This window comes from Psychroserpens burtonensis DSM 12212 (genome assembly GCF_000425305.1).
In the GTDB taxonomy this organism is placed as follows: Bacteria; Bacteroidota; Bacteroidia; order Flavobacteriales; family Flavobacteriaceae; genus Psychroserpens; species Psychroserpens burtonensis.
On record NZ_AUDE01000006.1, the window covers coordinates 1 to 57,671 of the forward strand.

A 57,671-nucleotide genomic window follows, 5' to 3' on the forward strand; every position below is an offset into this window, starting at 1 on the left:
CAAACCGGACTGGTTATGTTTTCCAAGCCGACGGATTATACTTTTACATAATCCATAGTCTTGGAATAGTCTTGTAGATATTGGACGAATTAATTACCAAATCAGCAACGGAGACTCTTTCTTATTCTTAATTTAAGACGCAAGCTAGAAATTAAAATAAAAAAAGCTCACAACACTATATATAAATAATAAGGGATGCTGTGCTCTAAAGGGAGGTCCTGGAGAATAGCACAGCCGCCAATTTAGAAAAAATATTTCCAGAAATTTAAACATTTATTTGCTAAATTGGCTTATTAAAAACTCGAAGGTAAAGTTTTTAAATCCCTTACTATTCATATATTTAACGTTAACCAACATTGGAATGAACATTTATCAAAAATAAAAACTTGACTATTTGAAATTAAAAAATGAATTTCAAAACAATCTTGAATTTATTTAGGAACAACAGGTCTGAACCTAAATATTTCAGTCTTGAATTTTGAAGAGTCAATCTTAATATTTGAAAATTTTTCAGAAAAAAGTTCACCAAGTTATCATCTTGAAATAGAACTTGTCAAATCAGAAATTGTAATAGTTAAAAAAATCCGTAAGAAAACTATAAATGAATTTGGATATTTTAGTATTCCTGAAATTAACCCTGAAATTTTGATTCTTGAAGGCACCACCACAAAACCCCGAAAACGTACTGTTTTCCAGGTCTTTTGTTTTTAAGGGGACAACATTAAGTACAACACAATCGAGAATTTCAACTTTTGTCCTAATTCTATTCAACAAGCCAATGTTTCCACATTTATCACAATACTCTTTTTTTATGATAAAATTCAAAAAATAAAAACCATAACAGAAGTTTGGAGTTTTAAATACGGTCATAGTCTTGACTCGTATTCTAAATTAGATTTGTAGTAACAACCTGTTTTACTTAACTTTTTAACTCCATTTCTTTTTAACAACAATACGGTATGCCATAATAGCCTCTCCTTAATAATTTATAACATTGTACATAATCCAATTAAAGAAAACGTATAGCATGTTTTATAAATATACGTATAGGTACGTATTGTGCTGTTTAAAATTAATTATTAGATTTACTTATTCAAATTACCAACTAATCCGAATTACACAATAATTCAATCGTCTAGTATTAACCAATAAAAATAATTGTATGTTAAAGAATTGCATCAAAATCTCTCTGATAATTATTTGCTTTTTGAGCAGCGGAGTAAATGAAGTAAAAGCACAAGTAGAAATTAATCCTACACAATGGCAAAGAACCAATGATCTACCCAATATCAAAAACCCAACTGGTGATGTGTATCAATTAGAAGTAATTAAACCAGGCAAAGACCATGTTTTATCAGTCAGCGGCAGCGGCGATATGGATAATACTTATTGGTATAATAGAAAACATACTGGCTATACAAAAATGATGCAACAGTGGCTTATTTTACCTACTGGCGATCAACCAGTGTACTTGGATGGTACTTTTCATGAGCAATATTATATTATCAGTCAATATACTGGTAAACCATTAAACATGAGTGGCTACGACGATTTAGATCCTGTAGTTAATATGTATTTTGATGCAAAAAAAGGGCAGAAATGGCTTTTTATTCGCAACAGCAGAAAAGGCTTTACTATTAAGAATTCTTATTGGAATAAAGCATTTTCGGGCGCTAAACATTTAAGTAATGGCAATTTTGGAAATGTAACGTATACCTATGCTGCTGATTCCCCCAGCTTAAGCAATATTGTTTTATGGAAAGCAGAAGGATATAACATGCCAACTCCTTCAATTAATGCTGAAACCAGCAATAAAAAACCGAACTTAGAAATTACTTGGTCTAATGGCAATCCGGTTTATCCAAAAACTGATAAGCCTTTTTCATCTGAGTTTAAATATTTACCTGCTTTTATTATAAAGGATAATGGACTGACTAATACAGAAAAAATAAAGTATTCACCATTCTACAAGCTAATTAAGGAATCTTATATACTTGAGATAGACAAATCCGATAACTCTGGAAATAATAACGAAATCGAAATAAAATATTATTACTCTTCCGGTATTACCGAATCGGAATCTAATTCTAGAACAGAAAGTTTTTCTGTTTCGGTAACTGGTGGTACAGGCGAGGCCAGCCCGGTGAAGTTTGAAATGTCTGCAGAATTTGGTATGGCTTGGACAAATGAAAAATCTACAGGTACAGAAAAAATTAGTGGGAAGGAAACGACGGTTCCAGTTTCTCCGGGTTATGCTACTGGGTTATATTCCACTAAATATAAATTCACTTTAAGGCGACTAGATGACACGTTCATTAAATCGTGGGAAGTGTATGGACCGGATAATAAGAAAATCATTTCTTCAATGAAACCAAAACAATAAATTAGTTAACTTTTTTTTCTCTGCAACGTCTATCTATGTTAGTTTTTGCAGCATGAAATCACTCTACTTTTTTCTTAGCAACGTCTCTCGCAGGGGACGTTGCTTTCTTTAATAATTTTCTAAATAATTAGGACTCTCCGCTGGAATTATCGGAAATAATACATACAAATCGAAAACAAACTTTCTCGAATATAATGTTGACGGAATAAAATACGAAACTCGACCTTTAAGTTCAAGAATCTTTAATATTGGAGAATTTTATAGAATTAAATACTCTAAATCAAAACCTGAAATTTCGGAAGTTGATTATACAAAACCAATAATATTAAACCAAAACGACTTTGATTTTACAAACGGAATAGTTACTAAAACATTTGAAAAAGAAAGTTTGAGTGTTCTTTCATTCTCTTATAACTATCAGAATGAAAATTATGAACGAGATGTAATTCTTGAAAAAATTGGTGAATTAAAGAAAGGAAAACAAATTGAAATATTAGTGAATAAGAAAATCCTGAAATTTCATATTTAACCGAACAAATAAAATCGGAATAAAAAACTGCACACAACACATTATACAAAAAATTGCTGGTTTTGTGCTTAAACAAAAATCGTTGCGTGTTTGCTACATCTGATTTTATATGTCAAAAATAATAGAGCACTTTGATAGAGAAATATTGCGACAACACCAAAAATGGTGAAAAGGTTATTGTTTGTTACGAATGGCATGAAATGTATGTAAAATGTATGTAGTCTTTTTTTAAAACGTTATAATACTGATTATCAAAATATTAATAAAAATAAATTATCTCTTCTAAGGAGGCGGTCGCAGGTTCGAATCCTGCAGGGCTCACAACTCACAAACCTAGCGGTAACGCTGGGTTTTGTTGTTTAAAAACACTTCTACTTATTCACTTTGTTGGTAAATAAACGCCGTAATACATGTCAATTACATATTCGTAATTGCTTAAACTCTAGCAATACTGTTTTTCGTAACCACAATATCACATCGTAAAATTAAAATTCGGATAAAAAAATGATTCCAATTCCAATTAGTCTGTGTTTTATCCATAAAATTAGTCTTAAAAAAATGGAAACGACCCCCCTTTAATTTTGTAAATAATGTGCCTTTACCGCACTGAATTATTGCTAACGTTTGGTATATGGCTTGTTGCGTTTTTAAACATCTAATTTAATAGACAAATCACAGATATAAAATTCCGTTTGAATTTTTTTAAGTAGGCTAGCATTAAGCAATAAATCACAGACGCTGTTCTTCTTTCGTTATTTTCTACAATTTCTTTATCAATTAAGTCTAATTAGTTTATTCATCCTTTTTAACTCCTTATAAATCAGTTTAAATACACATAAAAACTGTTTAAAAGGCAATAGGATTAGTTAACGTTGGTTTCAGTATCTTTAAACTATATTTACACCAAACTACTAAGTTTTAAACAGTTTAAAATTATAAAAAAATTATGAAATCTATTAAAAAAATCCCAATACTAGCGATACTATTTTTTGGACTATTGTCAAGTTGTAATTCAGAGATAGAATCCTTAGAAGTTGAGGAAGCAAATGTAAGGAGTAAGAAGTCTGGATCTTTAGTATCTGTTGATCTTGGTCTTGCTGGAGATTTTGCGATTCTTTCAAAATCAGGAATCACTAATGTGCCTCCATCTGTCATTACGGGTAATGTAGGAACAAGCCCAATAACAGGTGCTGCTCTTTTATTAACATGTCCTCAAGTTATTGGAAACATTTATACAGTAGATCCAGCAGGCCCACTTCCTTGCAGAACAACTAATGCTTCTGGACTTACAGCAGCTGTGCTTAATATGGAAACTGCATATACAGATGCAGCAGGACGCTCTAATCCAGATTATTTAAACGAAGGCGCTGGAAATATAGGAGGGCTCACATTAAATCCAGGGCTTCATAAATGGACAAGTACACTTTTAATACCGACAGAAATCGTACTGGACGGTGGTGAGGATGATGTATGGATATTTCAAGTTGCAGGAACGCTTACCATGAGTTCTGCTGTTAGAATGACTTTATCTGGAGGTGCACAAGCAAAAAACATTTTTTGGCAAGTATCAGGTGCTGTTACATTAGGGACCACAAGTCATTTTGAAGGAAACCTATTAGGTGCAACCTCAATAGCGGTACAAACAGGAGCCACAGTAAATGGAAGGTTACTAGCACAAACAGCGGTAACTTTACAAATGAATACAGTTACTGCGGTACCAGTAGAGAAGGGTCCAGATGTCAGGTGACTTGTGAACGATGGTGGAGTAGTTTTCTGGATAAGCAAACCATTCTTTAAAGGTATCAAATGTTAGATTATTTAATATCTTTTAATCCTATAAATAATAGTGTGTAGTTTCTTATATTTCTTGACCTGAAATACGACTACAGGTTAAAATTGATATGCCATATTCGGTATTTTATAGTTTAAAGATAAATGTAATCTTACTTCATTGTATAAATTAATTTCATTTTTTGCAACTCCCGATACGTGTGCTGCGTTTACAAAGGTTTGATCGAGATAAAACTCCATTTACACCTTCGGCCATTGCATTTTCGTAACACTGATTTTCTTCGATCATACTAATATCTATCTTTTTTCTTTTTAGAATTTTCGTGTATACATTACTGCACTACTGTATTCCTCTGACTGACCCGAGAGCTTTACTCAGAACTAGCATAGCAATAATGTATTATTAGTTCTTTAATGTTTTTAGCTTGGTATATGGCCTTATTGAGTGCTATGACACATCTTTTAAGTTCCGTAAGTCTTGATAGCTCCCTGTTTTTTGAGTCATTTTGTAGACTAATTCGCGTCCTTTATTTTGAAATTCTGTTGATTGAACTTCTAACGATTTAGAAGAATCTTTAGTTTTGGATTCTTTATTTCCACAGGTGGTCAATAACGAACTGAAGTTAATTACAAGAATTAATTTTAAATAACACATAGTCTCATTTATTTTGAAATGGCCCATTTTTAAAAAAAAGAGGTAACGATTAATGTTTTTAAAATTTTAATTTTTAAATAAACCTTCCGAATTAACGGAAGGTTTAAAGCTGTCAATCAATCTATAGCAATTAAGCTTCCATACTATCTTTAGACCAAGCAAACTTTTTAAATGCTGCATCCACAGGTGTGTTTGCAATATGGTTTATATAGTTACTTATTGTTTTTTGAGATAATCCTAAAAGGATTTCTAATACTTGTCTTTCGTCATAACCCGCAGAATAAAACGTGTTTAAATCTTCTTGCGTTACTTGTCCACGATTACGTACAATTGTCAATGTCATTTTTCGTAACGCTTCTAATTTAGAGTTGTCAAGAGGTGTTTCGTTACGTAACGCTTCTGTTATAGCATCGTCTACCTTCATCATTTTTGCAATGCCTGTATGTGCAGGTACACAGTAATGACATGCATGCTCAACGTTTATGGTTTGCCATACAACTGTTAATTCTTCTTCGTTAAAAGATGTTTGTGTGAATAGCTCATGTAACGTTTGGTACGCTTCCAAAACTTTTGGCGCCCCTGCTAATACGCCATGTAAACCAGGAATCATTCCGTAAGCTTTTTGAGAATTTTCTAATAATGCTTTGCTACCTTCTGGTGCAGTTTCGATGTTGTGTACTTTTAATGTTGTCATAATTTCTTCTTTTTATTTATTGATTAAACTAAACAATCGTTTAGTTATTGTTTAAAAAAAATGATTAAATATTTTTGAATGTCATTTCAATATAGTCTTCGATTTCTTTTTTGCTATTTACTCTTGTTGCAGCTGCTAAACCATGTTTTGCTAATACTAAAAAGTTAGCTTGCTTTCTTACGGTGTCTTCGTCTTTAGAAGGATCCATTCTTAATTTTTCAATGAATAAATTTTTAAGATTATCCATAAAAGCGGTGATCTTTTTGTTTACTATTTCGTCTTCACTCACAGAAAACTCGTTATATGTATTAGTTAATAAACAGCCTTTTTGATTGCCTTGTTGATTGGAAACTGTCACAGAATCATAAAAAAACTGTTTGACATCTTCAACACCATTTGTGGCCATTTTTAATTTATCGAACATTTTTTTTCTTTTAGCCTTGTAGCTTTTTAAGCTTTCTAAAAATAAACCATGTTTGTTACCGAAGCTAGAATAGATTGAAAACTTATTTATACCCATTTCTTTTTCAAGCATTTGCATAGAAGTGTTTTCGTAACCATTACGCCAAAACAAATGCATTGCTTTGTCAATAACTTCTGCTTCTATATATTGTTTTTTTCTAGACATTAGTTCTAACTACAGTACAAAACTAACCAATCGTTTAGATACAAAAAACAGTTTAACATATTTTTATATGTTAGTTGAATTAAAGTTTTCATAGGTGTTACTTAATATTGGTTACTGTAATAATATATGCTTGTTTTAAGTTTACAATTGATTAGTTCTAATGAAATTACATTTATTACCTAAAAAGGTGATAATATTCTCAATATTTCTCCACTATTTTATTATTAGAATTGTTAATTTTTTTTTAAATATCATTTCAAAACACTTAAAACAAAATCCAAGAGTGAATCTTTGATACAAAAAACCTTCATGTTATTATAAAAATTATTGTTTTAAACAGTGGTTCTCGTCTGTTTGGAATATAAATTGTTTCTGCTTTATAATTCTCATAAATATGACTTTAATAATTTCACCTTGTACGTATCATTAAATACAATGATTTTTAATACCATACAAGTGTATTTCATCGAGTAATTCTTTGTAAAAACGCGCTTCATCGAATATTTTGTATATTTAATCGATAAAGTAATTTGTTTTATTCAATATTAAAATTATATTTGCCTTGAATTTCATTAAACCCCAAATCGATGAAAAACCTACTTAAAAATGCAATTGCATCTGCAATTGTTATGTCAATGCTTTTTAATTGTTCGATTGAATCAATTGAAAATGAGCAAGAAGAACTTCTTTTTCAAACTCCTAATGCACAAAACGATTGTGCAGATGAAGATCCTCAGGCGAGGGTTACTAACGGTGGAACCATTGCAATTACTTTTCAGATTTCAACATTGGATGGTACCGTGTTACATTTGGTAGAAAATATAGCCCCTGGAAATTCTTCTGGCTTCTTAACATTTGCGCCTGATGACATTGTGTTTAACATTTCGAAAAATACAACAGGTATTCAAGATGACAAAGTTGTTTTTACTATGAATCAATGTATGAGTTTTGATATGGTATTAGGAGTTGATAATTATTTAGTTGCTGGATCTCCAGATAACCTATAAGTCTCATAGTTTATTGCAAATGATTACTAACTTAACACCAAGAAGGTTTGTGGTAAAAAAAAGATAAGTGTGCCCTCCATCTTTAATACTATATTTCTTTCTTAAATTTTGAACAGTCTCTGGGAAGTTTCTAGTTGTAATATTAGCTTGTGATATTTTAAGTGATTTTATATTCTTTTTGCTGTAATCTACTATGGATTCAATAGTAAAGGATCTTCCAGGAAATATCAGGTGTTCATTGCTCGTGTATAAATGAGAGTGTTGGTGTATTTTTGAAATCTTCAATTGCTTTGATACACTATTAAAAGCACCCGATTTTAGAATAGCAGCATTTGGCTCATATAAAAAGTGTAAAGGATGACTTAAAATTGCATGGTGTGTGGCCTCATTCATTAATTTAAAATTAAAAACTTCTACAGAATTATTAACAATATTGGCGGTTTTAACTGTGATTTCTCCCTTAAAGTCGTTTTCTAATATCCATATAAGCTCCTTTACTTCATTTTTAACTGCTATGATATGAATGTCCTTAACGTGCTTTAATTCACTTATTCCTATGGATAAGTCTAATAAGGGAGATGTTTTAATGGCTATATTATTCGTGCGTTTAAATAGAGTTTCTAAATGAAGAGGAACATTAGGTAAACACTCTTTGAGAAAAAAGACCTTGCCTTTGCTTTTATGTCTTCGGGAGGGATCTATATAAACCCAATCATACTTATCTTTTTTTGAAAGCAAGTAATCTATGCCACTTGAGTTAACTGTTTTTATGTTTTTAACTTGTAGTTGAGTATAATTATAAGCTACTATTGCAGACAATTCCTCATCAATATCACAATATGTGACCTCCTTAAAATGCCTCGAAAAGTATAAACAGTCTACACCAAAACCTCCAGTAATATCTAATATTGATTTTCCTGTAAATAATTTAGACTTATATTCTGCAGTGATTTCAGATGACGTTTGTTCTATGTTTAACTTGTTTGGGTAGTATATCTTTTCCGAAGAAAACCAAGTCGGTAACTTTTTTTTACACTTAACTTTAGCTTCAATTTGTTCAATAATTTCTTTGGTAGTAACCTTGCTAAAGTGAGTGCCTTTTAATAGAATACTGGATACTTCGGTATTAATATTATTAGAAATAAACTTTTGAATTTCGCTATTTAAAATGTCAGTATTCAAACGTTGATTATAAGCCTTGCGTTAATTTTTTTACCATTTTATTATCTGATAAAAATTCTTTAAGAATCACCTTTATGGCCGTGTAGAAAGGAACTGCGACAATCATACCAACAACTCCAAAGAGTAGACCTGCAATTATTATGATTAAGAAAATCTCTAAAGGATGTGATTTTACACTCTTAGAAAATATAAAAGGCTGACTAAAGAAATTATCAACCAACTGCGCAATTGCTATAACGATAAATGTGTAAAATAATTTAGGTAAAACAATAACACTAAAGCTCTCACCGAGATTATTGGTCATTACTAAAAGCATCATAATAGCACCTCCAATTAATGGACCTAAATAGGGTATTAGATTTATTAAAGCACATAAAAAGGCAATAACTACAGCGTTTTCAATACCAATAATTAGTAAACCTATCGTGTAAATAATGAATAGTATTAAGATTTGGAAGAACAACCCGACGAAATAACGAGATAACAAATCTGAAATCTTCTCAATAGACCGTTTCGTATTTGACTCTTTATTATTAGGTACGAATGTCAAAATCCCTTGTTGAAATAGGTTTCTATCTTTTAAAAAGAAAAAAGCAATAAATAAAACAGACATCAAACCAATACTGAAACTTCCTAACCCAGAAACGATGCTATTTAAAAAGTTTGGTATGATACTATAATCCATACTCGACAATATTTTAGATTCTTTAATAGCTTGTTCTGCGTCGATATGATTAATTTCTAAATACGTAATAGTTTCGGTATATAAAGATTCGATATTACTTTTAAGCTGATCTATATCTAGTAGTGATAAATTTTGCCCTTGTTCAACTAAAAGCGGTATTAATAAGCTTACAATCCCTACAAAAATACCTACTAAAAAGACCATGGTTGCAACCACAGCAAGTGTGTTATTGAATTTTAGACGTCGTCTTAAAAACATAACAATGGGTCTTCCAATAAGTGATATTACGCCTGCAATAACGATATAAACAATTACAGATTGTATCTCATATAAGAAGTACAAAACCAATGAAACAGCAACGATTACGCCAGCTGCCCTAAGTATTCCGTATGAAATATTTTTAGAATTCATGGAGTAAATATATAAAGACTTTAGTTAAGACTGTTTAAGTTGTTTGGTTATTTCATACAAAGTCACACTAGTGGCTTGTACGACATTCATACTGCTATTTTGGCCAAACATATCAATATGAATAACAGCATCACTCATATTTAAAATAGCTTCTGAAACTCCAAAATTCTCATCACCAATAATTAGTGCAATAGGTTTATGCTTCGGAAATGTGAAATCTATCAGAGCTTCGCTTTTTGATGTGATTTCAAGAGCAATTATAAAATAACCGTTGTTTTTTAAATCAGAAACTAGGGTTAACGCTTCATTTTCGTGTTTATACTTTACAGATTTCTCAGTAGCTCTTGATGTCTTCATCATTTTTCTACCTAAAGGCGTGTTATCTCCACAAAAAATCAATTCTTCAATACCAAAAGCATCTGCAGTTCTAAACAAACTTCCAATATTTGGAGCATTAGTAACATTCTCACAAATGAGAGTAATAGGAAACGTTTTGTTGTTAAAGTTAGTAGAGTAGTGGTTTAGTTGCATTTGATATAGTCGCGTAAGGTCTTAAACTCGAAATGGATTAAGTGATTTAAGGTAAATGAAATGTTTGTCCGCAATTATATACAGCGTGTAATTTACCACACGGTCCAAAACAACATATAATTCCTTTTGGAGCTGGGCTAATGTGAAAATTGCTATTGCCACAGTATAGGTATGGCTAATAATTTGACCTAAACACTGAAATGTCATTAGTACAATTAAAACAACTGCAATTACTCTGTATCTCAAACTCATATTTAAGGACTAATTCTCAAACGCATATTTTATAATATTAGCTCCCATTTTTAAAGCTTTCTCTCGGACATCTGCTGGATCATTATGAACTTCTGGATCTTCCCAGCCATCACCAAGATCACTTTCAAAAGTAAAAAGTAAGACGAGTCTATTTTTATAAAAAAGCCCTAAAGCTTGTGGTCGTTTGCCATCGTGCTCATGAATTTTCGGTAAACCTTCAGGAAATTTATATGCGGTATTAAAAATTTCGTGGTCTTTAGGTAATTCCAATAATTCAAGATTTGGAAATACTTTTTTCAATTCTTTTTTGATGTAAGGCTCCATCCCGTAATTGTCGTCAATATGTAAGAATCCTCCAGACGTTAAGTAGTTTCTTAGGTTTTCGGCATCGGTATCAGAAAAAAATACATTTCCATGACCAGTCATATGTAATATTGGGAATTGAAAAATATCAATACTTCCAATGTCCACAACTTGCGGTTTTGTGTTCATTTTGGTCTTAATATTAGCATTACAGTAGCTAATAAGGTTAGGGAGTGCTGTAGGATTACTATACCAATCACCACCACCCTTGTACTTTACAATTGCCAAATCTTGAGCGTTAATAACTATTGAGGTTAAACTTATCATTAGCGTCAATGCTATTGTAAGCGTTTTAAAATATTTAGAACTTATGGTCATAAATCAAAAATAGAAATTAAACAGATGAATTATATTCTTTTAACTTTATTTATGACATCTTTATTTTCCTCTTCGGAAAAAGTAATGTCTTAAACACTGTTCACCGTATTGAATCTTAGCAATAAAAGCAATATATTTTGAATGTATAAAACAGTTGTTTTTTTTTAATATAAAGCTTTTCATTTAAACAGATTAAATGCCATAATATAAACTTATTATTCATTATTAAAAACAACAGAATGACAAGCCACGATAGCAGCAGTTTCTGTGCGTAAACGTGTCTCTCCAAGAGTTACAGGACTAAAACCATGTTGTAGTGCTAACTCAATTTCATTAGAACTAAAATCACCTTCTGGGCCAATGAGAATTGTAATGTCCTGATTTGGTTTTAGACTTTGTTTTAGTGACTTTTTATTCGTCTTTTCACAGTGTGCAATAACTGTTTGCCCAATAAAATCTTGAGCTATATATTCCTTAAACGAAATAGCGCGATTAAGTTTTGGTAAATAACAATTTAAAGACTGTTTCATGGCAGACCGCAATATTTTCTCATAACGGTCTGCCTTTATAACCTTGCGTTCGCTATTATCACAAATAATAGGAGTGATGGTATCTACCCCAATTTCGGTAGCTTTTTCTAAAAACCATTCATAACGATCATTCATTTTTGTTGGTGCAACAGCTAAGTGAAGTTTATACTCTCGCGTTGCTTGTTGCTTTGATGATGTTATTTTAGCAACACAGTTTTTCATATCTGCTAGAATAATTTCCGCAGAAAATAACCAACCATCACCATTTGTGATCTGTAAAATATCACTAGTAGATTTGCGTAATACTTTTACTATATGCCTACTTTCCTCTTTAGAAAAGCGAATCTCTATATCATTTTGCGTTAAGTCTTTGTTGTAGAAAAGTTGCATTATTGTCTTGGCTCAGTTACTTTTAGAACTTTAGACTCCTTTATTAATCGTCTGTTTTCTGTCATTAGGACAACATAATAGGCCTTAATTTCTGGGATGTCTATTGAGAAAATATCGCCGGTACTATATACTCCTTCAATAATAGGTTTTTCAAATTCTGGATGTAAATCTCCTGTTGTAAACCAGCCCAAATCACCACCTTGTTTAGCAGTATTATCCATGGAGTACTGGTTTGCTAAAGCAGTAAACAAATACCCTTCTTTGTATTTCAAAATGACTTGATTTCTAATAATATTTATATCCTTTAGAGACTTTTTACTGCCATCTAAATAGATACAACTTACTCTATAGTACGGGATTTCGTTCTTTTCAATAATCTTATAATACGTTTTTTGTGGCGCATCTTTAAAATATTTTTTAGAACCAACACTCATATTGAGAATATCTTCTGCCATACGCGTTTTATGTTTTTCCTCATTAAAAACAATGACCTTACCTTTAACTTTTTTATTCTTTTTAAAGAAAACAGTGACATCATCTAAAGTTTGAAGAGAATCCAAGGATTTTTCGAAATCCTTTTGGGCAATAACAATAGCGTTTGTAAAAAGTAAGATGGTAATAAGTAGATTTTTAAGCATAGCTTGGTTTATTTGTATTATGTCTCAAAAGTAATGGCTTGAAACAATTATAATAGTGTTTTGGAACGAAGTTTTGAAGAAATGATTGTTTATAACTATTAGTTTGGCCTATTTTACAGCGATCATACTAATTTCAACGTTAACGAACTTTGGTAAATTGGCGACTTCTACAGTTTCACGAGCAGGAGCTGTGGCTGCATCAAAATATTTACTGTAAACAGCATTGATTTGACTAAAGTTGTTCATGTCACTTATAAAAATGGAAGACTTAATAACATGTTCAAAAGTCATATCGGCGGCTTCTAATACAGCTTTCAAGTTTTGCATGACTTGTTCTGTTTCCGAAGAAATAGAATCTAAAACCAATGCACCCGATTGTACATTTATTGCAATTTGACCTGAAGTATATAACGTATTGCCTGTCAAAACAGCTTGATTATAAGGCCCAATTGGAGCAGGAGCGTTAGGCGTATTAATTATTTTCTTCATGTGTTTATCTGTGTTTTTATTTGAGATGGTGTGTTATTGATAGTTATTTATGGTCTCTATGGACACGCTTTTAAAATGCTAGTATCATATCATATAACGATTATAACTGTTGATCTCTTTGTTTGCGTTTATCGTATTTAAGGTCTTGGAGCAAGCTAGATTTGATACCAATAAAGAAATTCCATTGGTTATTTGGACCAAAAGGAACCCAAGAAAAATTCATACGCCAACTTAGTAAATCGCGTTCAAAACGCAATTGAGTTTGGGTAAACCCTTTGTTGGCAACATCATAACCAGAAGAGGCTCCAACAGACCATTTTGGTGACAACTCAATATCTCCAGAGAACATTAAAGAATGACTCGTTATTGCGTTCTGTCTCGCTGCATTACCATAGTTAACAACGTAAGCCATTCGCAGGCTCCATGGTATTTTGAAATTATATAACTCTGAGGGCTCTTCCTTTTTGTCTTTTAAGTCGCTATCATCTGTTAAACGCTGATCTGCAAAATCTTGAGGCCTCCCAAATAAATCATCTGCACGTCCACCACTTCTTAAATTATCTTGAATGGCAGGATCATCTTCATCTCCATTCCCTTCAAATGCGGAACTAGAAATGGAATAACTAATGTTAAGGTTAGCAGAGGTTAGTCTAAATAAACTTCCTCCATTTTCAATATTAAATTTTTCAATTTTTCTATTATTGTTATCCAGTGCGTAAGGATCTAAAATCATCCCAAAGTTAATATTCATTTTATCCTTTAAGACTGTTGTTCCTCCAGAAACTCTTAATGGACTCCATTTTAAACTATCACCAGCGAAATTATAAGATGTTTGAAAGTTAAGATTGTTTAGCAACTTAATTTTTTTAGGTTCTGTCGCGGTACTATCTTTATCGGTGACTTTGGCTTCAAAATTATTACCCAATGAAATACCCATAGAGCTAGAGAAGTTTTGGTTTGGCGTTCCAAAGAGAGAGCCTTCAAACCTTGTGTATTCCTGTCGTTCTAACTCGTCTACGGTGTCGCCATCTGCATTTGCAATTGCAAAAGTATCGTAATATTGATCAAAAGCTGGATTGATGTTATAGCTTATTGATGGACGCATTACATGTCGTATTTGCTGAATTTTACGCTCTTTGCCTTCTTTTCTAAAATCAAACATTCCATAGACTGTCGTACCAATACTTGTGCTGAAATTATAAGTTAAAAAACGATCAAAGTTGGTTAAATCTTCAGTAATAATTGTGCCTTCATCGTCTTCAAATCTTTTGATAGTATTGAACGTCCAATTCTCTTCAAAATTCATGCTAGCACTCATACTAAAATAGTCAAATACTTTAAAGTTCGTAGAAACAGGAATAGAATGTAGCGTTCCTATTTTTGCATCATTGAACATTTCAGATTTAAGAAACAAGGAGTCTGTAGTTCGAATCCTGTTTTCTCCTCTAACGTTATATTGAAAGTTTATATTTTGAATAATTCCTTTTTTTGATCCGGTTTTAGGTGCAAATGGAAACATTCTACCTACACTCGCTTGCACTGTTGGTAAGGTTAAATTAATTTCTTCTGTATTGGTGTTTTGAGAATGCGTAGCTGTCACATTCATATTAACCTGTGGCTCTCCTTGAAAAGTTTTAGAATAAGATACCGATGAAGCCAAGGTATTGTTCAGTGCACTTGCCAAATTTAATTGGTTTATGGACTGCCTAAAAAACTGACTACTACCTAAGTTTACGGATGCCGAAAACCTAGAACTTGGATTGGATTTTCCATCTTGACTATGAGACCAACGAATATTATAAATCGTTGACTTTGCAAAGTCTGGGAAACCAGGTTCGCTATTAATTAAATTTTCATACCTAAAACTTAAATTTCCATTAAATTTATAACGTTTAGCATAATTAGATTCTAAACGCAGACCATAACTTCCATTGGTATAGTAATCTCCTAAAACCGCTAAATCAAGATAGTCGTTAATCGCAAAATAATACCCTCCATTCTGTAAAAAGTAACCTCTATCATTTGCTAATTCCTGTCCAGGTGTTGGCATAATAACACCAGATGTTTGCTTTTTAGACATCGGAAAATAAGCAAAAGGTAGCCCAATTGGCGTTGGTACATCGTATATAAATAAGTTTGTAAATCCTGTAACTACTTTTACACCAGGAACGACTTTAGCTGTTCTCATTAAAAAATAATATTCAGGGTCGTCAAGGTTTTCAGAAGTTGTAAACTTCCCATCTTTAATAAAAAGGGTAGAATCATTTTCACGTTTAGTAATCGCTGCGATAATGGTTCCGCCACTTTCTTCTGTTTTAGAATTGTAAATAATAGCTTTTTTAGTAACGGTATTAAATATGACAGAATCTGGTTCCACAATACTTTGTCCTTGTGTAAACACAGGTGCTTGAGAATAATTCCCTAAACTATCTTTGAGACGTCCTGCATAGACTAAATCTTTACCGTGATTAATGACAATAATACCAGATTTGATATTCATGTCACCGTAATTAACTTCGGCTTCATTGTATAAGGTAGTTGTGTTTTTTCGCTGATCTAATCGCACATAATCTTTGGCTTTATAATCCACGATACTTGTGAGAAATTCTTTTTTCTTCGGAATAGAATCCGTCTTTGTGCTATCTGATTCTTTTATGTTTTTGGGTGTATCGAGCATCTTTCCAATGCTTATAACAGTTGTATCATTAACTATGGTATCATTTTTTGTTACAGGCCTAATTGGCTCCTTAGATTTAGGTAATTCTTGAGCCCAGCAAAACATGTTGATAAACATGGTAAAACTTAGGGTAAAAAGTATGTGTAAGCTTTTTGTATGCAACGCTTTTAAATGTATTTTTGCTAAAGTATGGCTCGGTTTTTGAATTCCCAAAATTACATAGATTTTTTATGATTAGTTTATAATTCAATCAATTTATAAAAAGCATGATTAGACTAGATAATCTAGATACTACGTACTTAAAATAAATCGAGTTGATTAACCGTTAAACACGTATGAAAACGACATTACATTACCGTATAGTATTAGTGAGTTTGTTATTTACCAGTATTTTAACATCTGCACATGCATTTCAAAAAAACAAAGATAAATTTGTTGTTGTATTGGATGCAGGTCATGGTGGTCATGATTCTGGTAACCTAGGAAATGGACATAGAGAAAAAGATATTGCATTAAATATTGTCCTTCATGTTGGTCAGGAGCTTGAAAAAAACAAGGATATTAAAGTTATTTATACTAGGGATAAAGATGTTTTTGTAACCTTAAGAGGACGAGCAAAAATCGCGAATGATGCAGATGCAGATCTATTTGTCTCGGTGCATTGTAATGCACATCATTCTCAGGCCTCAGGAACTGAAACGTTTGTATTAGGTGTAGCAAATACCAAACGTAATATGGAAATTGCAAAAAAGGAGAATGAAGTTATTTTTCTTGAAGCAGATTACGAGAAACACTATGAAGGTTTTGATCCAAACTCACCAGAATCCCTTATTACTCTAAGTTTTCTTCAAGAGGAGTATACCGAGAATAGTATCAAACTAGCCAGAATGGTTGAGGATAATTTTGAGCAAGGTCTCAAGCGTAAAAGTAGAGGTTTGAAACAAGCGAGTTTATGGGTTTTGCATAATACGTATATGCCAAGTGTCCTTATAGAGGTGGGCTTTTTGACTAATAAAGGAGAAGGTGAATTCTTAAATACCAAGACAGGTCAAACAAAAATGGGGTCGGGTATAAAAAAAGCAATATTAGGATACAAGACGTATATAGAGCAAAATGTAGGAGAAGATATTTATAAAGGAACCAAAGTAGGCAACAATAATATGGAGTCAAGCGGTGAGCCGCAAATTATAGAAAATGTCGTGTTTAAGGTTCAAATTGCAGCCAGTTCTAGAGAAATAGCGCCTAAGTCTTATAATTTTAAAGGCTTATCAGGTATTACTAGAGAAAAAGTAGGTGAAATTTATAAGTATTATCATGGTGCTACTTCAGATTATAATAGGGTAAAGCAACTACAGTCGAATGCAGTATCTAAAGGTTATAAAGACTGCTTTGTTGTGGCTTATAAGGATGGAAATAAAACAGATGTTTCCGAAGCAATAAAACCAGCATCTAATTAGAAATATTGTTTATCTTTAATTAGAAACATTTTTTATATAATTATTGTTAATTTTGTTGTAACCCAAAAATGTAAAAATTGAAAATTTCAAGAGAAATAAAAGCAGCCATACTTGTACTTTCAGGTATTTTGTTAATGGTTTTTTTAATCAACTATCTCAATGGTAAAAATCTATTTGAAAATGATGATACCTATTACACTGAGTTTGATTATAATGCCCTAACAAAAGCATCGCCAGTTACTGTAAAAGGTAATAATGTAGGTAAGATACAAGAGATTATCTATGATTTCAGTACTGGTAAAACAAGAGTTTCTTTTACAATAGACGATCAATTAAATTTCTCTAAGCAATCTAAGATTAGACTTTATAAAACAGGTTTAATGGGGGGTAACGCACTCGCCATTGTTGTAAGTAATTATGGAGAACCAGCAAAACCGGGAGATTATATCGCCTCTGAAGTCGAAGAAGATTTAGTGTCTAGTTTAACGACTAGCTTTTCTGATGTGAGTGACAACCTAGACTCAACATTATCATCAGCAGATTCACTTTTAGTAAGTCTTAATGGTTTGGTTCGTGATGAATCTGATAATGGAATTAAAAGTGCTATAGCAGAGTTAAATGCCACTATGAAATCTTTTAAATCGGTGTCTTACTCTGTAAATTCTTTGGTTAAAGAAAACGATGAAAAGTTGAGCTCGATACTTAGTAATTTTGATGCTGTAACTAAAGATTTAGCAATAATAACAAACGATTTAAAGGACGTGAAGTTGTCTAAAACGGTTGCAAACCTTGATAACACACTAACAACTGTCAATACTTTAATGGCGAGTATAGAGAATGGAGAAGGCTCTATTGGCAAGCTTTTAAAGGACGAAGGTTTGTATCAAAATCTGGAAGGAGCTGCATTACAGATGAATCAGTTGCTAGAAGATATGAAATTAAATCCTAAGCGTTATGTTCACTTTTCCCTATTTGGAAAGAAAGCTAAACGTTATGATGCTGACGGAAACGAGATAGAAGATAAAGATTAATAAATCAACCACAATATGAGTATTTTACCACAAGTCATATTTGCAATAGTGTTTTTTATAGGTATTGGATATTTCGCCAATAGCGTTATAAAAATAGCACGTAATATTAAATTAGGTCAAGATGTTGATACTAGTGATAATAAGCCTCAACGTTGGAAAAACATGGCTAGAATAGCCTTAGGCCAGAGTAAAATGGTGACGCGACCAATTGCTGGTTTTCTTCATATCATTGTTTATGTAGGGTTTGTAGTTATTAATATTGAAGTTCTAGAAATCATAATAGATGGTTTCACAGGTCAACATCGTATTTTTTCTCCTGCAGGTGATATTTATAACATCTTAATTGGTTCTTTTGAATTACTTGCATTTGCAGTACTTGTAGCTGTAATCATCTTTTGGATAAGACGAAATGTTATAAAACTCAAACGTTTTATGAGTTCAGAAATGAAAGGCTGGCCAAAGAGCGATGGTAATATTATATTATATTTTGAAGTGGTATTGATGTGTTTGTTCTTAACAATGAATGGTACTGATTTACAATTACAACTTAATGGAGCAGAAGGATATCATACCGCTGGATCGTTCCCAATTAGTCAATGGCTATTACCTCTTTTTGATGGTCTATCAAATGCAACATTAATAATAATAGAAAGAACCGCATGGTGGTTGCACATTATAGGGATTTTAGTTTTCTTAAATTACTTGTATTTTTCTAAGCACTTACATATCTTATTGGCATTTCCAAATACTTTCTATGGTAATTTAAAACCAAAAGGTCAATTTGATAATTTAGAAGCAGTGACTAACGAAGTTAAGATGATGATGGATCCAGATGCAGATCCTTTTGCAGCTGCCCCAGAAGGAGAAGAAGATGCTGTTCCTGCAAAATTTGGAGCTAGTGATGTGCAAGATTTAAGTTGGGTTAATTTATTAAATGCCTATACCTGTACAGAGTGTGGTCGCTGTACTGACGAATGTCCAGCTAATCAAACTGGTAAAAAATTATCGCCTCGAAAAATCATGATGGACACGCGTGATCGTCTTGTTGAAGTAGGTAAAAATATAGATGCTAATAAAGGTGAATTTGTAGATGATGGTAAGCAACTTTTAGGAGATTATATTACAAATGAAGAACTTTGGGCTTGTACTAGTTGTAATGCTTGTGTAGAAGCTTGTCCTGTGAGTATAGATCCTTTGAATATCATTATGCAAATGCGTCAATACTTGGTTATGGAACAAAGTGCTGCGCCAATGGAGCTCAATAATATGATGACCAATATTGAAAATAATGGTGCGCCTTGGCCTTACAATCAGATGGACCGTTTAAATTGGAAAGATGAATAAATGAGCTGTTTTCTTTGGAAATATCAACTTTTATGCACGTTAGGCTTTTTAATAAGTTATAGTTTTTTGGGAGCGCAATCTTATAAAAAAGATTCGTTACAAATTAAATCATATACGCTTATAGAATATCGTCGCAGTGAAGTTAAAAGCGTCAAGTTATTAAGAGTAATCTGTGATTATTGTACAGATATTCAAAAAGAAGTCATAGGTATTGAAGCAACAAGAAGAGCTGAAAGCGAGAGCTATGAACCAAAAAATAGATTAAAAGAAGGCGATAAAAAACTCGCTATTTATATAAGAATTGCTAAGAAAGATTTTGCAGCAATTAAAGAAGATGAATAATAAATTTAATTACAATAGTTTCCTTTAAAAAAAAAACCGAAAGTAGTGTTGTTAAATAAGAAAATAAAAATATAATTATGAGCGAATTACTCAAAGTGCCAACTATGGCAGAATTTATGGCAGCTGGTAAAAAACCTGAAGTATTATTCTGGGTAGGTTGCGCAGGTAGCTTTGATGACAGAGCAAAAAAAATCACAAAAGCATTCGTAAAAATACTTAATAAAGCGAATGTAGAATTTGCAGTGCTCGGCACAGAAGAAAGCTGTACAGGTGATCCTGCAAAGCGTTCTGGAAATGAGTTTTTATTTCAAATGCAAGCCGTTACCAATATTGAGGTCATGAACGCTTATGAAATAAAGAAGATTGTTACTGCTTGTCCACATTGTTTTAATACCATCAAAAATGAATATCCAGGATTAGGTGGTAATTATGAAGTGATGCACCACACTCAATTTCTAAAGTCATTATTGACTGAAGGTCGCCTTACTATAGAAGGCGGTCAATATAAAGGCAAACGAATTACATTTCATGACCCGTGTTATTTAGGACGTGCAAATGACGTTTATGAAGCGCCAAGAGATTTAATTAGAAAATTGGATGCTGAGCTTGTAGAAATGAAAAGCTGTAAATCTAGAGGTTTATGCTGTGGAGCAGGAGGAGCACAAATGTTTAAAGATGCAGAGCCCGGAAATAAAGAAGTTAACATCGAAAGAACAGAGCAAGCTTTAGACGTAAAACCAGAAATTATTGCTGCTGGTTGTCCTTTTTGTAATACGATGATGACAGACGGTGTTAAAAACAAGGAGAAAGAAGGAGATATTCAAGTTATGGATATTGCAGAATTGATTGCAAACGCTCAAGATTTATAAAATGCCAGAAATAAACAAAAAAAGAATTCTTACTGCAGGTCTCGTTGGAGGTACTATATTTTCAATAGTAGTCGCCCTATTTGATTACTTTTTTGGAAGAGGGTTTTCCTGGTCAAGAGTTCTATTTTACTTTATTTTTGGTCTGATTATGTATAGCTTTTTAACCTATAGAAATTTTAAAAAGCATAATAAAAAGCCATAATAATAAAAATCACTTAAAAGAAGACAACTTCTATGATTTAAGTGAGAGTAGCTATGTAAAGAAGAAAGTAATGACCTATATTGAAGTAGTACAGAACTAAAATTAAATCTATACAATGTTCATAAACCAACAAATTGAGATTAATAACCTTCCTGAGATCTCGTCTGTTGAACTCAAGCCCATCTCAAAAAACTATTTTAAGATTATAATTTTAAATAAAGCGGTCCTTTATGCAATAGTCATCGGTCTATTAATTACTGGCAAATTCAAAATACAAGAAGAAGCGTTCCAAGATAATTTTATCTACATTGTTGGTCTGGTTATAATTGGGTGTCTATTGAATTTTATTTTATCCCTTTTAGCCTTTAAGAAAAGAAAATATGCTATCAGAGATAAAGACGTTATTTATTCTAAAGGACTTCTTGTTAATTCTATTACTACTGTGCCAATATCTAGAATTCAACATATAGAAGAATCTCGCAGTTGGTTGGCACGAAAGTTAAACCTCGCAACCTTAAAAATTTTCACAGCAGGAGAATCTGGTAGTGATTTAAAAATTGATGGTTTACCACTTGAAGAAGCGAGAAAAATAAATGATTTTTTAAGTACTCGAGTGAATGAAAGCATCTGATTTCTCAAAACCAATTAGGCAATCATCAAAAGGTATTATCATCATATTTGCATTTAATGCTTATAATTTTGTACGCCGTTTTTTTGTCTTGTTTATTGCTTTTGGAATCTCACTAACAAAGAAAAAAACATTTGCCCATGTTACACCTACAGTAATTTTCTTGGTTATTATAGGTATCCTTATTGTATTGCTTGTTTTAGCAATACTTAAGTATTTAAATTTTAAATTTTATTTAAGTAAGGATGACTTTCACTTATCTACCGGAATCATAAATAAGGATAATACAATTATTTCAAAGTCAAAAATTCAAAACGTCTACATCAAACAGAATTTTTTGCAGCAGATCATCAACGTGGTATCCTTAAATATAGAAACAGCGGGTGACAACAAATCTGAAATCTCTATAAAAGCATTAGATAAACCCACAGCTTTAAAATTAAAGAAAGAACTATTTACAAAATCAAATAGTACAGAAACACTAACAGATGTGGTCGAATCTAGAAACGTTTTCTTTCGAGTATCATTAAAACGTCTTTTTTTAGAAGGAATTTCTCAAAATCATCTGCGCAGTTTTCTTATCATCACCTCTTTTGTTTTTGGTTTATATTATGAATTTAAAGATTATTTTCGAGATTTAAAACTCAAACAAGGTCTAGAGGAGCTCATTCATTTAGATAAAGAAAGTCTTCTAAATATTATAATAATTAATACTGTATTTATTCTTGTCGCAATACTCATTTCTCTACTATTTTCGGTTCTTAAAACCGTAGTAACTAATTTTAATTTAGAAGTTGTAGAAAACCAAAAAACTATTGAGATTAATAAAGGCCTATTTAATAAAGTATCACTGAGTTTAACACCAAGTAGAATTCAAAATATAGTTATAAAAACAAATCGTATCAAACGCTATTTTGATTTACATACACTCTCTGTTAAACAAGCTATGGTGACTGTTAAGCAGCGAAAAAACTTTGTTATCATTGCCTTAGAAAAAGAGCAATTAAAACATTTAGTTGATAAGCTATTAGTTAATTATACGAGTGCTATTGAGAGATCAAACCCAAAAGGGTATTATAAACGTATCTTGGCCTTAAACATGTTCGCCTTAGCATTAATTATCAATGTTCCTGGGTTTATTCTCTTCGGAAATATAATGTGGTATATCAATATCGCGTTGGTATTATTTTCAGTTTTATACGTGACAGTAACTTACAGAAAAGCTTTTTATAAAATTGATGACCAATTCCTAACCATAGGAAGCGGATTTATAGACACCACTACTAACATTTTAGAAATTCATAAAATTCAAGCGGTCAAATTAAAACAAACCATCTTTCAAAAACGCATACAAATTTCATCTGTAATTATATCGACAGCCTCTAAATCTGTTAAAATACCATATGTTTCAGAAACTGAAGCAAAATCAATTTATGATTACTTATTATTTAAGGTGGAATCACAGAATAGAGATTGGATGTAAAATTGTATTTTTGTTTTCTGGAGCGAGAGAAACTTCCAACTTAAACTTAGGTTAATATAGGGTTGTTTAAATAGTCTGTCTTTTACAGCTATTTTTACGGGTTTTGATTATTTCGTTAAGATATAAATACACAAAAGAATAAATTATGCTAGTTGATTTTAATACACTTCCCGAGGAGTCTCGAGTTTGGATTTATCAATCCAATAGATCATTTTCGGAAGAAGAGATTACAGAAATAAAAGAAAAACTAAATATCTTTATTGAGAATTGGACTGCTCATGGCAGCAATTTGCAATCGGGTTACACAATTGAATACAAGCGTTTTATAGTTATAGCTTTAAACCAAAGCATAAGCAATGCTACGGGTTGTAGTATCGATGCTTCTGTGCATTTCATTCAGCAATTAGAAAAAGATTATAGTGTTAATTTGATGGACAAAATGAACGTGTCTTACAAGCAAGGTGAGTATGTCGCCCATAAAACATTACTAGATTTTAAGAAAATGGCAAAAGAAAAAGCGGTTTCTAAAAACACAATTGTATTTAATAATATGGTCCATAATATTGCAGAGTTTAAAGAAAATTGGGAAGTTCCTGCAAGTGAAAGTTGGCATAGTAGATTTTTAAAATAAATACCTCTAAGCCATTAGGCATGAACAAAAATAAAGACGCTGTTTTAAAAGAATTAGAGGAGAATATCATGTCAAATGAAATTTTCTTATTAAATATTTCGGGACAGGATAAACCAGGGTTAACGTCCAGCATAACTAGCGTTTTAGCACAGTATGATGCTAAGATATTGGATATCGGACAAGCAAATATTCACGACACATTATCTTTAGGAATTCTATTTGAAATTCAATCTGGAGCAAGCTCAGCTTCGGTGTTAAAGGATTTATTATTTAAATCTTATGAATTAGGTATTATTGCAAAGTTTAGTCCAATTACTTCAGAAAATTATGAAAGTTGGGTAAAACAACAAGGAAAAGATAAATACATTGTTACCATTTTAGGAGAAAAACTATCTGCCGAGCAAATTTCAGAAGTAACTAAAGTAATTTCTGAAATAAATTTAAATATTGACGCAATTAAACGACTAACAGGACGTACATCCCTTATAAATAAGGAAGAATATCCTCACTCATCAATACAGTTATCTATTAGGGGTAAAATTAATTGTAAGGAAGAAGTGACTAAAAAATTCATGCAAATCTCTAGAGACTTAGATGTCGATATTGCCTTTCAAGAAGATAATATTTATAGAAGAAATAGACGTTTAGTTTGTTTTGACATGGATTCTACTCTTATTCAAGCTGAAGTTATTGATAGATTAGCAGAACTCGCAGGCGTTGGAGAAGAAGTAAAAGCAATTACAGAGTCTGCAATGCAAGGCGACATAGATTTTAATGAGAGTTTTAAACAACGTATGAAACTCTTAAAAGGCTTGAGTGAAGACGTACTTCATGAGGTCGCTGTAAATTTACCAATCACAAAAGGTGCTAAACGACTTATTGACACCCTAAAAAAATATGGATTCAAAACTGCAATTCTGTCGGGTGGTTTTACTTATTTTGGTCATTATCTACAACAAGAATTGGGTATGGATTACGTGTACGCTAATCAATTAGAAATTAAAGATGGTCTTCTAACAGGTGGTTATATTGGTGATATTGTAGATGGTAATAAAAAGGCTGAATACCTCAAAGAAATTGCAGATAAAGAAGGCATAAATATTAGCCAAACCATAGCTGTTGGTGATGGCGCCAATGATTTGCCTATGCTCAATCTAGCGGGATTAGGAATTGCATTTCACGCGAAGCCAAAGGTAAAGAATAGTGCACAAAGCTCAATCTCCAGCGTTGGATTAGATGGTGTGCTTTATCTACTAGGCTATCATGATAGACATATAGATTTAATGGAATAAAACCAATATATATTTAGGTTTCAGAGAATATAAAAGCGACCTAAGACACTCTTGAAAACATAGATAAGAACATTTTTTATGATTCTAATGATGCCACATTGAAGTCACAATCTGTTCGAAGTAAGATTAAGGCAGTATTTAAATAATACATAAAGGACCATTTTGTTTACAAACTTCTTTATAAATCTATCACAAAGTCTTTTATACTTCATCACAAAAATACTATTTTGGCATAGTTTTTAGTTCTATCTATAATTAAGAACAACTCTCAAAGATCTTTATTTTATGCGATATATATTGTCCCTCATTTTTTGTTTTAGCTTATTACCCTCATTAGTTGCTCAAGATGCCAGTCATCCGTTAGCGCATAAAGATTTACAAGCGCAGCAAATATGGGTAGATAGCGTCTATAATGATATGTCACTTGAAGAAAAAGTTGGACAGTTATTTATGATTAGAGCGTTTTCAGATAGTGAAAAATCTAATGAAAAGTTTGTTGCTGAGCTTATCAACGACTATCACATTGGTGGTCTTATATTTTCTACTGGTGGTCCTGTTGCGCAAGCCAGACAAAACAATTTGTATCAGGCCATTTCTAAAACGCCATTATTAATTGGAATGGATGCAGAATGGGGTTTAAGCATGCGTTTAGATTCTACCTATGCATTTCCTTGGAATATGACTTTAGGTGCTATAGCCGATAATAGATTAGTAGAACGAACTGGTTATCATATTGGCGAACATTGTAAACGAATTGGTGTTCATTTTAATTTTGCTCCAGTAGTAGATATCAATACAAATCCCAAAAATCCTATCATTGGTAATCGTTCTTTTGGAGAAGATAGAGATAATGTAACCGATAAAGCGTTGGCATTTATGAAAGGAATGCAAGATGCTGGAGTTTTAGCGAATGCTAAACATTTTCCTGGTCATGGCGATACAGATAGCGATTCTCATAAAACCTTACCAACCATAAACTTCAATGAAAAACGTATTGATTCTATAGAGTTATATCCGTATAGAGAATTAATAAAAGAGGGGTTATCTAGTGTTATGGTGGCACATTTAAATGTCCCAAGTTTAGAACCACGTGACGGATTTCCATCATCATTATCAAAGCATATCGTTACAGACATATTAAAAGATTCACTAGGATTTAGAGGTCTTATCTTCACCGATGCCTTAGAAATGAAAGGGGTTTCAAATTATAGCACTCCTGGTGAGATTGACTTAGCCGCTTTACAAGCTGGGAATGATGTTTTGCTCATTTCTGAAGACGTACCAAAAGCTATTGAAAAAATTATTGAAGCTTATAACAGTAAAGAAGTTACCGAAGAGCGCCTAGCGCACTCCGTTAAAAAAATATTGATGGCGAAATTTAAAGTAGGTTTAAATACTTATGAACCTATTGGTACTACTACGTTATTAGATGATTTAAATCGGTTAGAAGATGACTTGCTCTATGAGGAATTGATGGAAGCCTCTACAACTGTTCTTAAAAATGAACAATCGCTTTTACCACTACGAAATTTAGAAACCAAAAAAATAGCTTACGTCGAATTAGGTGATAGCTCAGGCTCTACATTTTATAATGAATTAAAAAAATATTCTAAAGTTCATCTCGTTGAAGCCGAAAAATTAGATGAATTGATTATAAAACTTCAAAATTATAATACGGTTATTATTGGTTTCCATAAAATGAATGACAACCCTTGGCAAGACTATAAATTCGAAGATCGAGAGCTTGTTTGGCTTTACGAAATAGCGAGAACTAACACCGTAATTCTTGATGTCTTCGCGATACCTTATTCGCTTATAGACTTAGCAACTATTGAAAATATAGAAGGTATTGTCATGAGTTATCAAAATAGCGCTATTGCTCAACAAAAATCTGCTCAAACTATTTTTGGAGCACTAGCGTCAAAAGGGACAGTTCCAGTTTCGTTAGGTGAACATTTTAAGGTTGGTGACGGTATTCAATACACAGCATTGCAATCACTAAGCTATGGTTTACCAGAGAGCGTAGGAATGAGTTCTAAAAAATTAGAGCGTTTAGATTCCGTTGCTCAATATGCTGTAGACCAAAAAATGACACCAGGTATTCAATTATTAGTTGCTCGTAAAGGCAAAGTAATTTATAATAAAAACTTTGGAAAACATACTTATGAAGGAGAAGAAGAAGTGAAATTTGAGGATATGTATGATGTTGCTTCGCTTACAAAAATTTTAGCGACACTTCCTTTACTAATGGAACTTGAAGAAAAGAAAGCAGTATCATTAAATACAAAGCTATCTCGAATGCTTCCAGAATATGCTAAAACAAACAAAAAAAACATCACCATTAAGGAGATGTTATCGCATTATGCCAGACTGAAACCTTGGATTCCTTTCTATGTAGCGACATTGGATTCAATAACGAAAAAACCTGATCCAAAATATTATAGGCGTACTGCATCACCACAATTTAATATTAAAGTTTCAGAAGAAATGTATTTACGTAAGGATTATCCAGATTCAATTCAAAAGATAATTAGAGATACAGAATTACTTTCAACACAACGTTACCGTTACAGTGATTTGCCTTATTATATATTGAAAAAGTATATAGAAGGTTATTATAAAAAGCCATTAGATGAGTTAGCACAAGAACACTTTTACCAATCTTTAGGTGCTAATTATACGACCTATAATCCATCTTCTAAATTTTCAGATCGAAATTTAATCCCTACAGAAGTAGATGATTATTTTAGGTTTAAGGAAGTTCGTGGTTATGTGCATGATATGGGAGCAGCCATGCAAAACGGAGTTGGAGGTCATGCAGGTGTTTTTAGTAATGCCAATGATGTAGCCAAAATCATGCAGATGTATCTTCAAAAAGGATTTTATGGCGGTAAACGCTATTTAAAAACAGAAACTATAGACAAGTTTAATTTTTGTTATTATTGCGATAAAAATGTAAGGCGAGGCATTGGTTTCGACAAACCACAGCTAGGAGACGCAGGACCAACCTGTGGTTGCTTATCTATGAAGAGTTTTGGACATTCTGGATTTACAGGAACCTATGCTTGGGCAGATCCAGAAGAAGAAATAGTATATATCTTTCTAGCCAACAGAACTTATCCTAATGCAGGAGAAAATAGATTGCTAAAAGAAGACATAAGAACAGAAATACAGCGATTAATTTACGAGGCAATTATTGTTGATGGCGTTGAGAGTGAAGTAATTAATAATATAAATTAGAAAATAGAATAAAGAGGAGTGGTTTAGATAAGTAATCAAAAAAATAATTATGATGTATCTAAAGATATCTTTTTTCTTTTGTCTTTTTTCTTTTATCTAAAATAGAAATGCGAATAGGAATTGTTTGTTATCCAACATTTGGTGGAAGTGGAGTTGTAGCTACAGAGTTAGGATTAGAATTATCCAAGCGAGGTCACGAAATTCATTTTATTACTTATAGTCAGCCAGTGCGATTAGAACTACTGAGTCACAATGTGCATTATCACGAAGTTACTGTTCCTGAGTATCCCTTATTCTTATATCAACCTTACGAGCTGGCTTTATCAAGTAAATTAGTAGATATGGTAAAGCTTCATAAGATTGAGGTTTTGCATGTGCACTATGCGATTCCTCATGCATATGCAGCATATATGGCAAAGCAAATGTTATTAGAAGACGGTATTAATATTCCAATTGTAACGACGCTCCACGGTACAGATATTACGCTCGTTGGAAGTCATCCGTTTTATAAGCCTGCGGTGACGTTTAGTATCAATAAATCTGATGCTGTGACTTCGGTGTCGAAAAGCTTAAAAGAAGACACCTTGCGTTTATTTAATATCAAGAAAGAAATTTATGTGGTACCAAATTTTATAGATTTAGATAAGTATGCCCCTAAATTTACAGATTGCCAACGTGCTATGATGGCAACAGATGATGAAAAAATCATCACCCACATTTCTAATTTTAGAGAGGTCAAACAAATACCCGACGTTATCAAAATATTTTACAAGATTCAAAAGGAAATACCCGCTAAATTGATGATGGTTGGAGAAGGACCAGAGCGTGAAGCTGCCGAGCGTTTATGTGAAGAATTAGGAATTAGCTCTAAAGTTGTTTTCTTCGGAAATAGTAATGAAATAGACAAAATTCTCTGTTTTAGTGATTTATTCCTGTTACCATCCTTAACCGAAAGCTTTGGTTTATCTGCATTAGAAGCTATGGCCTCTGGAGTACCTGTAATCTCAAGTAATACTGGCGGAATCCCAGAAGTTAATGTACATGGAGTTTCAGGTTATTTGAGTGAGATTAACGATGTAGAAGACATGTCTAAAAATGCACTTCATATTTTAAAGGATGAAAAAATATTAGCTCTGTTTAAACGGAATGCAAAAAAGGTATCTACAAAATTTGGTATCCATGAGATTGTACCTCAATACGAAGCCATTTATGAGGAGACTTTGAAGCGGAGTTTGGTTTCCTAGTGTTAGCTTTTTTATTTAGAATAAAGCTATTATATAAATAAAGTAAGTTTTTACATCAAAAATCTAAATGGAATAGTAACCGAAATAAAAGAAGGGCATGCAGCTACAGTTTGCTTAAGCGACTCTGATTATTTTTATTTGAAACAATTAGAGATGATATTTTTAAAAGTTAGTGATTCAATAAACCAAAAAGGCTCTGATCTTTTCGTGTTTGAGAAAAATTAATATAATAGATTTAGCTATTTAAAAACTCCCAAAATAAAAGAACAGAAAGATAATTATTTTGAATTCTCTATCCGACTATAAAACCATGGCCTTTGTTGGTGTTTTACACCAAAAAAACCTCAAATCAAAATTCTACCACCAAACTAAAAAGGACTTAGTCAATTCACCTGTCTTAGATAACATCCAAAATAAAGGAGATTGATTATTATCTAAAAACACTTTAGACTCACTTCTAAAATTTGAATACTCCAACCAATCAATATCGGCATGAGGTTTTAAAAACCAATCCAACTTTGTTGGAATATAAAACAAATGGTTTTTAAACGTTTCTAGTTGTGATGTATTGATGTAAAAACCACAAACGCAATCTGTATTTAAAAGCTCAATAGTCACCTGTTGTTGGTATGGTACAAACAATTGCGCTTTGAATAAGACATGTTGTTCAAATTTATAATGTTCTAAATCTAATTGCTTTAATGTAAACTTACAATCTTGAGAATAGAGTAGTGGTAACTGTTTCTGATTTAGCTTATTGAGTTTCTCTATAAGACTGTCTTTTCTGTTTGGGCCAATCCATCGCTCAATTTCTGTTTTTCCTAAAGTAGGATCATAGACGTAAAATTTATAGATGATTTCTAAATGTATGGGTAGATTGTCGACAAGTAATAGGGCATCTAATTCTCCTAAAGTCAGTTTATTTTTTTGGATTTGAATATTTTCGGCAAGTATTTTTATAGACTTGCAAGTTTCTAGCTGATTGAAGACAAACTGTTCTGCTAATTGACCTAATCGCAGTCGTCGCTCCAATTTCCGAAGAAAAAGGGGGTCATAGCAAATAGGAATTTCTAATTGCTTTAGAGTGCTGATATCGGTACTTTTCCAGAGCACATGTGTTTTACAATAGGCTTGATATAATGCTTGGAGATGTTGCGGACTTAAATTCATTTAAATTCGAAATTACATAATAACAAATTAATTATAAAATTAGTTTAATAACAATACCTTTGTAGTCAATTATAACAGACTATGGATACCACATTTTTCGACTTAGGAATTTCTAAATCGCTCATTAAAGGACTAAAAGAACTCAATATAAAAACGCCCTCTCAAATACAAAAAGAGGCGATACCTATATTATTGAAAAATAATAAGGATTTTATTGGATTAGCACAAACAGGGACTGGAAAAACTGCTGCTTTCGGGTTGCCAATATTACAGAATATTAATCCTAAAAAGGATCATGTACAAGCTTTAATTTTGGCGCCTACACGAGAATTAGTACAACAAATACAAAAACAACTTTTTAAGTTTACTAAATATAGTGATCACAAGATTTTTGCAGAGGGTGTTTATGGTGGCGAAAAAATGGATGTGCAGTTAAAACGTTTACAACGTGCCACTCATATTATTGTAGCTACTCCTGGTCGTCTGTTAGATTTTATCGAGCGTGGTGAAATAGATATCAAAAATATTAACACCTTAGTTCTAGATGAAGCTGATGAAATGTTGAGTATGGGTTTTCAACAAGATTTGAATAAAATATTGGCATATACAGAAGGATCAAGGCATACTTGGTTGTTTTCGGCGACGATGCCTGAGGGAATTCAGAGTATGGTAAAAACGTATATGGCTAAAGATGCTGTTCGTGTTGAAATAGATAAAAATAGTTTGGTGAATGCTAATATTAGCCACCATTATATAGTTACATCTATTAAAGAGAAAACCAATATTGTCGCTAGATTATTAGACAAGTATGATGATGATAGAGGGATTATTTTTTGCAGAACTAAATTAGGAACTGTACAATTGACTGAAGCGTTGAAAGCAGAGGGGTTTTCAGTCGATGCGCTTCAAGGAGATATGCAACAAAAAGAACGTGATAAAGTCATGAGAGCTTTTAAGAATGGGTCACTTCAGTATTTGATTTCAACAGATGTTTCTGCAAGAGGAATTGATGTTAATAACCTGGCTTTCATCATTCATCACCAATTACCAGATCAATTAGAATACTACACACATAGAAGCGGAAGAACAGCCAGAGCAGGAAAAACCGGTGAATCTATAGCACTTATCATATCTGGAGAAGAGAAAGATATCCAAAAAATCCAAAAAGATTTAGATATTAAGTTTAAACAAATAACATTATAAAAAATTACTATAATCTTATTTCGAAATTGCGTATATACTCATAGAATTAGACTACTTTTGGAGTCACTTAAATAAGTAGCAATACTTGTTTAGGTATTACACAAATTAGAACTCCTTAGTATGGTCACTAAGGAGTTCGCTTTTTTATAGCATCTAGGTAATTTAGTTTTTCAATAATATTTTCGATAAAAATGTTCGATAAAAACTCATAAAGGCTTTAATTTTGCAATTCTTAAAACAAAGTATGAACCGAGATAACCTAGAACTTCAAGATAAAAAAACCGATAAAGAATTATACAGTTATCAAAAAGGAGCAATAGATCAAATTTTTGAAAAATTTGAAACAGCTCCAGATGATTATCATTTACTTTACCAGCTTCCAACAGGAGGAGGGAAAACGGTTATTTTTTCTGAAATGGTTCGTCAATATCTAAAGACGCATAAGAGAAAAGTGTTAGTAATGACTCATAGAATTGAGTTGTGTAAACAGACCTCTGTGATGCTCACAAGTTTTGGTGTGACTAATAAGGTCGTTGATAGCAAAGCGAACTTGGATGATCAAGAAGATTATAGTTGTTATGTGGCAATGGTTGAAACGCTAAACAATAGACTTAATGACGGTATACTGGATATCTCTGATGTTGGTTTGGTCATTATTGACGAGGCGCATTATAATTCATTTACTAAATTATTTAAGTTTTTTGAAAACTCGTTTATATTAGGAGTTACTGCTACGCCATTAAGTTCTAATAAGGATTTACCAATGAAAGACAATTATAGTGAGCTTATTGCTGGCGAGACTATTGAATCTTTAATTGAGAATGAGTTTTTGGCTCATGCAGACGTCTTTCAATATGATATGGGATTAACATCCTTAGAAATTGGGAGTAATGGAGATTATACGGTTAAATCTTCTGAAGATTTATACTCGAGTCCTGCCATGTTAGATAAATTATTAGAGGCTTATAAAAAACACTCTGACGGCAAGAAAACCTTGATTTTTAATAATGGTATCAACACATCAATTATGGTGTACCACACTTTTAGGGAAGCTGGGTTACCAATCATGCACCTTGATAATACGGCTACAAAAAAGCAGCGTAAACAAATATTAAAATGGTTTAAAGATACGCCAGATGCTATTTTGAGCTCTGTAAGCATTTTGACCACAGGTTTTGATGAGCCTACAATTGATACTATTATTCTAAATAGGGCAACGAAATCACTCACATTATATTACCAAATGATAGGTAGAGGTTCTCGAATCTTAAATAACAAATCAAAATTTACGGTAATAGATTTAGGTAATAATAACCATAGATTTGGTCCTTGGGGAGCAGATCTTGATTGGCAAACAATTTTCAGGTCACCAAATTATTTTATGGATAGGTTGGTAGATGATGAGACCATTGAAGGTCAATTTAAACATGAGATGCCAGAAGAGCTTCGTAAAGAATTTTCTAAATCTGACGAGGTTTATTTCGATATCAAACAAGTTTATAAAGATGCGACTTTCAAAGGTGAATCTTCAAAAGTAGTACTAGAACGCTCTATCGAGCAACATGCCAAAATTTGCATTGAGAATAGTGAAGATCTTTATGATGCTTTAGCGTTAGCTAAACTACTAGGTGGAGATATCGATGTGAGAATTGATGTCTATGCCAAGTGTATTAGTAAAAGCACATATAATTTCTTAAGCTGGTTACGAGATGATTATCGTAAAAAATTGAATAGTTATCTGCGTGTTAATTTTGATGAAGTTTTTGAACAAATCCACGGTCATCCTCCAGAAGATTAAATACAATTTAGTGATAAAGTAAAACCTGAGTATAGAAGTGAAGAAATTACAGAAATTGAAAAAGCAGGAGACTATTCTAAAGATTTATTTTAGGATGTTCAATTTAAACAAAAAAGTAAAACAGGAATATTGAGTTTAAAATAAATCAAGATATTATAAATAAGTAAAGCGCATTGAAACGCTAAAGATTTGTAGTTTTTTTAGATAATCTTTTTAAAAATAATGTCTCATTCTACTTTAAGTATCTGAGAATTGTTTTGTACGGCGTATCTTTATAACATGAAAAGAGAAGATTACAACATTCATATTATTGGAGCAGGCATTAGCGGTCTTATCGCTGCAAAAACACTAGAAGCGCAAGGATATAAACCCTTTATTATTGAAGCAACAAAAGAGGTTGGAGGTCGTGTTAAAACAGATGTAGTTGATGGATTTCAATTAGATCACGGATTTCAGGTCTTATTGGATGCCTATCCGTTAGCACAAAAACATCTTAATTTTAATGCTTTAGATCTTCAAAAGTTTAAGCCAGGCGCGACTATTTTTAAAGATGGTAAATCACAAACTATAGGTGACCCTTTACGAGATGTTTCTTTATTATTGTCTACTATGACTGCATCAATAGGATCTTTTAATGACAAATTAAAAGTCTTAAAACTAAATACAGCATTAAAAAAGAAGAGTCTTTCTTCAATATTTTCTTCGGAAGAAATGACAACCTCAAATTATTTAAAATCAAGGGGTTTTAGTGCCGAGATGATTAATGATTTTTTTAAACCGTTTTTCTCTGGTATTTTTCTCGAACCTAATCTAGAGACTTCAAGCAGAATGTTTGAATTTGTATATAAAATGTTTGGCGAAGGTCATGCAACACTGCCAAAGGGTGGTATTGGTGAAATCCCAAAACAATTGCAATCACAATTAAACAATACCACATTTATTTTTGATACAAAAGTAAAGGAAGTTAATGATGATCATATCATCACTAACGACGGAAAACGGTTGGATACACATTATACAATTATAGCTACAGAGGCCCATACTATGGTTAAAAACTTGAATCATAGCGCGTATTGGAAGTCTTGTGATAATCTTTATTTTAAAACTAAAACACGTGCGTCAAATAAGCCTATCATCGGGCTTGTGGCAGATGATAATGCACTAATCAATAACCTGTTTTTTCATAATACGCTAGAAACCAAAATTAAGGGTGATGAAGAATTATTATCTGTTACTGTAGTTAAAGAGCATGACTTAGATGACATTGAATTAATTAGACGGGTACAAGCCGACTTAAATTCCTTTTGCAATATAACAGATACTACATTTTTAAAACGTTATCACATCAAAAAGGCATTACCTCAGCTCACTAACTTGTATAATGATTGCTCGCCTTCAGAAACGCAATTAAAAGCGACTATTTTTCTAGCAGGAGATCATTTATTAAATGGGTCTCTTAATGCGGCAATGCGCTCTGGCGAGCGAGCTGCAGAGGGTTTAATTCTTGCGTTAGAGGATGGTATGAAAATTGATTCTATTACTTTTAAATAGCTCTAATTTATAATTAATCTTGTGTTATAATATGTTAAACATTAAGCTGTTGTCACTTAAAAAGTGTAATTTAATACTTAAATAAGTCGTACTATGAAACTCAATTATACTTTCGTTTTTTTATTTTCAGTTATTATTATGTCTTGTAGTGCTTCGAAAATAGAGGCTACACCAGAACAAATAAAAATACTAGACGACTTGGTAGCTGAGCAATCTTTTGTAATTGAGTCTGATTGGGCGTTACCTCAAAGTACAGGTAGTTTAATGATGCTTCAAAATGCCGGTTTTTTAGCACCTGGTGATAGCGCTAGTCGCATTAGTTTAATTGGAAACCAGAATGAATTAAGGTTAAAAAACGACGTTTTATCTTCTAAACTGCCATATTTTGGCGAAGTACAATCTAATACAGGATACAATGGATCTGATGGCAGTATTAGTTTCGATGGAGAAATGAAAGATTATAAAGTGATAAAAAATGGTAATAGCAGTTACACGATAACGTTTGACGCTAGAAGTCATTCCGAGAATTTCGATGTTACCATTCACTTATATCCAAACCTTAGGAGTGACATCATATTAAAAGGAGCAAAGCGATTTCCTATTAGATATACGGGTTATGTGAGTCCTATTTTGGAGTAAGTTAAAATAGTAGTTATGCCTTATTTTAAGGCAAATTTTATAGTAACTTACGGAGATTCTAAAACTAAAATAATGTCTCCCAAAACAAAATTACTCTTTCTATGTCTTTCGTTTTCAATTTCAATGATAGCTCAAGAAACAGAAACTCCTTCTAAGCAATTTTGGAATACCTTACAATCACATTGTGGAAAAGCCTATCAAGGTCAATTAGAATTACCAAAAGAAGATAAAGATTTTGGTGGCAAACAACTAGTGATGCATGTGCGTAAGTGCACAGATAAAGAAATTAAAATTCCTTTTTTTGTTGGAGAAGACAAATCACGGACTTGGATTTTGAGTTATGACGATAACCAAATGACATTAATACATGATCACAGACATAAAGATGGTACTAAAGATGATGTCAATTTTTATGGAGGAATAACGACCAACACAGGAAAAGCTGATATCCAAATATTTTCTGCAGATAAGCATACACAAAAAATGATACCTGCTGCTGCTACAAATGTGTGGTGGATCACCATAGATGAGACTACGTTTACATATAACTTAAGACGTTTCGGTACAGATCGTGTCTTTAAAGTTGTAATGGACTTAACTCAAACTATAAAAACACCAGACGCACCTTGGGGTTGGGAAGAGTAATATCACTTTATAACTTACTAAATCTGGTGATTAAAACCTTGAGGTGATGAACTAAAAAGTATGATTACTAGTCCATTTAATTTAGCTTCTTGATAGTTCAATAGCTAGATTTGTTTGAGTATTTCCAATCGTGGTCATACTTTATGTAATTAGTTATTCTAGGATTCCTGTTTTCATACGTTTTGTTTTCGATTAATTTCCTTAAGGTAGAACTAGATTTTGGTCAGATGACAAATGTAAAAAAAATGTAAAAGAAGTGTCAACAGTTGTAAAAAGTCATGAATTATCATCTTATTTACAGTTCATTATGAAACATCAACACCCTTATACTAAAACAATTATCATTGTATTGTCTTTTCTATTCATGATTACGTCATGTGTAAAAAAGGAGTCTAATCATTTTGTTGGCATGACCAAAGTTGTATTACGTGAAGCGGGTAATCAATTATTACTTCGGAATTTAGACTCAACTTCACTAATCTTACCAGTTAAAGAAATAGAACCGTATTTCTATAGTATTTCGTTTGAAAAACCACTAAGGTTTGAACCCAGTAATATCGTCACAGTGATTGATAGTAGCTTAAATTTAGCGAGCTTATCAAAAAACTATCGTGTTGAAGTATTACAATGTGCAGATAGAGAAGTTGCTTACAGTTATGAAATGAATGTAGAGGAGGAGCGCACTATTATCCCCTGCGCTGGACGTTTTCTTCCTGAAGCATGTTATACTATAAATATTCAATTCTTAGATATCGTCGTCCCAAGTGGATTCAGAAAGAAACATGTACCTTATGTTTTAGTTTTTGGAGTGCTTGTTTACGTCTTCTTTTTATACATACGGAAATCGAAATCACAGCCTATTTCCGAAGAAAAAAGCACACTATCTTATTCTATAATTGGAAGCTTTCAGTTTTATCCAGAACAAAGTAAACTCGTAAAGTCAGCAACAGAGATTAGTCTCTCAAAAAAGGAATGTGAACTTTTAGAAATATTTGTGGCCCATCCTAATCAAATTATAAAACGTGATGACCTCACTAAAAAAGTATGGGAAGATAATGGTGTTTTCGTAGGTCGAAGTTTAGATACTTATATCTCTAAATTACGAAAAATATTAAAGGACGATGACTCCATTAGAATCACTAATGCGCATGGTATAGGCTACAAATTAGAAATGGATTAAGCTATATTTCTATTGATTAGTACCATTATTTTTATACTTTCTGTAACTCGTTCCTTTAGTACATGGACAATCGCTAATACCTTGAAGGAAATCTATTCCAATAGTGATACTGTGTGTTCCAGAGTTATATCCTGAAAGATCATTAATCGTCATTTGATACGAATACGCAAAATAGTACTTGTTTTTCATAATGCCAGCCATTGGTCCTAAATTAAGTGGCTTTAAATATTGATCGTTTAGAAAACGATAAGAAGCACCTACCCAGTAGTAATCACCACTTCTGTTAAATTTCCTGTATTTGAAATTGATATCTGTAGCAGATCGTTGATCACTGCTAAAATATTGGAAAAATAGCGATGGCTCAAATTCTACGTTGTTATTCCCTTTACTATTGAAGACATAGCCTGTGTATGCTTGGAAATTTAGTAAGTTTCTAGGTTCAACGCCTACAAAATCATCAACGCTCTTATTTAAAACATTGTTAGCATTTAAGCTAAAATAATATCTATTTAAACGATATAGTAAACCAACATCAAAATTATTATTTGAGATAGCTCTGTCGTCCCCAACATTTACAATGGGGATTTCTTCGGTAGGTTGAAAATTCTCTATGTCTATTCTAAAAGCATTTATATTGTAAGATAATCCAAATGACAAGTATTGTTTTGAGGTATAATCGAGAATGATATGGTGCGCAAAAGATAACTTTGCACCTTTTTGACGTGTATTTCCGTTTCTGTCATTGTATAATGTCAATCCAACACCAGATTGCTTTGCTATTCTAAAATCTGCGTATAACGCTTGATTATCTGGTGCGTTTTTTATACCTACCCATTGCGTTAGGCCATTAAGTCTTACCTTAAGATTATCACCAATTCCTGCATAGGTTGGAGAAATCACAAAATCATTATCTGCCAAATATTGCGTCCATACAGGTAAATTCAATTCTTGTGCATAACCAATCGAACTGGCAACTAAAAGGATATATATTATAAATTTTTTCATTTGAATTGTTGTTTTAATTTGAAGGTTAATTACCTGTAAAGCGTAAAGTGTCCTACATAATCTTTTTCTAGTAATGGGCTATTTGGTTTTACGACGTACCAATAATCACCAGTAGGTAGCTCTTGTCCATTATATCTACCATCCCAAAATTGACCTACATTGTAGGTGGCAACTTTACGACCATATCTATCAAAAATATCAAAGGTTAAGTTTGGATAATCTTCAATACAACCTGGAGCCCAAGTATCTGTAACACCATCTCCATCTGGTGTAAACCAATTTGGAATACAGGGTCCTAAGATTTCTATTTCAATTATTGCTGTTGCCTGACAACCACTACTATCTGTAACCACTACAGTATAAGTACCTTCCTCTGTCACGACATAAATGCTGGTATCTCCATAATCTTCTCCATTAAGTGAATATTGATAACCACCTGTGCCACCAGTTACAATTGCTATAATTTCTCCAACGTTTTCTCCTTCTTGTAAGATGAGAGATAAAGGTTCAAATTCTGTGATATTAAATAATTCGGTAGTTTTAATACATCCATTTGTATGTCTTACATCTATATAGTGATCTATTCCTGGAACAACATTTGTAAATACATTATTCATTTGAAAAGCCCCTCCATTAAGCGCATAGTCTAAGTCTGCGAGATCAACACTACCTCCGTCCACGATCACTGTTACAGTATTTACAGTTGCGTTATTTTCACAAGCATATTCAATCTCAACGATTGGATCAAAGCTGACCGAATCTGGGAACGTAATATTCCATTCTGTTTCACAGCCTTGAGTATCACGAACAAATACAACATGGTCTCCTCCACCAAGATTCGTAAAGTCAAATTCAGTTTGTACTGCAGTTCCTGTTGTATATGGACCATTATAATCATCTAGGCTCACACTATATGGCAGTGTTCCACCAAAAATATCTATACTAAACGCAGCATTACCTTCCCCTTCACAAGTTTCCTCAAATAGAGAATCTGGAACGATACTAAGAATAACTTGTTCTGGGTCAGTTATTGTAAACTCAAAGAGTTCATAACATCCTAATTCATCTTGTACGATAACTGTATAGATACCAGGAGCAAGGTTCTCAAAAATATTAGTTTCAAAAAATTGATCTAATTGAGGAGAAATAGCATATTTAATAATTCCTGTTCCTCCAGTAGCATTGATGGTAAGAACACCATCATTGTTTCCACTGCACGTCACATCATTAATTATAAAATCAATAGTTAAGGGTGATGTAGGTTCTGTAATAGTAATAGGAGCAGAGGCAGTATCACAATCACCGCTTTCTATAGTAACTATATAAGTTCCTGCCACTAAATCTATAAATACACCAGGACTATTCTGAGTAGCAGTAATAGTATTTCCTAAGTTATCTTCAAGTGTATAACTATAATTTCCTAATCCGCCTTGAGCATCAGCTACGATAGTTCCAGTATTATCTCCAGAACAATTAATCGTTGGATCCATAGACATTAAGTTAATAGTAAAAGGCAATAATGGATCTATTGTTATTTCATTAGAGACATTGGCGATACAAGCATTTGCATCTCTAATGTAATATTGATAGGTTCCAGCAGGAACAGAAAATGTTGTTGATGTTACAAACGACCCTAATACAGTCGCAAAAGAACTATCGTTACTGTAAGTGTAAGTTCCTGTTCCACCAGAAGCACTTAATGTAATTGTAGATTCAATGTCACAAGTTTGAGTGGTCGTAACTACTAAGTTTGCATCAATAGGTGTTGGTTCGGTTATTACAATTTCCGAAGAAATTAAGAAACATTCATTGCCATCACTTATAGAAACAGTATACGTTCCAGCTCCTAAATCAGTAAAAATACTAGAGGTTTGAGGCCCAGAAGTTGAAGATGTAGGCGTCATTGTATTTAATGTGTAAATGTACTCTACATCTTGACCACCTGTAACATTCGTTACTGTAATTGATCCATTTTGATCTCCAAAACAAGATAATATAGAGGCACTTGGTGTGAAGGAAGCATCAATTGGTGTTGGTGCAATAAGTGTTATATCTACGGAAGCTAAGCAACCTTCAGCATCTACAACATGTATAGTGTATGTGCCAGCAGATAAACCTGCGAATGTTCCGTTAGATGTAAATGGGACTGTTGCCGCTCCTGTTAATTCATATTGATAATTTCCCCATCCACCATCTGCAATAGCTGTAATTGTACCTTGACTATCGTCACATGAGACGTTTGATGTTTCCGAAGCGATAAGTGTTAAAGCTTCAAAAGGAGATGATATCACAACAGTAGCTGTAGCATTACAAAACGGACTCTCAGTTTCTGTAATAACCACTGTAAAACTTCCAGCAGTCATTCCTGTTACGGTTGTTGGATTTGTAGATGTATTAGCATTTACAACTCCAAAGACAGAGGTTCCTCCAGTATCAAAAACTTCATAATTATATGATCCAGTATAGCCGTTGATATTTATTTCAAATGATCCTGTATTATCTCCAAAACAAGTCACTGCTGTTGAACTAGCAGTAAATGTTGGAGGTGTTGCCTCTTGTAAAGAAACCGAAATGTCTTCGGTACATAATGTTACCACATCTGTAATTGTAATTGTATAGATTCCTGAAGGCACTCCTGAAAACACCCCACCAGTCTCAGAAATCGACACAGGATTGGGACTAATACTATACGTAAACATTCCAGAACCTCCAGTTTCAGTAATTGTTATTTCTCCATCGTCATCATTACAGGTGGTAAAAGCGGTAATTGTCGGTGTTATTACAATAGGAGCTAAAATGGCTACTGTTACTAAGTTTCCACATCCGTTTGCATCCTGAATTTCAATTGTGTGCGTTCCTGAAAATAGATTCGAGATTGTAAATGGTACTGTTTGTGTTTGAAATGCGCCTCCGTCAATACTAAAACTATAAGGTGCAATACCGACTGTATCTAGAGTGACATCAATTTGAAAGTCACCTTCATTGACTGTACATGAGTCATTTATAACTGCCGAAATATTAGGTATTGCATCCATTGGTAAAACGACCACAGGACTTGTAATAATACAACCATAAGCGTCAATAGCATGAACATAATAATCTCCAGTATCTAAATTGAATATACTTGCAGAAACCCAATTTGGATCTGTATCCAATGGAGATGTTGCGGTAGTTGTAATTTGATATTGATAAGGTGACGTTCCATTTTGAGCAACGGCACTAATCAATCCAGAGGTTACATTACAATTAGCATTTTGATCTACCGAAGTCTGTAATTCTAAAAGAAACGCAGATTCAGTAATATTAAAAGGCGCTGTAACCACACCACATCCAGTATTTGGACCAGTAGTCTCCGTAATTGATACAAAGTAATTCCCAAAAGGTAGAGGTCCTAAATCTGTTATGATTAAGTTTCCATTTGCAGGTACTGTTGCAGATCCTGTAATTCCTGTTGAGATTAAAGATAAAGAATCAAATATTTCGTAATCGACATTGATGTTAGTTCCATAGATACTATTAATTGTAAATGATACATTACCATCATCACTTCCTGTACAGCTAATGTTATTTGAACTCACAGCACTAAGGGTGAGTGTCGAATTTGTTGGTATTGGAGCAGTTGCAGGTTCATAATAGCTACAAAGCGTTGACGCGTCATAGACTATAAACGTATACGTTACACCAGCCATTAAACCCGTAAACGTAGCGGACTGACTTCCAAAAGTGTCTTCTGGAATCCATGATCCAACCGGATTAGGATATACTGTAGTTGGACCTTCATAAATTGCAAAATAGAATGGTCCAGCACTACTTAATGAAGAACCAATACTTACAACTGCTTCACCACCAGCAAGACAATCAACAGTTGTAGAAACTATAATATCTAAATCAGTAGGAGGTGAGGCCACCAAAACATCCTGTGTTAAAACAGAACATCCATTAGCATCAACCACATTGATTTCATATAACCCAAAATCAACAACGTCAAAACTAATTGAAGTTGATCCTGTATTATTTAATTCAGAATTTGAGTAACCATTCGTTCCAGTTACAAAATAATTATAAGGTGCTGTTCCGCCAGTCACAGTATTTATGATAACAGACCCTTGTGAAACTCCGCCAGTTGTACATGTAATATCAACCGTATCAAAATCTAATACAATAGGATCTGGTTGGTTGATGGTTACAATTTCCGAAGCAGTACAAAGGTTAGCATCTGTTATAGTAATGGTATAGGTTCCTGCTGGTAATCCAGAAGTTTGTGTACCAAAATCTGTACTTGTAGTATCGTTATTTACATTAATAATAAAAGGAGGTGTTCCAACTGTATTATCTATTGTCATAGCTATCGTTCCATTTTCATCTCCATTACACAATATTGGTTGTGATTGAACCACAAGACTTAAAGCTGGAAGTGTTATTGGGTTTACTGTAATTATACTTGATTCTGCAATACAACCATTTGCATCTGTAATTTGAAATTGATATGTTCCTGCCGTAGATGTATTATATGTAAATGGTGTTCCTGTGGTTCCTAAATTTGAATAGCCACTTCCGTCAATTGAAACTGCATATATAAATGCTGCTGTTCCTGTGATGTCACCTGTAATAGTAGCATCTGGTGTTGCTGTACAATCAAGTCCAGACGTCAAAACAATAGTTATTGTTGGTGTTAGGATTGGGTCTATTGTGATAGATTCATTATAAATACAATCATTTTCATCTCTCATTTGAAATGTATATGTGCCAGCTTCTAAACCTGCAAAACTATTTGAGGTTTGGTATGGAGTTGTACTTGCTGTTGGTGCTATAATTTGATATTCTAAAACACCTGTACCACCAACTGTATTGGTAATAGTAACTGTTGTTGTATTTGTGGGGCATGTTATGGGAGCAATGTTAAACTCTAAATCGCTTGGAGGATTTAAAGCTTCTATTGTTATTTCATTAGTAATGACGGTACAACTATTTGCATCTTGTATTGTAATTGTATAAACACCTGTTGTTAAACCAGTAAACATATTACTAGTTTGAAAGTTCACACCATCAATACTATAAGAGTAAGGGGCATCTCCTCCTGCAACTGCAGTCACTAATATGGTTCCGTTGGTTGTACAGGTAAATGGTGCTGTTAACTCTGCTGTTCCAGAGATCGCATCATTAGCAATAATAGTTACCGTTTGTGGCTCTGTTTCGCAAATAGATGCACCAATAGAATATTCTACGACCACATCGTAATCTCCTTCAACAAGACCTGTGAAAACGGGTGAGTTGGAGAATGTAAGTCCGCCATCAATACTATATAAAAGACTATTACCATTTGTAGCGGTAACATTTATTGTTATTGTACCCGTGTCTCCAGATCCACCACAAGCAATATCTGTGGTATCAATCGTGAATTCTGGTTGATCAATAGCGTCAATAGTAATTGTTGTTTCTGCACTACAATTGTTAGAATCTACAACTAAGATGTTATATACTCCGGCGGTTGTGACTACTATTTCTGGAACCGTTTGAAAATCTGTTGCTCCATTTACAAAATAGAAATAAGGAGGTGTTCCTCCAACAGGATATACTGTAATTTCTCCGTCCTCACATGTTAATGGAATTGTAATTGCCGCAGTAACCGTTAATAATGGTGGTTCAATAATTATAATTTCTTCGGAATAAAAACAGCTATTTTCAGTTTCTACTGTCGCTATATAAGTTCCTGGATTTAAATTTTCAAAAATATAGGTGTTTTCTAAAATTGGTCCAATACTATTTACTAAAGTCCCACCTTCACTCAGGGTATAAGAATATTGTGGATCTACATCATTAGCCGCAAGTTGAATACTGCCTTTTCCACCATTACATAACGGTTGTAATGTTGTTGTAGATACCGTAAAATCGCGATCTCTAATTTGGACTTCTTGTACACTAAACACACAAGGATTTGTAGTAACACCAATTTGTCTTACATAAACCGTGTACGTTCCTGCAGTAGTAATAGAAAACACATTACTTGTTTGGTAATTTGTACCATCTAGACTGTATTCATAACCTGATGGGACGTCTAAAACTGTAATACTTCCAAGTGTTGTACAAATAATATCTGTTGCAATAACTGATGGATTTAATAGGTTTTGATAGACGTTAAAATAAAACTGTACGAAACAGCCACCAGAATAGTTAATCGTTAATCTATATTGACCAGACGTATCTGCTAAAAAGTTTGGACCAGTAGCAAGCTCATACCATGCACAGGTATCCTCTTCATTGGCACAATCAGGATTTGAAACAGCGTCACAACTAGACTCATCTAATTTTTCCCAGATGATTGATGATGCTCCAGATATATTTGTTTGTATATCTCTAGAGTCATTGACACCACATAAAAAGATATTTGGTAGTAATTTACCGTCATTGGGACAAGTAACGATTTCATCTGCATATGGAATAACAGGGTTTTCTATGTCACCTCCAAAAAGGTCTACGACATACTCTTGTACTATGGATTGACAAGGTGCTACTGCTGTATTAAAAGAATAGTAAGTACCCGTTGCTGTAACAGTAATAGTTTGAGAGTTTCCAATTACAGGAGTTCCTGTTGAACTTGTTGACCACGAATATAAATCGTACCCATTTGCAGCAGTTAAATCTACACTCGTCCCACAAAGAATGATATTCTCTGAAAACACACAATCAAGATCTGCTAGGAAATTAGTTGCTTGAGGCGATAATAAACAACCTGTATTACTATTTAAACTTGGATCATCTGTAATTAGAAACGTAGGATTAAAAAATCCATTATAGGACGCAAATGCCTGATTATTGATAATATTAGAACATGCGTCTGCAAGCTGATTACATTCATCAACCACCTGTACTTCTATACGGATTTCATAAACAGGGTCATTCTCTTCAACTAGAGAGTCATCAATATTTAGAATTAGCTCACGCGTTGTAGCATTATAACTTGCTACAGTAACTCCAGGAGGTAACACTAAATCTGTAGGATGATTATATATAATATTTATAGGAAGTATATCTCTAATTTGAAAATTAGTAGCATTATCATTCCCTGTATTTTGAAAACCAATGACATAATTTAATGAAGAACCTAGACCAACTGTTTGTCCGCCAATATCATTACCTGCATCATCCTCCACAATTTTAGTAAGGACTATATTTGGTTCAATAATTTCAACTGCAAAAGCAAAGAAATACGGAAAATAAGTGTCTCCACTTGTTTCTAGTCTAATAGTGGCAGCAGTTGCATCATTAGCAATCACAGCATTTCCTGGATTAGGAACAGCCATAACTCCAGTATCAAAACCTAAAGTATTGGTGCTATTTGGAACTCTTGTATTTACTGGTGTCGCATCTAATTGCGTTACCGAACTATTAAAGAAGTTTGCGACAGGACGATCAATAGTAGAGAGACTAACGCCATTCAAACGTAAACGATCTCCTAGAATTGGACTATCGCCCTCTAGCGTCGCAAATGCAAAATTTGCTCTTACAGGTGCAGGTGCAGGTACGGTTCTAAACCCATTTACAGGAATATCTAATTCTGTATTACTTCCAGCGATACTTATAGCGCTAAATCCGTCAAAACTCGTAATTGATTTTCCAGGAAGTGTAGGGTCTTCATAAACAATAAATAATGACCAACCAGCTGATTGACCAGTGCCGTTATAAGGATTAAAATTTGATGTTTCTCCAACTCCTGAAGACACATTTGCAACTGTATAGGTGCCCAAATCAGTACCGGAACCAAAACTAGTAACTATAGCTGTTACATCTGCAAAACAGGCATATGAAAAACTATCACCTCCATCTACTGTTGTTCCATTAGCGTCATAAATAATAGTTCCTTGAATATCGTTATATCCTCCTGAAGGACCTTTAAATTTTACATCAATTATGGGCTCATCGCCAGGATTAACTGCTCCCCAATATAAACCTGCATACATTATTCTATAGCAATTTGGATTTGGGATGTCTAAATCTGCACTAGATGAACTAAACGTTGAGCCGTCACCATCAATATCGATATATTGCATATCAACATTATGATTATATACGGTGTTGTCATTAAAAGCATTATTGTCTGGCCCGAGAATATTATTCCCTATTAAAACAATGTCTCCTTTTAAATCTTGATTAAATCGAGGGGCAAAAGGCTCATAATTTTGAGTATAAGATTGTAGGCCAATCAGTAGTAGTGAAACAATGACTATAAGTCTTGAAAAAGTAGGTTTTTTCATGGTGTGTGTGTTTTTTTATTCCTAGGTCAACAAGGGCATGACGACTCAGGCATAAGGCCTTAATATTAATTTAATTCTCTATTTTCACAAGAGATAGTTTTTTATTGTACGGTCGGTTACCTTTTAGTTCTAGAGCTTGATTCGCTTCTTCAATACTTTCAAATTCATCGTAATAGATATAATATTTACTTGTATTAACATCATAAAAGAAATCAACATTTGTACGTCCAGAAGCGACTACTTTAGTGATAAAAGCATTTCTTTTGTTAACTTCTGTATGCACTGCTAGTATTAAATAGTAACCATTATCTATGTTTTGTACATTCTGTAAAATTTGAATATTATCACTTTGTTTTTCTCCAAAATCAAAATCTTCAACTGTGATTGAAACACTGCTCAAAGGCGTCGTTTGTTTTATGTTTTGTAAGGCTGCTCTGTCTTGAGAATAACGTTCTTCTTCGTTATCAAAAGCAGCTTTTTTGATACGACGTCTTCTTTCGAACTCTGTAGCCACTTTAATATCTGCTAATCTTATTTCTAAATTTGTCCTAGCTTCAATTGTTTTTAATTGCTCAGACTCTAAACGTTTTAAAGTTTTTTGATAATAAAGATATACGTCATCGTTAGTTATAGTATCTGCTTCAAACTTATCGTCATATAATGCTTTAAGTTCTTTGATTTTTTCGTTTCTGTTTTTAATAACATCATCTAACTGTGATTTTATAACCTCCAATTTATTATTCTCAGCTGTTATACTTTTAAAAGGTTTAGGACCAACAGTAATTCCTTTTTCGCTTAAATCATTTTCTTCTTTTAAATCCTTAAGGTCTTTATCTTTTCTTTCAATAATAGCATCAAAGTCTTGTAATAATTTAGATTGAATCGTTTTAGAGTCTTCTGTTTGTTTTGTAATCTCATACATAGATTTGCCAAGTTCATCTTTAGCATTAGAGATTAGATCTTCTTTAGCCTTTTGTTCTTCTAATAATTGAAATTGAGCATCTGCTTGTTCTTTAACTTTTTGTTCTGCTATTACTATAGCTTGAGCATCTGCTTGTTCTTTAGCTTTTTGCTCTGCTATTACTATAGCTTGAGAGTCAGCCTGTTCTTTAGCTTTTTGCTCTGCTAATAGTTTAGCTTGAGCATCATCAGCCTGTTCTTTAGCTTTTTGCTCTGCTATTACTATAGCTTGAGAGTCAGCCTGTTCTTTAGCTTTTTGCTCTGCTAATAGTTTAGCTTGAGCATCATCAGCCTGTTCTTTAGCTTTTTGTACTGCTAATAGTTTATCTTGAGCTTCTTTATCCGCTTTAACTTTGTCTTCATTAGCTATCTCAATGGTGGTTTCAGATTTGCTTTCCGAAGAAACCTCAGTAACTGCTGTCCTTTTAGGTTTAGAAGCTTTAATTATTTTAGGTTTTCTTTTATCATCAGAAATCAGCAATCCGCTAACCTCGTCACCACTACTATAATCATATCTATTATTGCTCTTAAATCTATAAGCCAATGTGAAATCATGAGAAGATCCAAAGGTTGATAAATCACCAATTGCTTTTTCATAATTATATTCTAATGCAATTTGTGACGTGATATTGATTCCTAGTCCGCCAGATACTCCAAAACGTGTGTTATAACCTACCTGCGCCCAAATCCCTTTTGGAACAGTTAGCATTGCCATAGCTGAAATAATAGTATCGTCCTTTTGAAATTCTGATCTTAATAAGCCTGTAAACTTACTTTCATCGAAAAAACCTCGACTTGACATCATATACCCCGTATACATAATATGTCCTTGAATACCTTGTTGAGGGTTATCCTCAATAAGCATAGACGATTCAAAATTGTAGAGTGCTAAATTATTTATAGAGACGCCAAAATCAAAAAATCCTGTACCATAATTAATACCTGGATTTACAGTTAATAATAAATTCTCAGGTATATTTTGCAATGCAGGATCGTCAAAATTCGTAATAACATTTCCTGTATTAATACCGCTTTTATAAGCCGCAATATTAAGACCAAATGTTAAGTTACTATCTTTTTGTAATTGTACGTTGTAAGCGAAATTTAGATTACCACCAAAGGTTGTTAATACACCATAATTTTGTTGAAAAACACCTATTCCTGCTCCAATATTCTCACCAAATCTACCAGAATAACTGGCTAAATAGGTGAGTGGTGCATTTTCAAATTCCACCCATTCTCTTTTATTAAAAATACTAATGTATTTGGTTTGCTCTCTAACGAAGCTGAATGTAGGGTTTATTACATAACGATTAAAGGTTAACGAATTTCTAAGAGGTAGGCTCAACGATACCACTCCATTATCTTCTTGAGAATAGAACATCTGTATAGAAAAGATACATAATACTAAAACAAAAAGATATGTTTTCATATTATTTAACTACTGTTATAGAACCCTTTTTGGTTTCGTTATTACTCGTTGTTATCATGTAATAAAATACTTGATTAATACTATTTAAATTCAGCTCATTTTCTGGCCAATTGTTGAGATAGTTATTAGTTTGTAATACGACTTTCCCTGCGTTGGTAATAATCATGACCTCCGTACTTGTACCGCTTATATAAGTCATTGGAATGGTCCATGTATCATTAATACCATCACCATTTGGACTAATTACATTTGGAATTTTTTCTACATCAGGAAAGGCATCAAAAGCTTCTTCTAATTCAAATACAAATTCTCTAGAACCTAAACAACCAGACGTTTCTGTTACGATAACTTTATAGATACCAAATTGTGATATATTATAACTCTCTTCGGAAATAGTAGCGATTAAGACATCATTTAAATACCATTCAAATTCTGGATTATTAGCATTAGTTGTCACTTCTATTGAAAGTGTTTCACCATCTTCAATAGTATTAATCTCAGGAACATTTATAGAGGCATCAAATAATTCACTAATGAGCTCAATTTCGCCGGCTGCCACGCAATCTCCTAGGTCTACTTGAACTGCATAGTTACCAGATTCACTAGCTTGATACATTTGCGTCGTTGCTTGCGCAATTATATTGCCATCCTTAAACCATTGGTAGGAATTACCACTAATAGTGCTTAAGGTTGTGAATTCACTACTTGGGCAAAACGGATTACCTAAACTTGAAGAAATACCAGCATCTGAATTACCAGATGTTACTTCGCTAATTGTTACACGATTTGAAAAAGAATTTGACGTACAAGTACCATAATTGGTTTCTACAAAGAAAGTACCTGGTTCATTTACAGTAAGAGAAGAACCATCTGAAACAAAAACAAATGTTGTTGGCCCAGTTTCCTTATACCATTTATAGGTAAGTGAAGGGTAATTGAGTGGTGAATCATTTGATCCAGTTCCAGGGTTATCGATGGTTAATAGATAACTTCCACCAGAACAATAGACTCCTGTAGAAACTAAATTATTAATAGTAAAAGGTGAATCCTGAATTTTATAATAGGCTGCAAACGCTGTAGATCCCGAACTGGTTGCTGCAGGAGCACTACTTTTTATTCGTATTCTATAATTTTCTCCGGCTGTTGTTGTGGGTAATGAAAAGTCTAACGTTGCAGGTGACGTGGTCACTGCTCCAGGATTAGATGTAAAAACAGCTATTGCATTTGTAAAATCACCATCTGCTTCAGACAGCTCTATTATGAACTGGTTTGATGAACTGAGGCCTTCCTCCGGAGAAAAAACAAAGGTTGTGTTATACGTATTAAATGTACCACTCGCGCAAGCTTGACTAAATCCTAAATTAGGGGAACCAATAACAATTTGGGCTTTAAGTTTTTCCGAAGTAAAAAGTAGAAAAACACAAAGTCCGATAAAAATTTTATATGCAAGTTTAGGGTTATACATCAGGTTTAGGGCGTAATTTTTTATTCTATAAGCAGCTGTTTCTTATTTAAAGTTTTATACTATTTATAGTTTAATCTTCATCATCGTCTATAAGGTCGTTAGATGCAATTATTCTATTAATTCTTAGTCTAAAATCTGGACGTGAGTTGTCGTTAGCATCGATAAACGTTTCTGAATCAGGACCTTTAGAATATACATTGTCAAATGATCTACTCCCATACCAATTTTCTAAATCGTCATTATTAGAAAAGCCTTTTCTAAAAATGTTTCCTTTACAATTATTGAAATATGTTCTTGTGAATTTCATTTGACTCAAACTCTCATTGTCGATAGTAATTTTATCATCAAGAATAACAGCAGGATTAAAACCAGAAATCACACTCGTATCGATAGAAAATGACACATCCTCACCAATATAAATTGCCTCGCTAACCAAACCTAGTTTGATATCATTTTTTAAATCTGAACTCAGATTTATAAGCGTTAAATTTGTAGCGGTAACAAAAGTTTGTTCACTATCAAAATCAGTATCATCTTTTAAATCGTAATCAGAGACATATAAACATCTTGATATTTCAGCACCAGAAACATATGGAGATCTAATTGCTAAAGAGTTTGAAATCCAAACCTGAGTACCATGGTTAAACTCGTAATCGTTGCCACTAGATTTGTAAGACACCATTTGATCTAAAATAAGTTTTCCGCCTATAATATTAAAGGAGTTACCTTCACAATAGCTTACCATTATGTTTTCTACAATTGTTTCTTGGCCTACAGCAGCTAGGGTAAGCGCATTGAAATATCCATAATCTTTTGTGCGTTTTCCTGCAAATTCTATTCTTACATATTTTAAAATACCAGAATTACTATCAGGATTCTTTCCACCATAACTTAAGGTATTTGTAACTGAAGATTTTAAGCCATAATTCAAAGCAGCTTCACTACCAAATGTATTTGTGGGTGCATCTCCAAGAATAAATAATCCACCCCAATCGCCAGGTTTTTTTACGCTTCTACTTGATGTGAAAATGATAGGGTCTGTAGACGTCCCTTCTGCAATAATTTTTGAACCATTGCTAATAACAAGAGACCCTTTGGTTTTAAAATCACCGATAATGATAGTCCCGGGCTCAATAGTAAGTGTTGTACTGTCTGTTACAAAAACATCACCCAATAAAAGATAGATATCTCTTTTAAGTAACTTGGTGTTTTTAGTAATATGTCCACTAAGAATTTGAGTTGGCTTACCATAATCAACCTTATTTGGTTTAAATTCTGTCCAAGGGTTTAACCAGTTATTATAGCCAATAATTCCTTTTTCTTGCTGAGCAAACATATTGCCACACACTAATAATGCGATCAATGCGATGAAGGTAGTTTTTTTCATGATTAGGTTATTCGTTTATTTAGATTAGTTGGTGCTAATTTATAACAACAATAATAGGTAGAATACTTATGAAATGCAAATAATATCGATTAAATGCATATATTCATGTATTTATTGAAGTTAATTCTTACAAATATTTATTGTTTTAGATAATTGTCGTAGTCTAGTAAAAACAAAACCTTAAAACATGAACTTCATTTCATAAAAAAAGCCTCAGTAAAACTTACTGAGACTAAAAATTTTGTTTTGAGACTAATTAAAATTAATCCCTTTTGAAGTCATTATAGGTATGCAATGACTTTAATGTTTCTTCATAAAATAATATGGCAGCAATTAAATCACGTGTATCAGAATAAGGTAATATTTTCTTTTGAAATTCAATAGTACTGTCAAAATATTCTACAGACGCCTCTCTATTAGTTTCTAAAGCTTTTTTGTTATCTTTTGTTTCTGGAATTCCAAGAGAAGCCATAGTAACACCTGGCTTAGTTGCAAAAGCAATATTGGGTAATATATTTACGATAACTTGAATACGTTCACTATATAACTGTAGTAATTCTCCTTTAGACATTTTACCAAGTTGATCATGGTTATGATATTTACTAATATTTACTTTACCGTTAATTATAGTAACTTCATTATTCTTTTTTTGAGCGAATGTTAAACTTACTATCATAAAGAAAATGGCAATACATAATGTAGATTTTGTTTTCATTTTTTAGTTTTTTATAGATCTCGGTGAGACAAATCTATAAAAAATATTAAAAAAACCAACTTTATTTCATCTTTTTTTACGTTTTTTTTATCACATGAAATGCGTATTTCATGGATTAAGTGCTAAAATAGTGGATAAAATGCGGTTTTATTCGATGAAACACTTTATAAAATACGACCGAAAAAGAATGTTAATTAAGATTTTTTTACAAATAGTAGTATACATTATTTTTTTACAAATTAGACGTGATTATTGATTATTCATATTTTACAAATTTATTTTTCACCCTCAATAAATCAAAATATGTTCAATTTTAACCTACTGTTTATCGTCAAATTATACAAGTAAAGTTCCTTTATCGTAAAATTTGTGCATTCATATGATTTTTAAGGATTTATGAAAAATTTATATCACTTTTGGCTAAATCTATAATGCTTAACCTCATGAAAAATCTTATTACTCTTTTCTGTTTAACTTTTATCATTACATTTCATAATCCTATCTACGCTCAAGAAACTACAGAAGTTTTAGAAGAACAAAAGGAGGTGTACTTAGAACGCCATCCTATTTATGATTATAATGAACTTCAATTAAGTCCATCAGATAGTATTCCTGATTTTGAGTTGAAACAACAAAAACTTAAAATTACAGGTACAATATATAAAAGCGATGGTGTTACACCTGCAGAAGGTGTCATATTATACATTGAACAAGCTGATGAAGATGGTGATTTTGATTTGAGAAAACTTAACGATAAGCGCTACGCACATCACAGAGGTTGGATAAAAACCAACACAGATGGTCGTTATACGTTTTATACCTTTGTACCGGGAAATGATAGACGTTACAACCAATTACAACAGTTGTTTCCTGCAGTAAAAGAGCCTTCAAAACAATCGTATAACTTAGAATCTTTTTTGTTTGATGAAGACCCTTTATTAACAAAGTTGTGTCGTAAAAAAATAAATAAGAAAGGCGATCCAACTCGAATTTTGAAACCTACAAAAGAAGGTGATTTATTAGTTGTTGAAAAAAATATTGTTTTAGAATCAATTACAGTAGTATCAAAATAAGCTCTATTTCTCAATCACTAATCGTTGGCCTATTTTAAGTACCGCGTTTCGTCCTATAGTATTTGTTTTGCACAACGAATTAATAGATACATTATTGCGTTTTGAAATTCGTGATAATGTGTCTCCAGATTTTACAACATAAATGGATTTCTGTTTTATTAGACTTGCAATGGCTTCTTCTTCGGAAAATAGAAGATCAATTTTACTTTGTCTTTTAGAATTATGACTATTTGGACGTGTCCATCTTTTAGTAATCCAAAGTTCATTGGCTCTAATTAAATTTTGTTCATTAAAGTCAAACAAATACTCAGGGTTTATAGATACACCATTATAGTTTACAACTAGATGTAAGTGACTTCCTCTAGCATTGCCAGAAACACCACCTTTACCTATATAATGACCTTTTGCAATTGTATCGTTTTCTTTTACACCATATTCTGATAGGTGTGCGTAAACGGTTTCTAATCCATTATAATGTCTGACGACTACTGTTTTTCCATGTCCAATGCTATAGCGAGACATTCTAACAATACCATCAAACATAGTATATAAACTGTCACCAGTTACCAAATCAATATCAATACCTTTATGAGCTCGTCCTCGTCTCCAACCATATCGAGAAGTAATCACTTTGTTTTTTTCTATAGGAGAGTGATACGTAGAGTCCTTAAATTGAAGTAGTAAAGGGAATTTAACGATGACATCTTTGTATGGATTATAAACGGTATGATCCCAATAATTTGCTTTGATATCTACGAGAGTAATTGTTTCCTTTGTAGTTTTAGCTTCTGCAACGTCTAATGTAACTTTTTCAAAACTAAATTCTGAAAAATCAATTAATTGAAGTTTTGGGTCTTTTTGAGCGTAGACACTTAAAGATAGTGTCATTAAAAGACAAATACATATAGATTTCATAGGTTGAAATAAAATCGTTAAGTTTTTCAAAGTCCGAATTTAAAAAATAAAACGTTTTCTTGTGTTAATGTATTGTTAGAGTTTTGAGAAATTAATATGTTTTAGATTGTTAGTCCCATTTACACCGTTTTAAATTAAAGGACTGCTAGGATTAAAAAATACTATTTCAAACAGTCCGATTTTTAGACTACTATTTCCACGCTTTATTAAGTTACATAGGATGTCTTAACCTTGGCGCCATTGTTGGCTGCCACTAATAAATAAATTATATTACTATAAGTAAAGGAACAGTAAAATTCTTCAATGACAGCAAAGGTTTTGGATTCATCACTAAAAAGGGGTCAAACACAGAACATTTTGTTCACATTTCTGGATTAATCAATGAGATTCGTGAAAACGATGAGGTTGAATTAGATCTTACAGATGAAAAAAAAGGATTAAACGTTAAAGTTATATCGTAATGCTTACAGTTTAGTTAGTGAAAGGCGCATCATTATTGATGGGCTTTTTTTTGTTCTCTTGATACAATAGAACGTTTTAACTCAGACATTAGAGCACGTAAACGCTTCTCTATCCTTATTATGCCTTCTATTAATAGGAACTATTTACTTAAAAGATACTCAACTCTGAATGCGTTGTAACTTCTTCAAGTAATTTCATGCCTTTAAAAGAATTTCCATTAGGATTTAATTTCGGACTCCAAACAGCAATCGTATAGTTATGAGGATATAGTGCAACAATACCACCACCAACACCACTTTTCCCTGGTAATCCAACTTTAAAAGCAAATTCTCCAGACTCATCGTAGAAACCGCAGGTCAGCATGAGCGCGTTTATACGCTTAGATTTGCTTTTTGAAATAATCTTTCGTCCATCAACTAATTGACGCCCACCATTGGCCAAAAATCCAAATGTATGTGACAATTGTTGGCAGGTCATTTCTATAGAACACATATCAAAATAAAAATCAAGGACCACGTTTGGTTCATTTTGAATATTTCCGAAGGACTTAATAAAATTACATAAGGCTACGTTTCTATAACCTGTCGCTTTTTCAGAATCTGCTATTTGATCAGAATAGGTAAGATCAGGTATGCCACTTAAATCTCTTACAAACTCCAGAAAATCTACACTTGCATTATCCAAATGAGAAATTAGAATATCACAAATAACGATAGCTCCAGAATTTACAAACGGATTTCTAGGTATTCCCTTATAGCTTTCTAATAATAATAGCGAGTCAAATTTTGTTCCTGACGGTTCTACATCTACACGGTCCCATAGTTTTTCACCAACGATTTTATAAGCTAGGGCAAGTGAAAGTACTTTGGTTATACTTTGGATTGAGAATTTTTCTAAATGATCACCCATTCCAAAGTGAGTACCATCAACTTTAGTCATGTGAACTCCAAATTTAGAAGGATCTACATTGGCTAATTCAGGAATGTACGTGGCTAATTTACCTTTGCTATCTAATGAATTAGATAGATTATAAGCGTTTTCTGTAATGTTTTGGTAGTTTGAATTCATTTATTTGGTTAGTGCTATAATTGAGGAAAGGTAACTTTTATTTCAAATCAAAATAAATTATTGGAATGTAATTTATAATATAATTAAATCGTTTTTCTCTCAGTATAATCATGATACAAAAAAGCCAATGCATTATAAAATATGCATTGGCTTTTAATAGTATATAATGTAATACTAAATTTAGGGTAAAATAAGTCTCTTACTTTTACTTATATGTGTTTAGTTGATGTTTCCGAAGAAAACTTATTACTTTTTATAGGGATAGGCTTTAACTGAATAAAACCAAACCCATCGAGGATCTTTATAATAACATACGTTACATCAATTTCATACCATTTTACACCAAAGTTAGCACGACTAGCATGTTTATGATGATTATTGTGATAACCTTCACCCATCATTAAGAAATCGAAACGAAATAGATTTTTACTCGTGTTTTTCATTTTAAAATTTACATAGCCATAAATATGACCAAACCAATTAATAATCACACCATGAATAGGCGCCATTAAAAACGTAATTGGCAATAATAACCATTGCCACCAAGCTGTTACAAATAATGCAAAGAATAAAATGTATAGACCTATCCAAAGCACTCTAGACCAGCGAGAACTTGCAAATGCATCAAAAGCTTTCCATTGTGGTACATTTTTAGTAAAACGTTCATCAACTGCAATACGCTGTGTATTAATGTCTTGATAGATGGTTTTAGTTTTCCACATCATAGCAAATACATTATCATCGTGAGAAGGTGAATGCGGATCTTTTTCAGTGTCCGTATAGGCATGATGCATACGATGCATGATCCCATAACCATAAGCACTTAAATAACTAG

General features: G+C 32.8%; 44 protein-coding genes (1 of these 44 running past the window's edge). 23 read left to right on the top strand and 21 right to left on the bottom strand.

From position 1 onward, the window contains the following. Positions 1 to 471: 471 nt before the first annotated feature. The 3 genes from H593_RS0101600 (at position 472) to H593_RS0101615 (ending at position 4,659) form a co-directional block, all read left to right on the top strand. Positions 472 to 711 (top strand): hypothetical protein, encoded by a 240-nt coding sequence (locus H593_RS0101600; protein ID WP_028870806.1) that lies wholly within the window; start codon positions 472 to 474, stop codon positions 709 to 711. A gap of 496 nt (positions 712 to 1,207) precedes the next feature. Beyond that, complete coding sequence (locus H593_RS0101605; RefSeq protein ID WP_028870807.1) at positions 1,208 to 2,383, top strand: hypothetical protein; 1,176 nt, start codon at positions 1,208 to 1,210, stop codon at positions 2,381 to 2,383. 1,475 nt (positions 2,384 to 3,858) lie between these two features. Continuing rightward, positions 3,859 to 4,659, top strand: coding sequence for an ice-binding protein (locus tag H593_RS0101615; protein ID WP_028870808.1), 801 nt, complete (start codon positions 3,859 to 3,861; stop codon positions 4,657 to 4,659). 492 nt (positions 4,660 to 5,151) lie between these two features. Here the strand turns inward: H593_RS0101615 and H593_RS0101620 are convergent, their stop codons facing one another. The 3 genes from H593_RS0101620 to H593_RS0101630 form a co-directional block, all read right to left on the bottom strand. Further along, complete coding sequence (locus tag H593_RS0101620; protein ID WP_028870809.1) at positions 5,152 to 5,358, bottom strand: hypothetical protein; 207 nt, start codon at positions 5,356 to 5,358, stop codon at positions 5,152 to 5,154. A 130-nt stretch (positions 5,359 to 5,488) separates the two neighbouring features. Then, a complete protein-coding gene (locus tag H593_RS0101625) occupies positions 5,489 to 6,052 on the bottom strand; it encodes a carboxymuconolactone decarboxylase family protein (protein ID WP_028870810.1) in 564 nt (187 codons plus the stop codon). Between the two features lie 64 nt (positions 6,053 to 6,116). Next, positions 6,117 to 6,680 carry a TetR/AcrR family transcriptional regulator gene (locus H593_RS0101630; RefSeq protein WP_028870811.1) on the bottom strand — a complete coding sequence of 188 codons (564 nt, stop codon included), beginning with the start codon at positions 6,678 to 6,680 and terminating at the stop codon, positions 6,117 to 6,119. Between the two features lie 587 nt (positions 6,681 to 7,267). Here H593_RS0101630 and H593_RS0101635 point away from each other — a divergent pair. After that, entirely contained in the window at positions 7,268 to 7,687 is a 420-nt protein-coding gene (locus tag H593_RS0101635; protein WP_028870812.1) for a hypothetical protein, read from the top strand. A gap of 3 nt (positions 7,688 to 7,690) precedes the next feature. On the opposite strand, the gene H593_RS0101640 is transcribed toward H593_RS0101635, so the two are convergent. The 8 genes from H593_RS0101640 to H593_RS0101675 all read right to left on the bottom strand — a co-directional run bounded on the left by H593_RS0101640 (position 7,691) and on the right by H593_RS0101675 (position 16,366). After that, positions 7,691 to 8,869 carry a class I SAM-dependent methyltransferase gene (locus tag H593_RS0101640; RefSeq protein ID WP_028870813.1) on the bottom strand — a complete coding sequence of 393 codons (1,179 nt, stop codon included), beginning with the start codon at positions 8,867 to 8,869 and terminating at the stop codon, positions 7,691 to 7,693. Positions 8,870 to 8,876: 7 nt separating this feature from the next. Beyond that, a complete protein-coding gene (locus tag H593_RS0101645) occupies positions 8,877 to 9,965 on the bottom strand; it encodes an AI-2E family transporter (protein ID WP_028870814.1) in 1,089 nt (362 codons plus the stop codon). Positions 9,966 to 9,989: 24 nt separating this feature from the next. Beyond that, the gene (locus H593_RS0101650; protein ID WP_028870815.1) at positions 9,990 to 10,496 is read right to left on the bottom strand and encodes a TrmH family RNA methyltransferase; all 507 of its coding nucleotides are present in this window, start codon (positions 10,494 to 10,496) and stop codon (positions 9,990 to 9,992) included. A 261-nt stretch (positions 10,497 to 10,757) separates the two neighbouring features. After that, positions 10,758 to 11,378, bottom strand: coding sequence for a DUF4159 domain-containing protein (locus H593_RS0101655; protein ID WP_245584986.1), 621 nt, complete (start codon positions 11,376 to 11,378; stop codon positions 10,758 to 10,760). A gap of 266 nt (positions 11,379 to 11,644) precedes the next feature. Further along, positions 11,645 to 12,349 carry a 16S rRNA (uracil(1498)-N(3))-methyltransferase gene (locus H593_RS0101660; protein WP_028870817.1) on the bottom strand — a complete coding sequence of 235 codons (705 nt, stop codon included), beginning with the start codon at positions 12,347 to 12,349 and terminating at the stop codon, positions 11,645 to 11,647. Continuing rightward, positions 12,349 to 12,987 carry a peptidylprolyl isomerase gene (locus H593_RS19805; RefSeq protein WP_051229590.1) on the bottom strand — a complete coding sequence of 213 codons (639 nt, stop codon included), beginning with the start codon at positions 12,985 to 12,987 and terminating at the stop codon, positions 12,349 to 12,351. Before H593_RS19805 ends, H593_RS0101660 begins: the two co-directional genes overlap by 1 nt. A 108-nt stretch (positions 12,988 to 13,095) precedes the next feature. Then, positions 13,096 to 13,476: a Rid family detoxifying hydrolase gene (locus H593_RS0101670; RefSeq protein WP_028870818.1), complete on the bottom strand. Its 381-nt coding sequence runs from the start codon at positions 13,474 to 13,476 to the stop codon at positions 13,096 to 13,098. Between the two features lie 100 nt (positions 13,477 to 13,576). Continuing rightward, positions 13,577 to 16,366, bottom strand: coding sequence for a putative LPS assembly protein LptD (locus tag H593_RS0101675; RefSeq protein WP_028870819.1), 2,790 nt, complete (start codon positions 16,364 to 16,366; stop codon positions 13,577 to 13,579). A 122-nt stretch (positions 16,367 to 16,488) separates the two neighbouring features. Here H593_RS0101675 and H593_RS0101680 point away from each other — a divergent pair, with 122 nt between their 5' ends. From H593_RS0101680 to bshA, 11 genes are all read left to right on the top strand, one after another. Beyond that, positions 16,489 to 17,610: an N-acetylmuramoyl-L-alanine amidase family protein gene (locus H593_RS0101680; RefSeq protein WP_028870820.1), complete on the top strand. Its 1,122-nt coding sequence runs from the start codon at positions 16,489 to 16,491 to the stop codon at positions 17,608 to 17,610. 77 nt (positions 17,611 to 17,687) lie between these two features. Next, the gene (locus H593_RS0101685) at positions 17,688 to 18,641 is read left to right on the top strand and encodes an MlaD family protein (RefSeq protein WP_028870821.1); all 954 of its coding nucleotides are present in this window, start codon (positions 17,688 to 17,690) and stop codon (positions 18,639 to 18,641) included. 15 nt (positions 18,642 to 18,656) lie between these two features. Then, positions 18,657 to 19,985 (top strand): 4Fe-4S dicluster domain-containing protein, encoded by a 1,329-nt coding sequence (locus H593_RS0101690; RefSeq protein ID WP_028870822.1) that lies wholly within the window; start codon positions 18,657 to 18,659, stop codon positions 19,983 to 19,985. Next, positions 19,986 to 20,327: a hypothetical protein gene (locus H593_RS0101695; RefSeq protein WP_245584987.1), complete on the top strand. Its 342-nt coding sequence runs from the start codon at positions 19,986 to 19,988 to the stop codon at positions 20,325 to 20,327. Positions 20,328 to 20,404: 77 nt separating this feature from the next. Continuing rightward, on the top strand, positions 20,405 to 21,196 hold the full coding sequence (locus tag H593_RS0101700) for a (Fe-S)-binding protein (RefSeq protein ID WP_028870824.1): 792 nt from the start codon (positions 20,405 to 20,407) through the stop codon (positions 21,194 to 21,196). A 317-nt stretch (positions 21,197 to 21,513) separates the two neighbouring features. Continuing rightward, on the top strand, positions 21,514 to 22,029 hold the full coding sequence (locus H593_RS18320; protein ID WP_037051256.1) for a PH domain-containing protein: 516 nt from the start codon (positions 21,514 to 21,516) through the stop codon (positions 22,027 to 22,029). Continuing rightward, positions 22,016 to 23,509 carry a PH domain-containing protein gene (locus tag H593_RS0101715; protein ID WP_028870826.1) on the top strand — a complete coding sequence of 498 codons (1,494 nt, stop codon included), beginning with the start codon at positions 22,016 to 22,018 and terminating at the stop codon, positions 23,507 to 23,509. Before H593_RS18320 ends, H593_RS0101715 begins: the two co-directional genes overlap by 14 nt. Before the next feature lie 145 nt (positions 23,510 to 23,654). Continuing rightward, complete coding sequence (locus H593_RS0101720) at positions 23,655 to 24,140, top strand: hypothetical protein (protein WP_028870827.1); 486 nt, start codon at positions 23,655 to 23,657, stop codon at positions 24,138 to 24,140. Positions 24,141 to 24,208: 68 nt separating this feature from the next. Beyond that, positions 24,209 to 25,432, top strand: a complete 1,224-nt coding sequence (gene serB / locus H593_RS0101725; protein WP_028870828.1) for a phosphoserine phosphatase SerB — start codon at positions 24,209 to 24,211, stop codon at positions 25,430 to 25,432. A gap of 285 nt (positions 25,433 to 25,717) precedes the next feature. Next, the gene (locus tag H593_RS0101730) at positions 25,718 to 28,672 is read left to right on the top strand and encodes a serine hydrolase domain-containing protein (RefSeq protein ID WP_028870829.1); all 2,955 of its coding nucleotides are present in this window, start codon (positions 25,718 to 25,720) and stop codon (positions 28,670 to 28,672) included. Positions 28,673 to 28,779: 107 nt separating this feature from the next. Beyond that, entirely contained in the window at positions 28,780 to 29,916 is a 1,137-nt protein-coding gene (gene bshA / locus H593_RS0101735) for an N-acetyl-alpha-D-glucosaminyl L-malate synthase BshA (RefSeq protein WP_028870830.1), read from the top strand. Positions 29,917 to 30,273: 357 nt separating this feature from the next. Here bshA and H593_RS0101740 read toward each other — a convergent pair whose 3' ends face one another. Next, positions 30,274 to 31,086 (bottom strand): DUF1853 family protein, encoded by an 813-nt coding sequence (locus H593_RS0101740; protein ID WP_028870831.1) that lies wholly within the window; start codon positions 31,084 to 31,086, stop codon positions 30,274 to 30,276. A gap of 81 nt (positions 31,087 to 31,167) precedes the next feature. On the opposite strand from H593_RS0101740, the gene H593_RS0101745 reads away from it, so the two are divergent. From H593_RS0101745 to H593_RS0101770, 6 genes are all read left to right on the top strand, one after another. Beyond that, on the top strand, positions 31,168 to 32,289 hold the full coding sequence (locus H593_RS0101745) for a DEAD/DEAH box helicase (protein ID WP_028870832.1): 1,122 nt from the start codon (positions 31,168 to 31,170) through the stop codon (positions 32,287 to 32,289). A 244-nt stretch (positions 32,290 to 32,533) separates the two neighbouring features. Beyond that, a complete protein-coding gene (locus H593_RS0101750) occupies positions 32,534 to 34,087 on the top strand; it encodes a DEAD/DEAH box helicase (protein ID WP_028870833.1) in 1,554 nt (517 codons plus the stop codon). 279 nt (positions 34,088 to 34,366) lie between these two features. After that, positions 34,367 to 35,638, top strand: a complete 1,272-nt coding sequence (locus H593_RS0101755; protein ID WP_028870834.1) for an FAD-dependent oxidoreductase — start codon at positions 34,367 to 34,369, stop codon at positions 35,636 to 35,638. A gap of 93 nt (positions 35,639 to 35,731) precedes the next feature. Next, entirely contained in the window at positions 35,732 to 36,277 is a 546-nt protein-coding gene (locus tag H593_RS0101760) for a DUF4251 domain-containing protein (protein WP_084142242.1), read from the top strand. 15 nt (positions 36,278 to 36,292) lie between these two features. Continuing rightward, complete coding sequence (locus H593_RS0101765; protein ID WP_245584988.1) at positions 36,293 to 36,922, top strand: hypothetical protein; 630 nt, start codon at positions 36,293 to 36,295, stop codon at positions 36,920 to 36,922. 307 nt (positions 36,923 to 37,229) lie between these two features. After that, a complete protein-coding gene (locus H593_RS0101770; RefSeq protein WP_028870837.1) occupies positions 37,230 to 38,102 on the top strand; it encodes a helix-turn-helix domain-containing protein in 873 nt (290 codons plus the stop codon). Positions 38,103 to 38,111: 9 nt separating this feature from the next. Here H593_RS0101770 and H593_RS0101775 read toward each other — a convergent pair whose 3' ends face one another. The 6 genes from H593_RS0101775 to H593_RS0101800 all read right to left on the bottom strand — a co-directional run bounded on the left by H593_RS0101775 (position 38,112) and on the right by H593_RS0101800 (position 53,318). Beyond that, the gene (locus H593_RS0101775; RefSeq protein WP_028870838.1) at positions 38,112 to 39,107 is read right to left on the bottom strand and encodes a PorP/SprF family type IX secretion system membrane protein; all 996 of its coding nucleotides are present in this window, start codon (positions 39,105 to 39,107) and stop codon (positions 38,112 to 38,114) included. Between the two features lie 29 nt (positions 39,108 to 39,136). Next, complete coding sequence (locus H593_RS0101780; RefSeq protein WP_028870839.1) at positions 39,137 to 47,359, bottom strand: T9SS type B sorting domain-containing protein; 8,223 nt, start codon at positions 47,357 to 47,359, stop codon at positions 39,137 to 39,139. A 70-nt stretch (positions 47,360 to 47,429) separates the two neighbouring features. Next, complete coding sequence (locus tag H593_RS0101785) at positions 47,430 to 49,751, bottom strand: PorP/SprF family type IX secretion system membrane protein (RefSeq protein ID WP_051229591.1); 2,322 nt, start codon at positions 49,749 to 49,751, stop codon at positions 47,430 to 47,432. 1 nt (position 49,752) lies between these two features. Next, positions 49,753 to 51,216 carry a T9SS type B sorting domain-containing protein gene (locus H593_RS0101790; protein WP_028870841.1) on the bottom strand — a complete coding sequence of 488 codons (1,464 nt, stop codon included), beginning with the start codon at positions 51,214 to 51,216 and terminating at the stop codon, positions 49,753 to 49,755. Between the two features lie 70 nt (positions 51,217 to 51,286). Beyond that, complete coding sequence (locus H593_RS0101795; RefSeq protein ID WP_028870842.1) at positions 51,287 to 52,603, bottom strand: hypothetical protein; 1,317 nt, start codon at positions 52,601 to 52,603, stop codon at positions 51,287 to 51,289. Between the two features lie 262 nt (positions 52,604 to 52,865). Further along, complete coding sequence (locus H593_RS0101800) at positions 52,866 to 53,318, bottom strand: hypothetical protein (RefSeq protein WP_028870843.1); 453 nt, start codon at positions 53,316 to 53,318, stop codon at positions 52,866 to 52,868. A gap of 443 nt (positions 53,319 to 53,761) precedes the next feature. Between H593_RS0101800 and H593_RS0101805 the strand changes: the two genes are divergently transcribed. After that, a complete protein-coding gene (locus H593_RS0101805; RefSeq protein WP_028870844.1) occupies positions 53,762 to 54,391 on the top strand; it encodes a hypothetical protein in 630 nt (209 codons plus the stop codon). Between the two features lie 3 nt (positions 54,392 to 54,394). On the opposite strand, the gene H593_RS18325 is transcribed toward H593_RS0101805, so the two are convergent. Next, positions 54,395 to 55,336, bottom strand: a complete 942-nt coding sequence (locus H593_RS18325; protein ID WP_245584989.1) for a M23 family metallopeptidase — start codon at positions 55,334 to 55,336, stop codon at positions 54,395 to 54,397. Between the two features lie 245 nt (positions 55,337 to 55,581). Here H593_RS18325 and H593_RS20365 point away from each other — a divergent pair, with 245 nt between their 5' ends. Continuing rightward, the gene (locus H593_RS20365; protein ID WP_084142249.1) at positions 55,582 to 55,767 is read left to right on the top strand and encodes a cold-shock protein; all 186 of its coding nucleotides are present in this window, start codon (positions 55,582 to 55,584) and stop codon (positions 55,765 to 55,767) included. Positions 55,768 to 55,915: 148 nt separating this feature from the next. On the opposite strand, the gene H593_RS0101815 is transcribed toward H593_RS20365, so the two are convergent. Continuing rightward, positions 55,916 to 56,836: a glutaminase gene (locus tag H593_RS0101815; protein ID WP_051229592.1), complete on the bottom strand. Its 921-nt coding sequence runs from the start codon at positions 56,834 to 56,836 to the stop codon at positions 55,916 to 55,918. Between the two features lie 209 nt (positions 56,837 to 57,045). Continuing rightward, positions 57,046 to 57,671 carry the 3' portion of an acyl-CoA desaturase gene (locus H593_RS18330; protein WP_051229593.1) on the bottom strand. The gene runs 151 nt beyond the window's last position, so only the last 626 of its 777 coding nucleotides appear in the window; its start codon lies beyond the right edge, outside the window; it ends in the stop codon at positions 57,046 to 57,048.

Excerpts from the sequence above, each read along its gene's own strand:
- H593_RS0101635 (WP_028870812.1), top strand. The coding sequence starts at position 7,268 with ATGAAAAACCTACTTAAAAATGCAATTGCATCTGCAATTGTTATGTCA.
- H593_RS0101770 (WP_028870837.1), top strand. The coding sequence starts at position 37,230 with ATGAAACATCAACACCCTTATACTAAAACAATTATCATTGTATTGTCT.
- H593_RS0101620 (WP_028870809.1), bottom strand. The coding sequence starts at position 5,358 with ATGTGTTATTTAAAATTAATTCTTGTAATTAACTTCAGTTCGTTATTG.
- H593_RS0101650 (WP_028870815.1), bottom strand. The coding sequence starts at position 10,496 with ATGCAACTAAACCACTACTCTACTAACTTTAACAACAAAACGTTTCCT.
- H593_RS0101730 (WP_028870829.1), top strand. The coding sequence starts at position 25,718 with ATGCGATATATATTGTCCCTCATTTTTTGTTTTAGCTTATTACCCTCA.
- H593_RS0101630 (WP_028870811.1), bottom strand. The coding sequence starts at position 6,680 with ATGTCTAGAAAAAAACAATATATAGAAGCAGAAGTTATTGACAAAGCA.
- H593_RS0101780 (WP_028870839.1), bottom strand. The coding sequence starts at position 47,359 with ATGAAAAAACCTACTTTTTCAAGACTTATAGTCATTGTTTCACTACTA.
- H593_RS0101755 (WP_028870834.1), top strand. The coding sequence starts at position 34,367 with ATGAAAAGAGAAGATTACAACATTCATATTATTGGAGCAGGCATTAGC.
- H593_RS19805 (WP_051229590.1), bottom strand. The coding sequence starts at position 12,987 with ATGCTTAAAAATCTACTTATTACCATCTTACTTTTTACAAACGCTATT.
- H593_RS0101745 (WP_028870832.1), top strand. The coding sequence starts at position 31,168 with ATGGATACCACATTTTTCGACTTAGGAATTTCTAAATCGCTCATTAAA.
- H593_RS0101655 (WP_245584986.1), bottom strand. The coding sequence starts at position 11,378 with ATGATAAGTTTAACCTCAATAGTTATTAACGCTCAAGATTTGGCAATT.
- H593_RS0101750 (WP_028870833.1), top strand. The coding sequence starts at position 32,534 with ATGAACCGAGATAACCTAGAACTTCAAGATAAAAAAACCGATAAAGAA.
- H593_RS0101785 (WP_051229591.1), bottom strand. The coding sequence starts at position 49,751 with ATGAAAACATATCTTTTTGTTTTAGTATTATGTATCTTTTCTATACAG.
- H593_RS0101700 (WP_028870824.1), top strand. The coding sequence starts at position 20,405 with ATGAGCGAATTACTCAAAGTGCCAACTATGGCAGAATTTATGGCAGCT.
- H593_RS0101690 (WP_028870822.1), top strand. The coding sequence starts at position 18,657 with ATGAGTATTTTACCACAAGTCATATTTGCAATAGTGTTTTTTATAGGT.
- H593_RS18320 (WP_037051256.1), top strand. The coding sequence starts at position 21,514 with ATGTTCATAAACCAACAAATTGAGATTAATAACCTTCCTGAGATCTCG.
- H593_RS0101695 (WP_245584987.1), top strand. The coding sequence starts at position 19,986 with ATGAGCTGTTTTCTTTGGAAATATCAACTTTTATGCACGTTAGGCTTT.
- H593_RS0101800 (WP_028870843.1), bottom strand. The coding sequence starts at position 53,318 with ATGAAAACAAAATCTACATTATGTATTGCCATTTTCTTTATGATAGTA.
- H593_RS0101805 (WP_028870844.1), top strand. The coding sequence starts at position 53,762 with ATGAAAAATCTTATTACTCTTTTCTGTTTAACTTTTATCATTACATTT.
- H593_RS0101645 (WP_028870814.1), bottom strand. The coding sequence starts at position 9,965 with ATGAATTCTAAAAATATTTCATACGGAATACTTAGGGCAGCTGGCGTA.
- H593_RS0101670 (WP_028870818.1), bottom strand. The coding sequence starts at position 13,476 with ATGAAGAAAATAATTAATACGCCTAACGCTCCTGCTCCAATTGGGCCT.
- H593_RS0101765 (WP_245584988.1), top strand. The coding sequence starts at position 36,293 with ATGCCTTATTTTAAGGCAAATTTTATAGTAACTTACGGAGATTCTAAA.
- H593_RS0101615 (WP_028870808.1), top strand. The coding sequence starts at position 3,859 with ATGAAATCTATTAAAAAAATCCCAATACTAGCGATACTATTTTTTGGA.
- H593_RS0101815 (WP_051229592.1), bottom strand. The coding sequence starts at position 56,836 with ATGAATTCAAACTACCAAAACATTACAGAAAACGCTTATAATCTATCT.
- bshA (WP_028870830.1), top strand. The coding sequence starts at position 28,780 with ATGCGAATAGGAATTGTTTGTTATCCAACATTTGGTGGAAGTGGAGTT.
- H593_RS0101775 (WP_028870838.1), bottom strand. The coding sequence starts at position 39,107 with ATGAAAAAATTTATAATATATATCCTTTTAGTTGCCAGTTCGATTGGT.
- H593_RS0101625 (WP_028870810.1), bottom strand. The coding sequence starts at position 6,052 with ATGACAACATTAAAAGTACACAACATCGAAACTGCACCAGAAGGTAGC.
- H593_RS0101795 (WP_028870842.1), bottom strand. The coding sequence starts at position 52,603 with ATGAAAAAAACTACCTTCATCGCATTGATCGCATTATTAGTGTGTGGC.
- H593_RS0101740 (WP_028870831.1), bottom strand. The coding sequence starts at position 31,086 with ATGAATTTAAGTCCGCAACATCTCCAAGCATTATATCAAGCCTATTGT.
- H593_RS0101760 (WP_084142242.1), top strand. The coding sequence starts at position 35,732 with ATGAAACTCAATTATACTTTCGTTTTTTTATTTTCAGTTATTATTATG.
- H593_RS0101660 (WP_028870817.1), bottom strand. The coding sequence starts at position 12,349 with ATGCAACTTTTCTACAACAAAGACTTAACGCAAAATGATATAGAGATT.
- H593_RS0101790 (WP_028870841.1), bottom strand. The coding sequence starts at position 51,216 with ATGTATAACCCTAAACTTGCATATAAAATTTTTATCGGACTTTGTGTT.
- serB (WP_028870828.1), top strand. The coding sequence starts at position 24,209 with ATGTCAAATGAAATTTTCTTATTAAATATTTCGGGACAGGATAAACCA.
- H593_RS0101680 (WP_028870820.1), top strand. The coding sequence starts at position 16,489 with ATGAAAACGACATTACATTACCGTATAGTATTAGTGAGTTTGTTATTT.
- H593_RS0101715 (WP_028870826.1), top strand. The coding sequence starts at position 22,016 with ATGAAAGCATCTGATTTCTCAAAACCAATTAGGCAATCATCAAAAGGT.
- H593_RS0101720 (WP_028870827.1), top strand. The coding sequence starts at position 23,655 with ATGCTAGTTGATTTTAATACACTTCCCGAGGAGTCTCGAGTTTGGATT.